The following is a 55,274-nucleotide window of genomic DNA, read 5'->3' on the forward strand; positions in this document are numbered from 1 at the left end:
AATGCCTGTTGAAAGCTCATCTCAGGATTCCTTGCACTGTTGCTGAATACGGAAAGCGGAGCCGCCGCTACCAGACTTGGTAGACGTCGGACAGGTTGACCACATTGCCCTTGCTGTCGATGACCGTGGTCGAACCCGACGAAGGCCGTACGGAAGTAATCTGGGAAACCGTGAGCGGAGGCGCCACGCCCACTTGCGTGCCTTCACCGACCTGGACCTCGAACCGGTATTCGCCGTCCGGCAGGGTCTTGCCGTCGGCGTCGCGGCCATCCCAGGTAAAGGCATGCACGCCGGCCTCCACATCGTCCAGCTTGCGCCGCGCGACTTCGATTCCATCGGCGTTCTTGATCACCAGTTGCGCGTTCTCGACGGGGATGCTGAGCACGTAGCCGCCTTCGGCCTTGCCCTCTGCCAGCATGAGCCCGTCGCCGGACAGCATGACCTTGCGGCCGATGAGTGAAGCGGCCTGGGTCGCCTGCAGGCTGCCCATGCTGTAGCCCAGCCATTGCATGGTGGTATTGAGCTGGCTGATGCCCGTCACTGTGCTGATCTGCGCCAGCTGCGAGGTGAGCTCGGCATTGTCGAGCGGATTGAGCGGATCCTGGTTGCGCATCTGCGCAGTCAGCATGGTCAGGAAGCGGTTCGACAGCTCCTCGGCCGAAGCTGCGCTCGAAGCAATGGAGGCGGCGCCCGCCGCCGTGTTGCTGTTGACGTTGGATACGGCCATCGCGATTTCCTCAGCTGCCCAGGGTCAGGGTTTTTTGCATCAAGGTCTTGGCGGTATTCATGACCTCGACGTTGGTCTGGTAGGCCCGCGATGCCGCAATCATGTCGACCATTTCGTCGACGACCTCGACGTTGGGCATACTGATATAGCCGTCGGCATCGGCCATGGGATGCGCGGGGTCGTAGATGCGCTTGGGCGGCGCGGGGTCTGCCAGGACCTCGCGCACGCGCACGCCCTTGCCTCCATCGGCACCGCCGGGAACGAGGTAGGACTCGAACACGACCTTCCGGGCGCGGTAGACCTCGCCGTCTGGCCCGCTGACGCTTTCGGCATTCGCCAGGTTGCTCGCGACTGCATTCAGGCGCTGGCTGTTGGCGGTGAGCGCCGAGCCGGCGATCTCGAAGGCTTTGTTCATGGACATGGCAAGAACCTCGTACTCAGTTGTTCTGGATAGCGCGCTGGAGCGTCTGGATCTGACCGTTCAGCATGCGCAGCGCCGCGTCGTAGCGCAACGCGTTGTCGGCGAACTGGGTTCGCTCCAGATCCGGATCGACGGTATTGCCATCGATGGACGCCTGGGTGGGAGTGCGGTACCGGAGCGCGACGGGCAGGCCGGCCGAGGCTTCGCCCGCCAGGTGACGGCGGTCGGTCGTGGCCAGGCGTAGCGGCGCCAGCGCCGCGTCCGGGTCCGGCGCGCCGGTGGCTGCCCGCAGCGCGCTGCCGAAGTCGAAGTCGCGCGACTTGTAGTTGGGCGTTTCGGCATTGGCGAGGTTCGACGCAAGCACCTCTTGACGCTGCGCGCGCAAGGTCAGCGCTTGCGCATTGAACATCAGTTCGTCGCCTATGCGGCTGATCACGTGACTTCCCTCCTGTACTCGCGTGGGGCATTGGCCTTTTCGCAGGCCTTGCCATTATTCGTATTCCCAGCCGCCGACAAAGAGCGAGTAAGGCCGCTTTTTCACACTTGTTTTCGCCTTCTGCACCATGCGGGACCGGTAGAGTGACGCACCATGTCCAGACTTCCCAGACGACGCTCATGAAACGGCCCGGCCACCTGACAGCCGCGGCGTCCGCGCTGATCTTGGCCGCGGCCATGCCGGGCACGGCCCCGTTGCGGGCGGCGCCCGCAGCGCCCCCATCCAGCGCCTCGCATGCGTCCCCGCCGGCCATGAACGACCTGCTGGAACGCGGCCGCCAGTTGCTCCAGGCGCGCGCGGCCGCCACCGCCTCGGCCCTGGGCGGCCGCATCGAAATCCACCTGGCGGAGCAGGCGTTCGAGCGCCTCGCGCAGGCGCCCTGTGCTCCCCAAGTGTTCGTGCCGCCCGGCGGGCGGCCCGTAGGCAAGACATCGATCGGGCTGCGCTGCGCCAACCAGCCGTGGCAGATCCGCATCCCGGCCGAAGTGGCCCTGCTGGTCGCGGTACCCGTCCCCAGCCGGCCGCTGCCGGCCGGCACGGTGCTCCGGGAAGGCGATTGGTCGCTGTCCGAGGTCAACATGGCCGCCTGGCCGCGCGGCGTGACCACCGACCCCCGCCAGCTCGACGGCGCCTCCACCACCCGTCCGCTCAGGGCGGGCGAGCCGATTCCGCCCCACGCCCTGCAATCGCGCTGGCAAGTGGGGCCGGGCGATCCCGTCCAGGTGGTCCTGAGTGGATCCGGTTTCCTGATCAAGGCAACCGGCAAGATGTTGCAGCAGGCCCGCCCGGGCCAGCCCGCGCGCGTGCAACTGGAGTCCGGACGCACGGTCGCCGGCGTCCTGCGGGAGGACCGGGAGGTCGAAGTCAGCCTTTGACCCGCTGGCCGGCGCCGGAGCCGCGGCCTGCCGCGTTTACATCCTGTATCGCTTCCTCGCGCCGCCGTCGGTGTGCGGTGCTAAAGTTCGCCGCCCGCGCGCCGATAATCGACTCATCCGCCCAAGCTCAGGCGCATGCCGGGTCGCAACGGCAACAGTTGGAATGTCATCGTGAAAATCACCCCCAAGGGCCCCGATTCGCTCAAGGTTACGCGCGCCGCCGGCGGCCCGGAACCCCGTCCTGCGGCGACGATGCCGCCTCCCGCAACGGGCACGGAACCGGGTGGAGTCCAGCTCTCCTCGCTGGCAGCCAGCCAGCTGGCAGCAGGCGAAGCCCCCTTCAATGCCGAAAGCGTCGAACGCATCAAGCAGGCCATACGCAACGGCGAGTTCACCGTGAATGCCGAGGTGATAGCCGATCGCCTGCTTGAAATCGAGCTTGGGTTGGCGCGCCAGCGATGACCCTGGCAGCGTTCTCCACGGCCGTCGATCATTGCGCCGCAGCCGGGCGTGCCCTGGCCGAAGCAGTGGCCGGCGGCGACCTTCATGGCATTGAAGAAGCCACGCAGCGCCTCAGCCTGTCCGTGCTCGACATACAACGCGCCCTGCCCGGCGCCTTGCCCGCGCTGCAGGCCGCCCCCGAGGAAATACGCCTGTCATGGCAAGCCCGCCTGGCCGACGCCTTGCAACCCCTCAAGATCGGCGCGGAGCTCTCCACGATTCAGACCGCCTCGGTCGCGGCGCGGCTGGCGGCGCTGGCGCGCATTAGTGGGGCCGATCTTTCTTACTCGTCCAGCGGCCGTTTTTCGCGCTGATCCGGCACCGCGCGGCAGCCTCCGCGACACGCCGCGCGCCAGCCGCTGATCTTCGTTATCGCCCCCACTCCTTCAAGCGGGTGCGCAAGCGGGATACGGCCTGCGAATGCAGCTGACAGATGCGGGACTCGGTCACGCCCAGTACCGCGGCGATTTCCTTGAAGTTCATTTCCTGCTCGTAATACATGCCCATGACCAGTTTCTCGCGTTCGGGCAGGCGCTCGATACCGTGGACGACCGCTTCCCGGAACCGCTGGTCGGACAGCCGCAAATGGGGATCGGCGCTGTTGTCGACCGGGACGTGGCGATCCAGATAGTTGTCGGACTCGTCGCCCCCGTCCAGGTCCTCGTAATAGAACAGTTGCACACCGCGGGCTTCGGTAAGCATGTGCTGGTACTCGCTCAAGGCGACGCCCAGCTCGGCCGCCATCTCGGCATCGGTGGGTATGCGCCCCAACTGGTGCTCGCAGCGTTGCATCGCACCTTCGATCTTGCGCTGGACCTGCCTGACGCTGCGCGGCAGCCAATCGCTGCGCCTGAGCTCATCGAGCATCGCGCCGCGTATACGCTGGGTCGCGTAGGTTTCGAACTGGGCCCCCAGGCCCTCCTCGAAACGGCCCAGGGCATCCAGCAGCCCGAGCATGCCGGCTTGGATAAGGTCTTCGATCTGCACGCTTGCCGGCAGGCGTGCCACCATGTGATGCGCCATGCGCCGCACCATAGGCACGTACTGCTCGACGTTCATCTCGCGCGCCAGCGTTCCTTCACGCGTGTACATATGCATCTCGGCAGGAAATTTCGTCGGACGGAATCGGTAGCACCATGCGTCAGGCCTGTGCCGGCTGGGAAGGAACCGCCTGCGCGCCCGGCGCGGGGGGAGCCGAACAGGCCCACTCCAGCTCCTCGGCATCCAGCGCAAACACCGGCGCATGACGCGCGCGCAGCGCCCGGTGGACCAGCAAGCGCGCATTGGCGGCATGGATGTCCTCGGGCACCCGCTGTCCGTTGGTCATGTAATGCAACGGCAGGCGATGGCGAATGGCTGCGTCCAGGACACCGCCCAGCCGCACCGCCTCATCCAGCTTGGATACGATCATGCCCGCCAGCCCTCCTGCCGAATAAGCGCGGACGATATCGTCCGCCTGTTCGGCATGAGTCCCCCCCGGCACCACCAGAAGACGCTGGACGCCTTCGGCGGCGATGGCCTGAAGGTGCTGTCCCATCTGGGTGTCGCGCTGGCTCATCCCGGCGGTATCGATGAGGACCAGGCGCCGGTCGGCCATGCTGGCGAGCAGCACCTCCAGATCGCTGACCCCACGCGCGGCATAGACCTCCACGCCGAGGATGCGGCCGAAGGTGTGCAGCTGGTCGACGGCGCCGATGCGGTTCTGGTCGGTAGAGATCAGGCCCAGCGCGCCGGCGCCGTATTTGACGACGCAATGGGCGGCTATCTTGGCGGTGGTGGTGGTCTTGCCCACCCCCGTCGGCCCGACCACGGCGTAGCGGCCGCCTTGCTCGATGACGCCAGCCTCGGCCCCGACGCAGGCCAGATTGCCGGCCAGCACTTCGGCGAGCCATCGATCGACCTGCGTGTCGGGCTGAGAGGCGGGCAGTCTGGCAGCCACCGTACGCGCCAGCTCCGGCGTAAAACCGGAATCCACCATACGCCGCCAGAGTTCCCGCCGCCGCGGATCGCGCTGGGTACTATCACGCCACGCCATCGCGTCCATTTGGTGGGCGAGCCAATCCCGCATGGAGCGCATCTCGCTGACGATGGGCTCCGAAACCCGGTGGGCCAGTGCGTCGCGGTCGCGCTCATCGATCCGCGCCGCGGGCGGCGCGGGCGGCCCCCCCGGTGCGCCGCCGGGCGCGGCTCGCCCGGCCGGTGCGCGGCGCCGCTTCTCGGCTTCCGGCCGCACCAGTCCCAGGCGCAGCACCGGTTTGCCGCTCACCCCCTCGGCGGCGGCAACGGCCATGGCATGCGCGGGGTCGGCAAAATCACGTTCCCCCCGCACCAGGTGCCGGATATCGTCCTGTTCAAGACGCGGCCATTGCGCGCGCGGCAGGTCCGTACGCCCGGGTGGCTGGGGTAGCGGCGAAAGGGGGGGCGCCTCGGCCCGGGACGCCTCGTCGCCGTGCTGGGCCAGCACGCGGGCCGCGGGAGACAGGCGCACGGACTCGTCTTCCATGTCATCCCATAGCGCGGGGCTGGAGACCGAGGCGGCCGGCGTTTCCGGGCCCGCAGCCGGCGGATCGGCCTGCCCGTCATCGCCGGTGTTGGGCATGTCCTGCGCGCGGATACCGACCACTTCCACACCGGCCGTCGTGCGGCGCGTCGAGACGATCATGGCGTCGGCCCCCAGCGCCTCGCGCATCATGCGCAGACAATCACGCGTAGAAGCAGCGACGAATTTGCGAAACTTCATAGGACTGGCACCTGCAGACTAGGGACGGGGAACATGCTCAGCGCCCTCCGAGCGTCAACGTGACGCGGATCAGGCGGGACTCGGGAATTTCGGAATGGGCCAACACCTTGAGGCGGGGCACCGAACGGCGGAAGAACCGTGCCAGCGCCAGTCTCAGGCGGTCCGGCACCAGCAAGGCCGCGGGCTTGCCGAGTGCATCCATCTTCTCGACCGCACCTGCGGCTTCGCTCATCAGCCGCTCCGCCAGGCCCGGCTCGATGGCGCCGATCTCGCCCGCCTTGGTGCTGATGGTCTGGAGAATGCGTTCGAGCTCCGGATCGAGCGCCAGCACGTCCACCTCGCCACCGGCCCCGAAGATGCCCTGGGTAATCGCCCGGCCGAGAGCGATCCGCACCGCCTCGACCAGTTCGAGCGGATCCTGGACCTGAACGGCATGCTCGGACAAGGTCTCGACGATGGTTCCGAAGTCCCGGATATGCACGCCCTCGTCCAGCAGCGACTGCAGCACGCGCTGCAGCGTCGCCATGGAGATGAGCTTGGGCACGAGATCGTCGAGCAGCTTGGGAGTGCCGCGCGAGAAGTGGTCGCACAGGGCCTGCAACTCCGCACGGCCCAGCAATTCGGCGGCGTGACTGTGCAACAGGTGGGAGAGATGCGTGGCTATCACCGTGCCGATGTCGACGACGGTATAGCCGGCAGCCTGGGCCGCCTCCCGGGCCGAAGCTTCTATCCACATCGCGGGCAGACCGAACGCCGGATCTCGCGTCGGCGTGCCCGGAATCTCGCGGGTGACGCGGCCGGGGTTGATGGCGAGAAAACCGCCCGTCTGCACCTCGCCTTCGCCTATCGCCACGCCCTTCAGCGTGATGCGGTAGCCGCCGGGACGCAATTCGAGGTTGTCGCGGATATGGACGGCGGCAGGCAGAAAACCTACATCCTGCGCGAACTTCTTGCGCAGGGCCTTGATCCGCTTGAGCAGGTCGCCGTCGCCGGTCTTGTCCACCAACGGGATCAGCCGATAGCCGACCTCCAGGCCCACGGTATCGACCTGGGTCACATCTTCCCAGGTGGCCTCCTGCGATTCGGCAGGTTCGGCGGCGGCCGGCGGCGCAGCGGCCTTCTGGGCCTCCAGCTTGCGGCGCCGCGCCAAATGCCAGGACAGTCCGGCCATCGCAAGCGCCAGTGTAAGAAAAGCCAGGTTGGGCATCCCGGGCACCAAGCCCAGCATGCCGATGATGGCGGCCGACAATGCGATGGCCTGCGGCGTACCCAGCAATTGCTTGCCGACCTCGGTACCGACATCCTCGCCTTCGCCCACACGGGAGACGATCAGGCCGGCAGCGATGGAGACCAGCAAAGCCGGCACCTGGGCCACCAGGCCGTCGCCGATCGACAACAGCACGTAGACGCGGCCCGCCTCGGAGAAACTGAGGTCGTGCTGCCCCACCCCGATCAGCAAGCCCCCGACGATATTGACAAAAAGAATGAGGATGCCGGCAATCGCGTCGCCGCGGACGAACTTCGAGGCGCCGTCCATGGCGCCATAGAAATCGGCTTCCTGGGCCACGTCGGCACGGCGCTTGCGCGCGGTGGCCTCGTCGATCAAGCCCGCGTTCAAGTCGGCGTCGATGGCCATCTGCTTGCCGGGCATCGCGTCGAGGGTGAAGCGCGCGGAGACTTCGGCAATCCGCCCGGCCCCCTTGGTAACCACCACGAAGTTGATGATGACCAGGACCAGGAATACGACCACCCCGACGGCAAAATTGCCCCCCACCAGGAACTGCCCGAACGCCTCGATGACCTTCCCGGCCGCATCCGGCCCGGAATGGCCGTGCAGCAGCACCACGCGGGACGAGGCGACGTTCAGCGACAGGCGCAGCAGCGTGGTGACCAGGATCACGCTGGGAAACACCGCGAAATCGAGCGGCCGCTTCGTATAGATGGCCACCATCAGCACCAGCAGCGAGATCGCGATGTTGAACGTGAAAAGCAGGTCCAGCACCAGCGGCGGCAAGGGCAACAGCATCATGCCCAGCACCAGCAGGATGAAGGCCGGCATGCCCAGCTCGCGCAATTGCGCCGGGGTGAACTCCAGGCCTCCCAGCTTCAGGCTGCGGCCCGTCATGCCCGCCCTCCGCGGCCCAGCGGTGCCTCGTCCAGCGGATCCCAGCCGGCGGGCACCTCGATGGGCTTGAGTTCCGGGGGCGGACCCGCCACGTGGTCGCGAACCTGGTAGACGTAGGCCAGCACCTGGGCCACCGCACGATACAGCGCGACCGGAACCTCCTGGTCAACCTCGGCGTGCCGGTACAAGGCGCGTGCCAACTTGGGGCTCTCCAGTACGGTCACGCCGTGTTGCCCGGCCAGCTCGCGGATCCTGGCCGCCACCATATCCGCCCCTTTGGCCACGACGCGCGGCGCGCTCATTCGCGCATCGTCGTACTTGAGCGCCACCGCATAATGGCTCGGGTTGGTGACGACGACATCGGCCGTGGGCACGGCCTGCATCATGCGCGAACGGGCACGGTCCCGCTGCAGTTGCCGGATGCGGCCCTTGACGTGCGGGTCGCCTTCGGTTTCCTTGTTTTCCTGCTTGGCTTCCTCGAAGGTCATGCGCAGGTTCTTGTGGTGATTCCACCATTGCAGCGGCACATCGGCCGCCGCAATGACGAACAGCGCACCGGCCAGTACCAGCGCATAGTCGGACAGGATGCCGCCCAGCGCCGCCAAGGCCTGCGACGGCGCCGGCAGCACCAACGACAGCCAACCCTCGATGCCGTGCCACACCAGCAAGCCCGCTACGCCGCCCAGCACCAGCACCTTGAGCAGGGCCTTGCCGAGCTCGGCCAGCCCGGCGAGCGAAAACATCCGGCCGAAGCCCTTCAGCGGAGACAGCCGGGTGAAATCGGGGCCGAGCGCCTTGCCCGACAGGACCAGCCCGCCCAAACCGACCGAACCCAGGATGCCCGCGACCATGCCGGCCGCCAGCACGGGAGAAACGGCAAGCAAGGCGTCGCCCAGCGCTTCATTCAAGGACTTCAGAAGCATGGCGTCGTCGCGGGTGGTGGCGGCCGTGCCGGCCGCAGAGGCAAAGGCGGTGGCCATCCAGCCCATGGCGCGCTCGGAGATGCCCGCACCCGCCACGATCAAGGCTGCCACGCAGGCGAAGGTGGCCACGGCACCCGAGAGATCGCGCGAACGCGCAACGCGCCCTTCCTCGCGCGCCTGCTCCAGCCGCCGCTGGGAAGGCGCCAAGGTTTTTTCCTGACCGCTTTCCTGGTTATCTGCCACTGTATTCCGGGGTGTCGACGATCGCCGGGGCGATCGAACCCCGCGCGGCCATGCGTGGCTGCCGGCCATGTGCGGCCAGCCACGTAGGCTGCTGCATTATTTGCGAAAGCGCGGTCGCCCAAAGCGCCGAACAGAGCCCGGAAAGGCGAGCTCCTCAGGCCGTCTTCCTGCACCGGCCTCGCCGCCGGTGCAGGACGTCCGAAGGCAGCCCAGAATACGGCCGGATCAGAACACGCCTTCGAGCAGCTGCTTCATTTCCAGCACCAGCACCAGAGTGCCGTCCCCCGAGAGCGTCGCGCCCGCGACACCCTTGGGGTGTATGCCTTCCAACGGCTTGATCATGACTTCGTCCTGGCCGATGAAGCCATCGACACCCAGTACCAGTTGGCGCTCCCCATGGGCCAGCACCACGGCCAGGGACGGCGGCTCCTGCCGTTCGCGGCCCAGCAGCGCCGCCAGATCGATCACCGGCAGGATTTCGCCGCGTATGGTGAGCGCCTGGTGGGTGCCCACGGTATGTAATTCCTCCTGGCGCAGCGGAATGATTTCCCGCACCACGGATAGCGGGATGGCGTACGGCTGGTCGACCAGCTTGAGCATCAGCACCGGCAAAATGGCCAGCGTCAGCGGCAGCGAGATCACGATGTGCGATCCCATGCCGGGCGAGGACTGGATGTCGATCTGCCCTTTGAGCTTCTCGATGTTCGTCTTGACCACGTCCATGCCCACGCCGCGACCGGACAGATCGCTGACTTCGGCGCGCGTCGAAAAGCCGGGGAGGAAGATCAATTGCAGGCAATGGGGAGCGTCCAGCACAGCCGCGTCTTCCGCGCTGATGACGCCCTTCTCGATGGCCTTGCGGCGTATGACCTCGGGATCCATCCCGCGGCCATCGTCGGAGACTTCGATCACGATGGAGTCCCCGGTCTGACGGGCCGACAGGTGGATGGTCCCGCGCGCCGGCTTGCCCACCGACCGCCGTTCGACCATGGTTTCGACGCCATGGTCCACGGCATTGCGGATCAGGTGGACCAGCGGATCGTTCAACTCGTCCAGGATGGTCTTGTCGACCTCGGTTTCGCCACCGGTAATGATGAGCTCGACGTCCTTGTCGAGCTGGCGGGCCAGGTCGCGCGCCAGACGGGAATACTTCTGGAACACCCGTCCCACCGGTTGCATACGGGCCATCATGACGGCCGATTGCAAATCCGAAACCAGTGTGTCGAGCTGGCTGAACACGGCGTCGAGCGTTTCGGCGCCGGTATCGTCGCGGCGGCCGCCCAGCAGCGCATCGCGCAGGCAGGCCAGGCGGTTCTTCGTCAGACCGATCTCGCCCGACAGGTTCAGGATCTGGTCGAAGCGTGCCGTGTCGACGCGTATCGTGGCGTCCTTGGCCATCGCGGCCGCGGGCGCGGGACCCGAAGGCGCCAGCATCTCGGGACGATAAGGCCGTGAAGACGGCGGCGCAGCGGCAGCTTCGACCAACGCCCCCGCTTCCGGCATGCCGAGGGGGTCGCCGAATGCCGCGCGGTAGTAGGCCAGCCAGTCGGGACCGTCGCTCGCGGAGCCTGTCGACGCCGATACTGGCGCTGCAGCTGTGCTAGCCGTGGACGCGGCCGAAGTGGGGTTTCCCGCGCCGCCGGCGTCGGGCTGGGGCGCAGTCCCGGCCAACAGGCTGGTGTCGAAGGACTGGCCCTGGGCCGCCGCTTCCAGCGCCCTCAGCAATCCGGCCGGTGCAGGCTCCGGCATGGCGCCACGCTCCATTTCCGAGAACATGCGCCGCACCTCGCCCGTGGCCGCCAGGATCACGTCCATGATCTCGGGCGTGATGCGCAAGGCGCCGCTACGCAACAAGTCCAGCAGGTTCTCGCCGCGATGGCACAGTTCCACCAGCGGCGTGGCCTCGAGAAAACCGGCCCCGCCTTTGACCGTGTGGAAACCGCGGAACACCTGGTTGAGCAGCCCGGCGTCGTCAGGCCGCTGCTCGAGCTCCACCAGACCGATATCGACGTCGTCGAGCAAATCCGACGCTTCGGTCAGGAAATCGGCGAGCAGGTCCTGCATGTCGGAGAAAGCAGACACTCGTGTTCTCGCTCAGAAACCCAGGCTTTCGAGCAGATCGTCGACCTGCGCCTGGTTGGTCACCACGTCATCCCGGCTCGATGCGTCGATCACAGGGCCATTCATCCATTCGCTATAGGCCGCGTTGCGCTTGTCGGGCGGCGTGCTCTCTATCAGCAGCTTGACCAGCTCGTCCTCGAAATCCTGGGCGAGTTTCACGACCTTCTGGATCACCTGGCCGGTCAGGTCATGGAAGTCCTGGGCCATCATGATGTCGGTCAGCAGCGCCTGCGTGGCGCGCGCATCGTCCTGGGCCCGCTGCAGAAAAGCGCTGGTATCGGCGGCAACCTGCTTGAAGTCCTCCACGCCCAGCTTACACGCGTACAACTGTTGCCACTGCCCGCTCAGCCTCGCGCTCTCGCGCTCGACCGCGTCCTGGATCTCCTGGCCCTTCTCCACGTTGGACAGGGCCCGTTCCGCGGCCTGTCCGGTCAACCGGGCGATGTAGTCCAGGCGCTGGCGGGTATCCGGGAGGGAATGGACAGCCTGCTCGACCTTCTGGTGGTAACCCAGCTCGCGCAAGGCATCGTGCAACTGACGGGTCAACATGCCGACCCGCTGGTAGAACTCGGCCGATTCCTCGGCGCCGTGGCCACTACCCTGGCCGGCATCGGCCTCCCCTGCGCCCACCGCGGCCGGCTCGGCGTCCAGACGGGCGAGCGTCTCGGACGAGATCTGGTCGAACAGCGCTTCGAGGTCTTCAGTGTCGCCAGTGTGGGCCATTACGCGCTCCCGCTCAGTTTCTGAACGATCTTGGTCAGTTTCTCTTCCAGGGTGGCCTTGGTGAAGGGCTTCACGATGTAGCCGTTGGCGCCGATCTGCGCCGCCAGGACGATGTCTTCCTTCTTGGCCTCGGCCGTCACGAGCAAAACAGGCAGTTTCTTGAGCTGCTCGTCGGCACGGATCTCGCGCAGCAGTTCGAAGCCGTTCATGTTCGGCATGTTGATGTCGCTGACCACGAAATTGAACAAGCCGCTGCGCAGCTTGCCCAGCGCGATCTGGCCGTCCTCGGCCTCATCGGCGTTGTTGTAGCCGAGCTCTTTCAATAGGTTTCGAACGATGCGCCGCATCGTCGAGAAATCGTCGACGATGAGGAACTTCAAATCGTCAGGCTTCATTTGCTCCCTTTCTGGCCTTGATATGTGTAAGTTGGGCGGCGATCATGCGAGCCAGTTCCGAGGGGTGGAATTTCGCAACGTAGGCATCGACGCCCACCTGTTGACCGAGCTTCTTGTTCGCGACCGACGACAGCGACGAATGCATCACGACCGGGATCTTGGCGAATCTCGGGTCGGCCTTGATATGGCGCGTCAGCACATAGCCGTCCATCTCGGGCATCTCGGCGTCGACCAGAATGAGGCCCAGCGTCATTTCGAGCGGCAACTTCTCGGCTTCGGCCCGGGCCGCGATGCCCTTGAGCTTCTCCCAGGCGTCCACGCCATTGGTCGCGTGCTGGTGCGGCAGGCCCATGCGATCCAGCACTTCCGCGATCTTCTTGCGCGCCAGCGAAGAATCGTCGGCGAAGAACACATTCGCCTTGACGTCGGCGTCGACCTGCTGGATCTCGGGCGGGATCTTGTCCTCGCCGATCACGGAGGCCAGGATCTGCTCGACGTCCAGGATGGACACCAGCTTGCCGTCTGCCAGCTCGGTCAGCGCAGTCATGAACGACGTGTTGTTCGAGGGCATGGATTGCGGCGACTTGACCTTGTCCCAGTCGACGCGGACGATCCGATCGACGTCCGCGACCAGGAACGCCTGGGTATGGCTGGAGAACTCGGTGATCAGCAGCTTGGTGCGAGGCGCGTCCACCTTCATGTTTATCGTGGTGGCGAGGTCTATCACCGGCAGGATGGCGCCGCGCAGCGAAATGATCCCTTCCACGCCCCGCGGCACGTTGGGCGTGCGGGTAATTGGGATGGTCTCGCACACTTCGCGCACCTTGAACACATTGATGCCGAAGACTTCGCTGCCGCCCAGCGAAAACAGCAGCAGCTCCATCTTGTTGGAGCCGGCCAGGCGCGCCTTCTCGTCGACCATTTCCATCAACCGATTGTCACCGGCACCCATAGCATCCTCCATACCGGCCGGGCGTTCCCGGACCGGCGTTCACTGAGATTCGAGAGCGGACACCCGCAACGACGCGCCGCCGTCCAAGGTATCCGGAATGGCGGGTACATCGACATAAACCCCGCCTTTCTTGAGAAATTCTTCGCTGCGCTTGTTCAACACGACGATGCTGATGCGGCGGTTCTCGGCGGCACGCGGATCGTCGCGATTGAAGGGCACGGAATCGGACAAGCCGATCACACGCAAGGCTTTGTCCGGCTGCATGCCCGCATTGAGCATTTCGCGACGGGCGGCGTTGGCGCGATCGGCCGACAGCTCCCAATTGCTGTAGCCGCTGTCGCCGCCCGCGTAGGGCGCGGCGTCGGTATGGCCCGAGATCGAGATCTTGTTCTCGACACCGTTGAGCACGCGCGCCAGTTCGTCCAGGATGGTTCGGCTGTAATCCTTCAGCACCGTCTTGCCGGTGTCGAACATGGGACGATTCTTTTCGTCCACGATCTGGATGCGCAACCCTTCGTCGGTGAAGTCGAGCAGGATCTGGTCCTTGAATTGCTTCAAGGTGGGTTGGGTGAAGATCAGATGTTCGAGCTCGGCCTTCAGCGCTTCGAGCTTGCGGCGGTCCCGGGCATCCTGCTCCTGGTCGCTGGCGCGGCGCTGCGGCACGGTGCGAAGGCTGGCATGCTGCCCCCCGGTCAGGACGCTGACGGGATCGCCCGCCACGCTGCCCGCGGAGACAACCACCCGCAGCGGTGTGCGGAAGTATTCCGAGATGCCTTCCAGGTCGGCCTGGGCCGAGGTCGTCAGCAGCCACATCAATAGGAAGAAAGCCATCATCGCGGTGACGAAATCGGCGTAGGCGATTTTCCACATGCCTGCGCCATGGCCCTTGTGGGGCCGTTTGCGAGACCGCCTGATAATGATCGGTGCGACGCCGTCCTTGCCTGCCATGACCGGAATCCCTTATCTCGCCATCAAGCCGCGGACTTGCCCCGCACGGTGTCTTCCAGCTCGCCGAAGGTGGGACGCTCTGTGGAAAACAGGACCTTGCGGCCAAACTCCACGGCCAGCGCAGGCGCGTAGCCGTTAAGGCTCGCCAGCAGCGCGACCTTGACGCATTCGAGCTGCTTGCTGCTTTCGCTGACCTTCTGTTCCAGCACCGACGCCAGGGGGCCCACCACGCCGTAGGCCAGCAGGATGCCCACAAAGGTTCCGACCAGCGCGGCACCGATCTTGCCGCCCAGCACCGCTGGCGGGTCGCCTACCGACCCCATGACGTTGACCACGCCCATGACGGCCGCGACGATGCCGAAAGCCGGCAGCCCGTCGGCCATGCGCTGGATGGCTTGGGCCGGAACGCTGGCCTCCTGGTGGTGCGTGTCGATTTCCTGGTCCATCAAGGCCTCGAGTTCCAGCGGGTTCAGGTTGCCGCTGACGATGAGCCGCAGGTAGTCGGTAACGAATTCAACCAGGTGTTCGTCGGCCAGCAATCCGGGATATTTCTGGAACAGCGGGCTGTTGTGCGGTTCTTCGACGTCGGCCTCGATCGACATGAGGCCTTCGCGCCGCACGCGGTTCAGGATCTCGTAGAGCAGCGCGAGCAGGTCGAGGTAGCGCTGCTTGGTGAAGCGCGAGCCGCGCAGCGTCGTGGGCAGCGCCTTGAGCGTGGCGCGAACCACCTTGCCGGAATTGCCGCAGACAAAGGCGCCGATGGCGGCCCCCGCGATGATGATCAGCTCGAACGGCTGGAACAGCGCGCCCAGCGAACCCCCGTGCATGGCATAGCCGCCAAGCACCGATACTCCTACGATGATGTAGCCAATGATGACGAGCATGCGCTCGCTCCTAGAAGAAACCTACCCTACGCGCCTGGCACGCCCTGGCGCGGGGCACCGGCAGACCGGCAAGGCCGGGTCCGCGGCACCTCCCGCGAAGTCATGAACCGGTTTTCGGCAGCGAAAGGGAAAGCTTGAGCGGCGCGGCCAAGCTTTTCTTCGTGCCGTACCGGATCATGCGCACCCGCCGGCTTCGCCCATGCGATAGGCTGCACTGGCGCGGCGGGTCTTGCCCGCGCGCGAAGGCATGTTGCACAAGCCGCATACATACTGATGCGCCAGCTCGAAACTATGCGTGACGAACTCGCCGCCGCAGCAGGTGCAGGCCGTCATGCCCAGCATGCCGGCGTCGAAGAACCGCGTGAGGCGCCAGGCGCGCGTAATGGACAGGACCTCGGGCATCCCCAGTTGCCGAATCTGCTCCAGGTACAGCCGGTACGCGCGAATCAGGGCCTCCACCGGAGTCGTGTCCGCCAACCCCAGCTGGTGCCGATGTATGTTCATGAACAGCGACGCGTGAACGTTCGGCTGCCAGGTCATGAACCAGTCGGTCGAGAACGGCAGCATGCCCTTGGGCGGCGATTTGCCCCGGATCTCGCGGTATAGGCGCAGCAGCCGCTCGCGCGACAAGCGTACATCGGCCTCGAGCACCTGCAGCCGCGCATCGAGCCGGATCAGCTCGGAGGCGATCTCTATTTGCCGCGCCTCGGAGAGCACGCTTTTGGCACGAGCCACGGAACCTCCTGACACAGCGGCGACCTCCGTTCGATCAGGACGCCGCCATCGCGGCGGTGCGTCCAGCCATCAGAATGGCGGCATGGACGCGCGGGGCCGCATCATCGCGCTTGGGCGAGGACAGCAGGTTCCACACCAGCGAGTCGTCGAAGCGGAAACGTGCCAGCAACATGCTCGATCCGGCGATCTTCAGCATCTGCGCCGTGGTCAGGGACGACAGGATATCGGCGACTTCGCTCGATATGCCGAGCCGGTAGAGGGCCTCGCCGCGATCCACACGCAGCATCTGCTGCGCCAGCATCAGGTACGTGAGATTGGCGTCGCGGATTTCCTCGCTCAGCCGGGACATGGGGGAAGAGGCGGCCTTCTGAGCCGACACGCCGACATCGACCACGTCGCAAACTTGACTCATCGCAATTCCTTTTCAGGCAGGGGCCTCAAGGGCCCGGGAAGACACGGACATCCCCGTTGGCGCGTGCGCCGGGGTTTCAAGCAATGTGTAAATTATTAGACACTTGTTACTAAATGTGCATCGGAAGGCGACTGGATTTCACGTCTACTTGGGTAAACTTCTGATGTAAGAATTTTTCTTACAAAACTGTATCCGTTGTTTCATTTAAACACGCTGATGCGAAACACCATTCCACCCTTGCAACAAGAAAGCGCCGCCGCCGAGCCCGACCGGCAGGTGCTGGCGGCGGCGCTGGAGTCTCTGCCGGCCGCGGCCTGGGTCGTGGATCGCGACGGCTGTTATCGCTACGTATCCGAGGCGTACGCCCGGCTGATGGGAACGTCGCCCGCGCTGTGCCTGGGCAAGCACATGGAAGAGGTCATGCCGGCCTCGCTCGCGCGCATTTATGCCCTGCGCCACCGGCAGCTGATCGACTCGGGCGCCCGCAAGCGCTTCGAGCAAATCTGGACGGTGGACGGCGAACCGCGCTGGTTCGAGGTCCACATGAGCTGCCTGTGCGACGGCGATGGGCAGGCCGTGGCGGTTTCCGGTTTTGCGCAGGACGTGACCCAGCACATGGAACAGCAGGAAGCCGCTCGCCGTGTCCAGAACGAACTGGAAAAGCGGGTCGCCCGGCGCACCCACCAGCTGAGCATCATCAACGAGGAACTCGAGGCGTTCTCGTACTCGGTCTCGCACGACCTGCGCGCGCCGCTGCGGCAGATCGCGGGCTTTGCCGAACTGCTGGAGGGCAGGCTGGGCGACCAGATCGACGAAGCCGCCGCCCAATACCTGCATCACATCGTGGACAATACGCGCCGCATGGATGGATTGATCGGCGACTTGCTGCAGCTGGCGCGCATCAACCAGGGCGGCTTGCTCAAGACGCAGGTGGATTTGACCGCCATTGCCCGGGATGTCCTTGCCGGCTTGCGCAACAGCCAGCCCGAGCGGCCGGTCGAGCTCGAACTGCCCGGCCCCTCGTATGCCGACTGCGACCCGGGGCTGATGCGGATCGCACTCGACAACCTGCTGGGCAACGCCTGGAAATTCACCGGCTGCCGGGCCGAGCCGCGCATCCAGTTCGGCTGCTTCGCGCGTGGGGCCTGTACCGTCTACTTCGTGCGCGACAACGGAGCGGGCTTCGACCTGCAGAATGCCGAGCGGCTGTTCGGCGCCTTCCAGCGCTTTCACCGGGCCAGCGACTTTCCGGGCACCGGCGTAGGCCTTGCCACGGTACGCCGCATCATCAACCGCCATGGCGGGCAGATCTGGGCAGAGAGCGCGCCGGGGCAAGGCGCGACCTTCTACTTCACACTGGAAACACCCAACTGAGGCCTGCGGCATGCCGCGCCCTCCCCGCCCCCATCCGGCCGGATTCAGGCCAACCAGTCGGAACGGATCGCCGAAACTTTAGCGGTATTTTTTTCGGATCCGCCCTGCTCGTCTCCTAAAGTTTCAAACCCCTTCCCCGTTAATGGCCTCAACGCGGCCGCGCTGGCAATGCAACGCGATCCGGCGATGCAAGCATCCCGGATACGCACCCGGCGCAGCGGCCCTGGCGCACTGCGGAAGGACCTCCGGCCGCACATGCATAGTCGGGCCCACACGGCCTGGAACGAAGATATGACTCACCCTCACGGAGATAAGTCATGGCACAAGTCATCAACACCAACATTGCTTCGCTCAATGCGCAGCGCAACCTGACCAGCTCGCAGAACGCGGTCAACACCTCCCTGCAGCGCCTCTCGACCGGCCTGCGCATCAACAGCGCCAAGGACGACGCCGCCGGCCTGGCGATCTCCGAGCGCATGACTACGCAGATCACCGGCCTGAACCAGGCCGTGCGCAACGCCAACGACGGCATCTCGCTGGCCCAGACGGCCGAAGGCGCGCTGTCCCAGATCGGCAGCAACCTGCAGCGCATCCGCGAACTGGCCGTGCAGTCCCGCAACGCCACCAACTCGGACAGCGACCGCATCGCCCTGCAGAAGGAAGTCTCGCAGCTGACCGCCGAAATCGACCGCGTCTCGCGCGATACGTCGTTCAACGGCATTAACCTGCTGGACGGCTCGTTCACCAGCAAGTCGTTCCAGGTTGGCGCCAACGCCGGCCAGCGCATCAGCATCGATAGCATCATCAACGCCAACAGCGCCTCGCTGGGCACCAGCTACTCGGTCACGTCGACTGCCATAACCGCCGCCGAAACCCCGGCCGCCGTCGGCGCCGCTGCGGGCGACCCGCCCGCCGCCGCTGAGTTTGCCGCCATCTCCGCCGGCACGATTACGGTCACCGTCGGTGACGACGCCACCGCCATCAGCCTGGGCGATATTGCCGCCGTCTCGGTAACCCCGGCCTCCAACGACGCCGCGGACCTCGAGGCCGCCGACAACACCGCCATCCGCCAGCGCCTGGAAGCCGTCGCGGCCGAGATCACCCGGGCCACCGGCGGCCGCGTCAACGCCTCCGTCAACGACGACGGCAGCGCGCTGGAACTGTCCTCGCTGGAGAAGTTCACCTTCGCCGGCGGCACGGCGGCCACCAGCGGCGTCGAAGACGATGTGGGCGTGGCACAGGTGGGCTTCAAGGACCTCGACATCGAGACCGCGGCCAACGCCGACAAGGTCATCCTGGCCATGGACGCCGCGCTGAAGGCGGTGAACGAATCGCGCGCCGACCTGGGCGCGATCCAGAACCGCTTCAGCTCCGTCGTCTCGAGCCTGCAAACGACCTCGGAGAACCTCTCCGCTTCGCGCAGCCGGATCATGGACGCCGACTTCGCAGCCGAGACCGCGGCGCTCACCCGCGCGCAGATCCTGCAACAGGCCGGCACGGCCATGCTGGCCCAGGCCAACTCGCTGCCGAACAACGTCCTGACGCTGCTCCGCGGCTGATCGCCGTCGCGGCTGCCACGGCGGGCTCCGGCCCGCCGGCAAGGCCCACGTTCCACGTGGGCCTTTTGTTGTCTGCGCCGGCCCTCAAGTTCTGCCCCGTTTCCCCGATAACGGAGGCATAGCCATTCCTTTCTGCCGGCGCCTGCCGCCCAGACCCCGGAGTTTTCATGAGCATTGCCCCCCTCGGCGCCACCGCCGACAACCGCCCCGGCATCGCCACCATGACGCCCGCCATCGCGCAGGTGTCGCCGCGCGGAACCGCCAACCAGCTCGATCCATCTCTTCCCATTACGTCGCAAGTACCGGAGCTCGAGCAATTGCAGGCCGCCGTCGATAACTTCAACCAGTTCATCCCGCTCGCGGCCCGCAACCTCACCTTCAGCATCGATGAAGATAGCGGAACCGTCGTGGTCAAGGTCATCGACGGCGACACCCAGGACGTCATCCGCCAGATCCCGTCCGAGGAAGCCCTGGCGCTGAGCCGGTCGCTGGACCAGCTCAAGGGCCTGCTGCTGGACGGCAAGGCCTGAACCGGCCGCTCAACTGAAAGGAGTCCATCTTGGCAAGCATAGGATCCGCCCTGGGTGTCGGCTCGGGGCTCGACTTGACGACGCTGCTGTCCAACCTGATGGCCGCCGAATCGATTCCGCTGACGAAGCTGCAATCGCAGGAAGCCGGCGCCCAATCGAAGATTTCCGCCTACGGACAGCTGCGCAGCGAGATCGCGACGCTGCGTGATGCGGTCAAGAATCTCGCGCCGGCGAAATTCAACGGCGCGGGAGCCTCCTCCTCGGCTACCGATATCGCCACCGCCACGGCCACCAATGCGGCCGCGAAGGGCACCTACTCGCTGGAGGTCCTTTCGCTGGCGAAGGCCGAGAAAGCCGTCAGCGCGGCGCTGGACGACAAGTCCGCACTCGTGCAGCCGGGCCAGCTCACGTTCACGTTCGGCAGCGTACAGGGCGGCGTGTTCGTGCCCGGTGCCGGAGAAACGAAAACCGTCACGATCGCCGATGGCAGCAACACCCTCGAAGGTGTACGCGACGCCATCAACGAGGCGGAAATCGGCGTATCGGCCTCTCTGATCAATGACGGCAGCGGCACCCGCCTCGTGCTTACCGCCCTGGGCACCGGCGCCCAGCAAGCATTCAAGATCACGACCACCGGCAGCGCGGGAGCCGGGGAACCGCTGTCGTTCCTCGACTACGACCCATCCACGGCCCCGGGCTACGACGCCGGCACGCCGGCCGCGCCAATGAGCCGGCTGCAGGCCGCGGCCGATGCCCAGTTCAAGCTCGACGGGCTCGCCATTTCAAGTGCGGGCAACCGTGTCGAAACTGCCGTCGACGGCGTCACGCTGAACCTCGTCAAGACGGGGACCAGCACCATCACCATCCGCAACGATACGTCGTCGGGACGCGCTGCCCTGCAGGCCGTCGTCGACGCCTACAATAAACTGCTGACGACCGCGAATACCCTCGCCGTCAATACGCCGGGCGCGACCCGGGGCGAAGCCGGCTCCACCGGCCCCCTGGCCGGGGACAGCCTGGTACGCGACGTCCTGTCCCGCGTCCGCAACGAGATCTTCGGCCCGGTGAACGGTGCCACGGGCCCATACACCTCCCTGGCATCGATAGGCGTGAGCTTCCAGGCCGACGGTACCCTGAAGCTCGATACCGCCCGCTTCGACAAGGCGATGGCGTCCGATGCCGACGCCATCGCCGGCCTCTTCGATCCAGAGCTGTACGGCGAAGGGCGCAACATCGCCGAGCGCTTCGCCGCCCAGCTCGATGCCGTCATCGACGCCGATGGACTGATCGACGCCCGGGTGGATGGACTGAACGCCAGCACGAAGATCCTGCAAAACCAGCAGGAACAGCTGCAGAACCGGCTCACGCAGATCGAAGCCCGTTATCGCGCCCAGTTCACCGCGCTCGATTCGGTACTCACGCAAATGAACAACACTTCCAGCTTCCTGAGCCAGCAGCTGGAAGCGCTCAAGAATCTGGGCGCATAGCGGACAGGAGAACGACGTGTCAGGATTTGCAAGCTTCGGGGCCAGGGCATATGCCAGCGTCGGGGTGGAAACCGGGGTCTCGACCTCCAGTCCCCACGCGCTCATTCTCATGCTGTACGACGGTGCGCTGGCCTCGCTGCGGCGCGCGAAAACCTGCCTGCAGGCCGATGACGCAGCCGGCAAGACGCAGGCGATTTCGCGTGCTGCGCGCATCATCGACGAAGGCCTGCGCGCCAGCCTGGACCACCGCGCCGGCGGCGACCTCGCCGGCCAGCTCGATGCCTTGTACGGCTATATGTGCCGGCGCACGTTGCAGGCCGGGATCGATAACGACGGCGCGGTACTGGACGAGATCGTCGAGCTCCTGGACGGACTGCGCGACGCCTGGGCCTCCATCGAACCCAAGGCGCAAGCCGCGTGACCGGGAAAGCCACCATGCCGGCCACGACACCGCAGCATCCTCCGGCCCCGCTGCCCGCCTCCTCCTTGAAAGGCGGCTACGCCGAACTCGCACGGCTCAGTGCTGCCATGCTGGACGCCGCCCGACGGGGCGACTGGGAAGAAGTCGCCTCGTACGAAGGCGAGTGCGCGCGCCGGACAGAAGAACTGCGGCGGCTGCCGTCCCTCTCCAGCGAGGGAATGGACAGCCACGAACGCGAAAACTGTATTGCGCTCATCCAGCAGATTCTGGCCGACGACGCCGCCATCCGCGACCTCGCCCATCCGCGGATGAAAGAGCTGGAGCAAATCCTGCGGCCGCGCCGGCATCGCCTCCCCGGCTATGCGTCCTTCCGTTGACCTAGTAGCGCCCATGTCGCCATTCCCGCCCACCGCTGCGCGCGCCCTGGCATCCCGGGTTGCCGGCCTTCGGGCACAATACGGGCCCTTAATCGGCGGTTACTGGAGATCGCGTTGGTAGATAGTCGCCCGACTCAGCCCGTTACCGGGGTGGTACCGGTACAGGGCTGGGAACGCTACCGCGAAGACGCGCGCGAAGCCATCCTGGCCCGTTTGCTCAACATGCCGTCAGCGCGCGGGCCGGGACCGCAAGCGGGCGCCCAGGCCGGCTCCGGATTACCGCACGGGCTGGTGCGGGCCACGGTGATCCAGGCGCACAGCGCCAGCGAGGCACTGGTCGATATCGGCGGCAAGCCTTACCTGGTCAATACCCGCCAGGCGCTCACCGCGGGCGCAAGCGTCATTCTGCGCCTATTGGACGACCGGACATTTCTTCAAAGCCAGGGCGCAGGCCGGCCAGACACGCTCTCCCGTCCCGCCGACCGCCAAGCGCACACTGGCGCCGGCGGCCCGGGCGAACTTGCCGCCGCGGCCGGTGACAAGGCCGGCCGCACGGATAGCGCCAGGTCGGCGCGCGGCGTCGTTCCCGTGCCCATGCCCGCGCTGGCCGAGCTCAATACCGAGACAGGAGACGCCAAGATCCGCCTGAGCGGATCGGCGCGTTTGCTCTTCGCGCTGATCAGCGAGACCGGAAGCGTGCAGCGCAGCGTTCCGCTCGCATCGCTCGACATCCCTGCCGATGCCGATCCCGCGCTGGCCGCCCGGCGCATGCAGCAGGCGGTGGAACAATCGGGCTTGTTCTACGAGTCGCACCTGCAGGAATGGCGCGACGGCCGGCGCTCGCTGGAAGCACTGCGCGCCGAGCCGCAAGCGGCGCTGTCACCGGGCCCGCAACCCAAGCCCGCGGGAGGACCGGTCGTTTCGGTACCCGACCCGCAGCCCCCTGCCACGCCCGAACAGGCAGCCACGAAGGGACTGCAAGCGGCACTGGGTGCGATTCCCTCCGATGTGCGCCCCATCGTGCAGGACCAGATCGCGCTGCTTGCAAGCGGGCGCATGCTACTGGAGGGCGCATGGGGCGGTGCGCCGTTCACGCTCGAAGTCGAACCCGATGCCGCCGGTCGGCACGACGACGATCTGCCGCTGGCCTGGCAAGTGCGAATCCGGGTCGAGACGCCGCATTTGGGCAAGCTCGAAGTCGACCTCGCCCTGTCGGGTACCGATGCCCGGGTTGCCGTACGGCCCGATGCCAAGGCCCTGCGTGGCCAGCGATTGCGCGAAGTGCAAGCGCAGTTGGCGGCCGGAGGTCCGGCGCTGCGCGAGGCCCTCGACAGCCGGGGCCTGCACATGTCCGATCTGCGGGTTGCCTCCGCCGCGCGTCCGCCTGCTCGACCATGAATAGCCAGGACGCCCGCTCCGATACCCCCCGGGGGGACGACTCCCAGCGCAGCCTGGCGGTCGCCTTGCGCTACGAGAAAGAACGCAAGACACCTATCGTGGTGGCAAAGGGCAGCGGCTTGATCGCCGAAGAAATCCTGCGCCGGGCCAAGGAAGCCGGCGTTTTCGTCCATAGCTCGCGGGAACTGATCGACCTGCTGATGAAGGTCGACCTGGACGCCCGTATTCCACCCTCGCTGTACGTAGCAGTGGCGGAAGTGCTGGCGTGGGTCTACAAGCAGGATGAAGCAGCGGCCCGCCGGATCCACCCGGAACCTTGAGGCGGGCGGGCCCCGGTAGCCGGCCGCGTGGTCACACCTGCATGTTCATGACCTCGCTGTAGGCCGCAATGACACGGTTGCGCGCCTGCGCCAGCATCTGGAACGACAGGCTGGCCTTGTTCATCGCGATCATGGTGGTCTCGAGGCCGACCTCCGGATCGCCTTGCTGGTAGGCCTTCTGCAACGCCGATGACTCGCTTTGCGCGCGCTGCACGCTTTGGATAGCGTCAACCAGCACGTTCGAGAACGAGCCCGGGGGGGAAGGCTGCGCGCCCATCAATGCATCCGGACGCGCGAGCATCTGCGCGGCGCGTGCCATGCCGGCGGACGGGTGCTGGCCCTCGGTCAAAGCGTGCACGTTCGGGATCGGGTCCATCTGCAATTCCAAGGGAGACGATGCGGTCATGATAGAAGCGGACGCGCATTTCCAGGAACCGAAGTACAGGGGCAAAACCCGCTTATTCCTTCCTTGGGCGCAATAGCCGGCACCGAATAATACGAGCCATGGAAAATGGGGCGCTCCCTCCGGGCGCCCGCTTCTTTTGTATTCGGAACCCCGCTTCAGCACATGGCCGACGATACGCAGAACCCGCCCGCCCCTCCGGTGCAACGCGGCAACCAGCTTTTGCAGGCGTTCGGCCGGCTGCCCACGCGCCATCGGCTGGCGCTGCTGGTCGGCGTCCCCATGCTGGTGGCCATCGTCGCCGCAACGCTGCTCTGGAGCCGCGCCCCCGAATACCGCGTATTGTTCAGCGGCCTGTCGGACCAGGACGGCGGCACCATCATTGCCGCTCTTCAGCAGCAGAAAATTCCCTACCGCGTCGCCGACGGCGGCACGGCCATCCTGGTGCCGCCCGACCAGGTGCACGAAGTGCGGCTGCGCCTGGCCTCGCAAGGCCTGCCGCGGGCCGGCGGAGTCGGCTTCGAGCTGATGGACAACAGCCGCCTGGGGCTCACCCAGTTCCAGGAACAGGTCAACTACCAGCGCGCGCTGGAAGGCGAACTGGCCCGTTCCATCCAGAGCCTGGGCACGGTCAAGAGCGCGCGGGTACACCTTGCCATTCCCAAGCCCAGCATCTTCATGCGGGAAAAGAACCGGCCCACGGCCTCGGTACTGGTGCAGATGCTTCCCGGCCGCGTCCTGGAACGGGGACAGGTAGCGGGCATCGTGCACCTGGTTTCCTCTTCGGTACCGGAACTGGCCCCGGGTGCGGTCAGCGTGGTCGACCAGACCGGCGCGCTGCTGTCGGCCGACGAGAACGACCCCAACGGCCTGGATGCCTCGCAGCTCGAATACCTGCGGACGCTCGAACGCCAATACACCCGCCGCATCTCCGAGCTCATCTCGCCCATCGTGGGGGCGCAGAACCTTCGCGCCCAGGTGGCGATCGACCTCGATTTCAGCCGGCAGGAGCAAACCGACGAAATCTACCGGCCCAACGGCGGCTCGCCCGATCAGGCGGCGATCCGCAGCCGGCAAAGCTCGGAATCGCGCGAACCGGCCCAGGGCCTCGACGGCGGCGTGCCGGGCGCGCTCAGCAATACGCCACCCGGCGTGGCGGTCGCACCGACCACCGGCGGCGCGCCGACCAACCCGCCGGCGCCCGGCACGCCTGCGCAGCCGCCGGCCCAGAACCTCAAGCGGGCCGACACCACCAATTACGAACTCGACAAGACCGTGCGCTACGTGCGCGAACCGGTGGGCCGCATCAAGCGCCTCTCGGCGGCGGTGGTCGTCAACTACCGCGCCAGCACGGGCAAGGGCGAGACGCCGAACATTCCCGTCCCCGACGAGGAACTGGCACAGATCAAGGCGCTGGTGAGCGAAGCGGTAGGATTCGATCCGCAGCGGCGCGACTCCATCTCGGTCATCAGCATACCGTTCAACGAAGTAGCCAGCGAGGCGTCGGCCGAACAGGCGTTCTGGCAACAGCCAGAATTCATCGACCTGGCGCGCGACATCGGCGTCGCGCTGGTGGTGGCCCTGGCGGTGCTGTACCTGATCATCGGCGTCATACGTCCGGCAATCAAGCAATTGACCGCGCCGCAGCCGGCCGATCCGGCTACTCCGCCCGCCGAAGCGCAAGCGGCCGCCGCCGTCGCCGATACCGACCCCGTGGACCAGCCCGAAGATCCGCTCGAGAAAATCCGCATGTTCGCCCGCGAGAACCCCCAGATCGTGGCGACCGTCATCCGTCAGTGGGTCAACGATGCGCCCTAGGACGACCTTTTCCCGGACGCCCGGCATGTCCGCCTCAGTCGGGGCGAGCCGCCTCCCGCGCGCAGACCAGCCCTCATGATGAACGTTGCAAACACCGATCAAGAACACGGCATCACGGACGGCGCCATCCTCCTGCTTTCTCTAGGCGAGGAAGAGGCCGCCGAGGTGCTGAAGTACCTCTCTCCCCGCGAAGTGCAGAAGCTGGGTACCGCCATGGCCGGCATGCAAGGCATCGCCCGCGAGGCCATGGACCAGGTCATACGGCGCTTCGAAACGGACATCAGTGCCCACACGGGACTGGGCGCCGATGCTGACGCCTATCTGCGCAGCGTACTCACCCGAGCCCTCGGCGCGGACAAGGCCGGCTTCCTGCTCGACCGCATCCTGCACACCGGCGACACCTCGGGTATCGAGAGCCTGAAGTGGATGGACCCGACGAGCGTGGCCGAACTGATCCGGCACGAACATCCGCAGATCATCGCGTCCATCCTGGTCCACCTCGAAGCGGACCAATCGGCGGGCGTACTCAATCAGCTGCCGGAACGGGTACGCGCCGACGTGCTGCTGCGCATCGCCACGCTGGACGGCATCCAGCCCGCAGCGCTGCGTGAGTTGAACGACGTCCTGCTCAAGATGCTGTCTGGCAACGAGCAGATCAAGCGCCGCAAGCTGGGCGGCATCAAGACCGCGGCCGACATCCTGAACTACGTCGGCTCCTCGTCCGAGCACCAGATCCTGGCCCTGGTCAAACAAGTGGACACGGAACTGGCCCAGCGCATCATCGATGAAATGTTCACGTTCGAGAACCTCATCGATGCCGACGACCGCGGCATGCAGCTGCTGCTGCGGGAAGTGACTCCCGAATCGCTCATCCTCGCGCTCAAGGGCGCGAGTGCCGAGCTGCGCGCCAAAGTGTTCCGCTGCATGCCTTCGCGCGCTGCCCAGCAATTGCGCGAAGACCTCGATGCGCGCGGTCCGGTCAAGATCTCGGACGTCGAGGCGCAACAAAAGGAAATCCTCAAGATCGCCCGCCGGCTGACCGAGTCGGGAGACCTGGCGATCAACGGCATGGGCGAGGAACAGTATGTCTGACGCGCCCTTCGCTTCCAGGCGCATCCTGCCTGCCGACGAAGGGCGGCATTTGCCTGTGTGGCGGCCGGCCGCCTTCACCGACGGGTCGCTGCAAGACGAAGCCCGGCGGCGGCCGCAGACGGAGGAAGAAAAGCGGGCCATCCACCTGGCACGGCTCGCGGCGCAAGAGGAGGCGCAGCGCCGGCAACGCGAAGAGGCGGCGGCCCGCGCCGCGGCCGAGGCCGGCGCAGCACGGACCGCCCCCGAGCCGCCGCCTGCGGTGGATCCCGCCGAAGTGGAACGGATCAAGACTGCCGCGTTCGACGAAGGCTACGCGGCCGGCTACGATCACGGCAGCGCCGCCGCCCGGCGCGAGGCGGAGCGGCTGCGGGCCGCGGCGGACACGGCCGCGAGCGTCTTCACCGATTTCGAGAACGAGCTGGCCCCCAAGCTGCTGGAGCTGGCTATCGCCATCTCGCGGCAAGTCGTCCGGCGCGAACTCGCGCTGGACAGCAACGTCGTCCTGGCAGTGGTGCGCGATGCCTTCAACCAGCTGAGCGGCGGCGAGACAGGCAGGCAGCTGCTGCTTCATCCGTCCGACGTGCAGCTCGTCCGCGCCCATCTGGGCGAGGAATTGGAGCTCGGGCAGTGGAAGATCGTCGAAGACCCGGGCATCGAACCGGGGGGCTGCCGTATCGCCACGCACCAGTCCAACATCGACGCGACGGTGGCCACGCGGTGGACACGCACGCTGGCCACGCTGGGTCAGGACCTGCCATGGAGCGATGGCCATGCCTGACCCCGCCCTTCGCCTCGCCCGCTACGTCGAGGGCTGTACCGCCCGGGTCTGCACGGCCATGCCCATCGCGGCGGCGGGCCGCCTGACGCGGGTCGCCGGGCTGGTCATGGAAGCCGTCGGCCTGAAGCTCCCGGTGGGAAGCACTTGCCAGATCGTGCAAGGGCAGGACCGCACGGCCGAAGCCGAGGTGGTGGGCTTCAACGGCGAGCGGCTCTTCCTGATGCCGTCCAGCGAAGTCCATGGCTTGACCGCCGGCTCGCTCGTGATGCCGCTGCAGGCCGCCCGGCCTGCGCCTGTCTATCCGGCGGATCCTGGCGAAAGCACGCCGGCGCCGGAAGAGGTCACCAAACATCTGCCGGTCGGCGACGCGCTGCTTGGCCGGGTAGTCGATGGCGCCGGACGGCCGCTCGATCGCCTGGGTCCTATCGCAACGGCCCAGCGCGCCCCCCTGGCGGCCCGCCCGGTCAACCCCATCGAGCGCCAGCCCATCGAACGGCCGCTCGACGTAGGCGTGCGCGCCATCAACGCCATGCTGACCGTGGGACGCGGACAGCGCATGGGGCTGTTCGCCGGTTCTGGCGTCGGCAAGAGCGTGCTGCTGGGCATGATGGCCCGCTATACCGAGGCCGACGTCACGGTGGTCGGGCTGATCGGCGAACGGGGCCGGGAAGTCAAGGAGTTCATCGACCAGATCCTGGGGCCCGAGGGGCTGGCGCGTTCCGTGGTCGTGGCGGCCCCGGCCGACGCCGCACCGTTGATGCGCCTGCAAGGCGCCGCGTACGCGACGGTCCTGGCCGAGCACTTCCGCGACCAGGGCAAGGACGTGCTGCTGATCATGGACTCGCTCACCCGCTATGCCATGGCGCAGCGCGAAATTGCGCTCGCGATCGGAGAACCCCCGGCCACCAAGGGCTATCCGCCGTCGGTTTTCGCCAAGCTGCCGGCACTGGTCGAACGCGCCGGCAACGGCACGCATGGAACGGGGTCGATTACCGCGTTCTATACCGTCCTGACCGAAGGCGACGACCAGCAGGACCCCATCGCCGACGCCGCCCGCGCCATACTGGACGGCCACATCGTCCTGAACCGCGCCCTGGCCGACACCGGCCACTATCCCGCCATCGACATCGAGCAGTCCATCTCGCGCGCCATGCACAACATCGTCGATGCCGGCCAGCAGCAGCACGCCCGCGTGATCAAGAAACTGTTCTCCCGCTACCAGCGTTCGCGCGACCTGATCCAGGTCGGCGCCTACGTCCCCGGATCCGACCCGGAGCTCGATCAGGCCATCGCCGCGCACGACAGCATCAGCAATTTCCTGCAGCAGGATATGCAGGCGCGCGCGCCGTACGCCGAAAGCCTGTCCATCATGACCGCCATCGCCGAACACTTCGGCGGCGCGGCCCGAACGTGAGACCGCCATGACGTCCCCTTCCACGCTTGCTACGCTGATCGAATTGGCCGAAGCCCGCAAGAACAAGGCAGCCCAGGAACTCGCCCAGGCGGCCGCCGCGCACGCACGCGCACGCGAGCGGCTGGTCCTGATCGAAAACTATCGCGCCGACTATGAAGCCCGCATGCGCGGCCAGACCGGCATAGGCATCGACGGCACGCTGGTCGGCAACTACGCGCGCTTCATCCAGCAGTTGACCGATGCCGTCGAGCAGCAGACGCGGGAAGTCGAACGCTGTGCCCTGCACCTGGATGCCACGCGCGCGGTGTTCTTCAGCGAAGAACGAAAGCTGAAGTCGCTCGAGGTCCTGGCGCGGCGGGAAGCGCAGCGGCTGGAAAGCTCGGAAGCCAAGCGGGCACAGAAACAGATCGACGAATTCGCCAACCGCCGCCACTTCGGCGTCCCCACCGGATACGCACTATGAACGCCCTTCCCGTCGCCGGCCTTGCCTTGCCGGGAGCGCGGCCGGCCGCGGCACAGCCGGCCGCGCCGGCGGAAAACGCCGAGACCTCGTTCGACGAACAACTGGCCTCGGCCGGCCAGGCGCTGGATGCGCCGCAGGCCGCTCATGAAGGCCAGGGCCAAGCCGTGTCCGGCAATACGCAAACGGACAGCGGCCCCGGGAACGAAGACGACGGCCGGCCCGAGGCTGCGCGGGAGTTTCCGTGGTTGTCGCAATGGGCCGCCTACGCGCCCGTTCCCGCCGCCCCGGTAAAGGCCGTGGTGGCCGAAGCAGCGGGGACGCCGGATACCGCCCTGGCCCCCGCGGGCACCGGGACGATGCCTGCAACCGTCATGCCGGATGACCTTGCAGTCCCGACCGGCGAAGCGACAGCCGGAACGACGATCCCGCCGGCGCAACCCGGCTTGGCGAAGACCGTCGGGACCCTGCCTGGCCTGAGTGCCGCCACCGGGGTGCGCGCCCAAGCCAGTGCCGCACCCACGCGTCCCGTGGCGGCGGATGCGGCTCCCGCCCGCGCTGCCGAAATGCGCCGGGACGGCCCGCCGGCCCCGGCGGCACGCAGCGCGGAAGCGCCCGTGGCGGAACTGGGTGCAGGCGGCCCGCTGCCGGCAACCCCGCAGGCCGATGTCCTGCAGGTTTCGTCCACGGTTCCCGCCACGGGCGTGTCGGCCCCCCACCAGACGCTGCCGGCGGCTGCGCGTCACGATATGCCGACCGTCCCCGGCGCGCCGGTTCCGCTGCATGGCGGGGCGTTGCAAGAACGTATCGACACCGCGCTGCGCTGGATGGCAGGCGGCGGCCTGCACAGCGCCCAGATACGCATCGATCCGGAGGCCCTGGGCCCGATCACCGTCCATTTGCGCCTGGAAGGCGACGTGGCAACGGTGGTATTCGGCAGCAACCACGAGCAAACCCGCCAGGCGCTGGAGAACTCGCTCGCCGGCCTCAAGGAAGCGCTCTCGGCGGGCGGCCTGAACCTCGGCCAGGCATCGGTGGGGAGCGAGCAACAAAGCGGTTTCCTGGCAGCACGTCGGTTCGAGGAACCCGAGGCAGCAGGGAAAGCGCCGTCGGCCACGGCAACGGCCGAAGCGGCTGCCATCGCAACCGTGCCGCAACGCTCCCGGACCGGCGGCAGCGGCGCGGATGGCCGCATGGTGGACCTGTATGCGTAGTCCCGATCCGCGCCGTCCGGACGTGGCCGGCCGCGCTGGCCGTGGCCCGGCGGTTAACCGCGCGATTTCCCCTGCTGTTCCACCGATCGATACCGTCCCTTTTCTAGATAATTCCGCCTAGAGGCGGCCCTTCCCCGCTCACCGAACCCGGAGATGTCGTTCATGGCCGAGGCCATCGTTCCTGTCAAACGCACCCGAACCTGGCTCTTCGTGCTGGGTGGACTCCTGCTGTTGATCGCCGTCGCCGGCATGGCCGCCGTGCTGCTGATCCACAACAAGCAACTCGCCAATTTCGAGGCCTACTCCTACGCCGGCGCCCAGCCCGCCGCCGAGGCGCCGGCCTCCGGCGCCGGACCGGCCGGCGCACCCAGCTCGAATGCCGGCAAGCATGTGTTCACCGCCCTCGACATGTTCACGGCCAACCTGGCCGAACGCGACCAGGACCGCTTCGCCCAGGTGGGCGTCGTCGTGGAACTGGCAGACGCCAAGGCCGGCAGTGCCTTCAACGCAGTGGTCCCACCCGTACGCAGCGAGATCCTGCTGCTGCTTTCGTCCAAGACGGCCGACGACCTCCTCAGCCTCAAAGGCAAGCAACTGCTGGCCGAGCAGATCGTCGAGATCGTCCGCAAGTACATCGCGCCCGAATTCCGCCAAAGCGTATTCGGCGCGCATTTCTCCAGTTTCGTGATCCAGTAGGCCGCATCGCGCCGTGACGCCGATGACGCATTCCGCCGACACCGCCCGGAGCTCGCACGATGGCCGGTGAATTCCTTTCGCAAGACGAAGTCGACGCCCTGCTGCGAGGGGTGACGGGCGAGCACGACGACCTGCCGCAGAACGAGCAGCCGGTCGGCGGCATCCGCCCCTACAACCTTGCCAAGCAGGAACGCATCGTCCGCGGCAGGATGCCGACGCTCGAGATCATCCACGACCGCTTCGGCCGCCTGTTGCGCGTGGGCCTGTTCAACTTCCTGCGGCGCAATCCCGAGATTTCCGTCGGCCCCGTCAAGCTCCTCAAGTACAGCGAATTCCTGCGCAACATCGTCGTCCCGACCAACCTCAACATCGTGTCGCTCAAGCCCTTGCGCGGCAATGCGCTGTTCATCTTCGAACCGCGGCTGGTGTTCTCGGTCATCGACAACCTGTTCGGCGGCGACGGCCGCTTCCACACCCGCGTAGAAGGGCGCGACTTCACGCCTACCGAGCAACGCATCATTCAGCGCATGCTGGCCGTGGTGCTGGAGGAATATGCCAAGGCCTGGGCAGCGGTCCATCCTATGCATTTCGAGTACCAGCGCGCCGAAATGCACACGCAATTCGCCAACATCGCCACCCCGTCCGAGATCGTCGTGTGTTCGACGTTCTCGATCGAGTTCGGATCCTCGGGCGGGGACCTGCACATCTGCTTTCCCTATGCCTCGGTCGAACCCATCCGCGATGCGCTGTACAGCCCGGTCCAGGGCGACCAGATGGAACCCGACAAGCGCTGGCTGCGCATGCTGTCCAAGCAGATCCAGCTCGCCGATGTCGAAATGGTGGTCAACCTGGCCCAGACCCAACTGGTCGTGCGCGACCTGCTGAACATGCAGAAAGGGGATGTCATTCCGATCGACATCGCACCCACGTTGCCTGCCTATGTGGACGGCGTCCCCATATTCGACTGCAAGATCGGCATCAGCAACGGGCAGTACGCGATCCGTATCGGCAAGGTGCTGGCCACCCTGCAATCGGAGAACAATCTAGGAGATGAACATGGAAGCGGATCCTGAAAACGTGCCCGAGCCGTCCGGCGCGACCGCCGACGACGACTGGGCAGCGGCGCTGGCCGAGCAGTCACAGGCAAGCGCCGAGCCGGCCGCGCGGCCGGCCGACGAGTTGTTCGAGCAGTTCACCGGGGGCGCCGATGCGCCGTCCACGGTGAACGACATCGAAATCATCATGGACATCCCGGTTACCTTGACGGTGGAACTGGGACGCACGCGCATACCGATCAAGCAGATCCTGCAGCTGGCGCAAGGCTCGGTCGTGGAACTGGACGGCCTCGCCGGCGAACCGATGGACGTCATGGTCAACGGCTGCCTGATCGCCCAGGGCGAAGTGGTCGTCGTCAACGACAAGTTCGGCATCCGGCTCACCGATATCGTCACGCCGTCCGAGCGGCTTCGCCGCCTCAATCGCTAGACGATGTCCCCATCCGCCTCTCTCTTGCAAACGGTGTTCGCGCTCGGCGCCGTGCTGGCGCTGATCCTGGCCTGCGGCTGGGTGCTGCGGCGCGTCCAGCGGCCACAGGCGCCGGGCCTCCAACCCCTGCGGCTGCGCGGCCAGCTCATGGTGGGACCGCGCGAACGGGTCGTGCTGGTCGAAATCGCCGATCAATGGATCGTGGCGGGCGTCTCGGCCGGCCACGTCCGTCCCCTGGCCGTCCTGCCCCGGCCCGACGAGCCTCCCGCGCCCGAAGCCGCCCCGGCGCCGGGGCCCGACTTCCACGCCCTCCTCGCCCGCTTCCGCAAGCAATGATCCGCTGTCTGCCCCGTTTTCATGGCCGTCCCGGCGGGATAGCCGCTGCCCGCCGCACGCCGGCCACATCTCGCGCGTGCGCCGCCCCCCGGACGGGGGCGCCGGCACGTACGGCCAGTCTGCTTGTAGGCGTCATGCTGCTGGGGTTCATCGCCGGCGCGCACGGCCAGGAAGCCGGCATTCCCGCGCTGACCAGCGCCCCTTCCCCCGGCGGCGGCACAACGTGGTCGCTGTCGCTGCAGACCTTGCTGGTGCTTTCGGCATTGAGTTTCCTGCCGGCCGTGTTGCTGCTGATGACCGGCTTCACGCGCATCATCATCGTGCTGTCGCTGTTGCGCAGCGCGCTGGGGCTGCAGGGCTCGCCACCCAACATGGTCCTGATCGGCCTCGCGCTGTTCATGACGCTGTTCATCATGGCACCCACTTTCGACCGCGTCTACACCGATGCCTACCAGCCGTTCGACCGCAAGGAGATCGATTTTCCCCAGGCGCTGGACCGGGCCCAGGCACCGCTGAAGGACTTCATGCTCAAGCAGACCCGCGAGTCCGACCTGGCGCTGTTCATGCGCCTGGCCGACATCGAGCCGGTCGCCGAAGCCGCGCAGCTGCCCTTGCGCGTAGTGGTCCCGGCCTTTGTCACGAGCGAACTGAAGACGGCCTTCCAGATCGGCTTCATGGTCTTCCTGCCATTTCTGGTGATCGACCTGGTCGTCTCCAGCGTACTGATGTCCATGGGCATAATGATGCTGTCGCCCGTCCTGATCTCGCTTCCCTTCAAGCTGATGCTGTTCGTGCTGGCCGACGGCTGGAATCTCCTGATAGGCAGCCTGGTTGCCAGTTTCGCCCGATGAACCCGCCCTCCTCCGAACCCTTGCCGCCGACGCGCCATGAATGACACCGCAGGCATATTGACCCTGGCCCAGGAGGCCATCCAGATCGCCATCTACCTGGCGGCCCCGCTGCTGCTTGCCGCGCTCGTCGTCGGCCTGGTCATCAGCGTGCTGCAGGCCGCCACGCAGATCAACGAGATGACACTGTCCTTCGTACCCAAGCTGGTGGCCATTTTTGCCGCGGCCTTGGTCGCCGGCCCATGGATGCTGGCCATGATGACCGACTACATCCGCCGCCTGTTCGAAAACATTCCTTTCATGCTGGGCTGAGCCCAGGCATCCGGGAGGCTTGGTGATCAGCTTTACCGATGCCGACGTCCATGCCGCGATGGCGGCGCTGCTGTGGCCCTTCGTCCGTACGCTGGCCTTGGTCCAGACCGCACCGGTATTCGGCCACCGCGCCGTGCCGCAACGCGTGAAGATCGGTCTGGCCTTGCTGATCTCGCTACTGGTTGCGCCGCCGGGCCCGGCCTCACCGGTGGATGCCTTCTCCGGCACGGGCCTGCTCCTGCTGCTGCAACAAATCCTGGTAGGCATGGCCATGGGCTTCGGCCTGCGCGCGATATTCGCCGCTTTCGAACTGGCTGGCGACCTGGTCGGCCTGCAGATGGGTCTGGGCTTCGCATCTTTTCTCGACCCCCAGCGCGGCGCTCCCTCCCCGCTGCTCGCCACCTTCTTCATGCTCTGCGCGATGCTGGCCTTTCTCGCGACGGATGGCCACCTGACGCTGCTGCTGACGCTCGGCGAAAGCTTCCGCCTCATTCCGGTGTCGCCCCACCCGCTCGACCATCTCGATTGGATGCGGCTGGCGGGCCTAGGCGCCATCGTATTTTCCGGCGGCCTGCAGATCGCGCTGCCGGTCTTGGCGGCCGTGCTGTCGATCAACATCGCCTTGGGCTTCGTCTCCCGCAGCGCCCCCCAGCTCAACATCTTCAACCTCGGCTTTGCCGTGACGCTGCTGGCGGGCCTGCTGCTGCTATGGCTGACCTTCGGCATACTGGCAGGCCCGATGGAACGCCTAGTGGGCCTGGCCGTGCCTTACTTCGAAACCTCCGTCGTGCGCTAAGCCTCGGGGCCACCCCGCCAGCTTCCGCCCGCGGGGCCCTGGCGGACGCGGCTCAGGTCCGCGCCGATGCGGGGACCGGGAAACACCAGGCTGATGCGCGTCCCTTCGAACTCCGGCCGGCTGCGCAAATCCCAATGGGCGCCATGGGCCTCGGCGATCTCCTTGACGATGGCCAGCCCCAGGCCGGAACCGCCCGCCAGCGAATTCTTTGCCCGGTAAAACGCATCGAACACCCGCGCCCGGTCTTCCGCTGCGATGCCGGGACCGTCGTCTTCCACCACCAGGCTGGGCGGTGAATCGATGACACGCAGGACGATGCGGCCCGACCCGCCGCGGTAGCGGATGGCATTGTCGATCAGGTTGCCCAGCAATTGATCGAGCAGCACGGCATCGCCGTCGACCCATACAGGCTCGTCGGGCGCGACCAGCACGATCTCGATGTGGACCTGGCGCGCCGCGGGAATCCAGCGCGCGCCGGATTCCCGGGTCAGTTCGGTCAGGTCGATGCGGGTGAAGGTATCGCGCGGCCGCACGTTGGCGTCGATGCGCGCCAGCACCAGCAACTGCTCGCCCGCCCGTATCATGCGGTCAGCGGCTGCTTTGATGCGTTCGGCACGCTGGCGCACGTCGTCCGGCAATGGCCGCGACAGCATCAGCTCGGATTCCAGCTTCAGCCCGCTCAGCGGCGTGCGCAGCTGGTGGGCGGCATGGCCGATGAAGCGGCGCTGCGCCGCCACCGCGCCGTCGAGCCGGCCCAGCAGCGAATTGGTCTTGGCAATCAGCGGCGTCAATTCGCTGGGTACGTCGTCACCGCCTATGGGCTGCAAGTCGTCGATGCTGCGGCTTTCGATCTCGTCGGAAAGCTTGCTCACCGACTCCAGCCCCGATCGAACCGCGGTCACGATGACAAAGCCGAGCAGTGCGATCAACAGGAGCTGGCCGGCCACCAGCACCGACAGGATCTCCTCGATGAAGCGGCTGCGCGTATTGAGCGTCTCGGCCATGGCCACTTCGACGAGGTAATCGTCGATGCTGATGTCCAGCGCCGCGGCACGCACCGGTAGTCCTTCGACCACGGTGTCGTAGATGGCAGGCACGGCCTTGTTGATACGATCCAGCAGGGTGGACGGCTCGGTGCGCTCCACCGTCACGCTTTCCGCGTTGTCCGCCGCCGGTGGCGCACTCAACGCCGCCGTGCCGGCGATGACCTCGCCATCCATGCTGACGCGGAAGTAAGTACGCTCCTCGGGATCGGACGTCAGGAAACGGGTGCTGTTCCAACCCGGATCGAGCTGCGGCCCTTCCGGCGTCATGACCACTTGCCGTGCCAGCGCGCGGGTCGTGTCGATCAGCGCCCGATCGTGCGACTGGGTATTGAGCTTGCGCGTCAGGACGAAGGTGGCAACGCTGTCCATGGTTGCCAGCAGCAGCACGGCCGGCAGCAGGCGGACCAGCAGATGCCAGGCCAGCGAGCGCCGGTGCAGTCCCCGCCCGGCCGCGGGCCGTCCAGCCTCATTGCGCGGGGGCATCGGACTCCAGCAGGTATCCGAAACCGCGCACGGTCTGGATATTCACGCCGGCCTTCTCCAATCGCTTGCGCAGCCGGTAGATGTAGACCTCGACCGCATTCTCGCTGAAATCGGCATCCCAGGCGGAAAGCGAATTGACGATCTGGCGCTTGGTCACGACGCGCCCTGCGCGCACCATGAGCATCTCCATCACGGACAGCTCGCGCACCGACAGCGCCACGCGCTCGCCGTTGACGCGCAGCTCCCGGCCCACGGTGTCGAAACTCAGGGGCCCGACCTCCATGATGGGGCTGACCTGCCCCGCGCGGCGGCGAATCTGCGCCCGGACGCGCGCTGCCAGCTCGGGCAGCTCGAACGGCTTGGTGACGTAATCGTCGGCGCCGGCATCCAGGCCCGCGACGCGGTCCTCGAGCGCGTCGCGCGCGGTCAGGATCAACACCGGGACGGGATTTTCGTTTGCGCGCAGACGCCGCAATACCGTCAGGCCGTCCTCGCCCGGCAGGTTCAAATCCAGCAGCACCAGGTCGTAGGTCTGGCCCGACAACGCGGCCGAGGCTCGCTCGCCGCTGGAAACGAGATCGACGGCATAGCCCTGGTCGCCCAGGAATTCCGCCAGGGCGCCCCCCAGGGTGGCGTCGTCTTCGATGACCAATACACGCATGTGGCAGAGCGCCGGCAGGCGGCGCAACGAAACGGAAAGCCGCTAGGGTAAACCCAGGCGCTGCCGAAAGCTAGTGCGCCGCCCCGGCCCGGCTAGCGCGCCTACTGCGCCGGTTGCGGAGCCGGCTCGGGAGTGCTGACGAAGCCGATGCGCTTGAGGCCGGCTCGAGAGGCATCCGCCATCACCTGTGCCAGCACTTCATACCGCGTGTTCTTGTCGGCACGAAGGTGCAGCTCGGGCTGGGGCTCCGTCTTGGATACGCTGGCAAACCGGTCGGGCAGTTCTTCCAGGGCGATGGCGGCGTCGTTCCAGAACACCTTCCCATCGGCATCGATGGCGAGGTCGATCTTGACCGGATCGGCGTCGACCGGGGACGAGGTGGCCTGCGGCACGTCGATACGCACCGCATGCGACAGCAGCGGCGCCGTGATGATGAAAATGACCAGCAGCACCAGCATCACGTCGATGAGCGGCACCATGTTGATCTCGGACTGCGGCGCGCCCGAACCGGCGCCGCCGTTGAAACTGCCAAACGCCATGGGAAGACTCCTTTAGCTTTGTTCCGCCGCCTTGGTCTTGAGGGCGCGGACGTTGCTGTCGGTGACGATCTGCTGGCCGGTGGTCAGGAACGCGAACAGGTCGTGGGCAAACGCGTCCAGGCGCGCCAGCAGGACGCGATTGCTGCGCGTAAAGAAGTTATAGGCCAGCACGGCAGGAATCGCGACGGCCAGGCCGAGCCCGGTCATGATCAGCGCCTCGCCCACCGGACCGGCGATGCGGTCTATGGTCGCGCCGCCGCCCTGGCCGATCGCCACGAGCGCATGGTAGACGCCCCAGACCGTGCCGAACAAGCCGACGAAAGGCGCCGTCGAACCCACCGAGGCGAGAACCGTCAAGCCGTTCTCCAGCTTGGCCGTTTCCTCGTCGATGACCTTGCGCATGGTCCGGGTCACGAAATCGGACTGCGAGCCGGCCTCTTCCAGCTTGGCCGCGCCGAACTTGGCGTGATGCTGGCGCGCATATAGCGCATGGCTGGTCAGGTGCGAAAACGGATCGTTGGCGCCATGGGTGGTGATCTCGCGGTCCACCGCTTCGAGCGACGTCGCGTTCCAGAAATGCTGCAGGAACTTCTCGCCCTGCCGGCGCGACCGCATGTTGGCGATGGCCTTGACGACGATCAGGTACCAGGTCGCCAGCGACATCAGTACCAGGATGATGAACAGCGCCTTGCCCAGACCATCGGTCTGAGAGATGAAGTGCGCAAAGCCCAGGCTGGGGGTCTCGGTCATGTCAGTTCCTGAGGGTGAAATCGAACGGCACGATGGCGATCGCCGCGATCGCCACGCCATTCTCGGTATAGGGTTTGAAACGTCCGCGCTTGGCCGCCTCCAGCGCCGCTTCGTCCAGGCGCGCAAAGCCGGAGGATTTCTCCACCGAGGCCTTGTCCACCCGGCCGCTGGTGTTGATCACCAGCCTCACCAGCACCTTGCCCTCCTCGCCCAGGCGCTTGGAGGTGCGCGGGTACTCGGGCATGGGCGGGGCGCCCAGGTACTCGATACGGCCAACCAGCTTGGGCTCGTTGGACACCGGCGCCTGCGGCGATGCGGTCCGCTCGGAGGCATCGGGCTTGCCGCTCGGCGCCTGGTTGGAGGCAGCAGCCGGGGCGGCCTCGGGCTCCGGTGCCGGGGCGGGCGCCGGCTGCGATACGGCGGTCTCCGAAGGCGGAGCCGGCTCGGGGGGCGGCGGCAGCGGCGCGGGAGGAGGCGGCTTGGCCACCGGCTTGGGAACCGGTTTAGGCTTGGGCTTGGGAACCGGCTTGGGTTTGGGTTCCGGCTTGGGCTCAGGCTTCGGTTCGGGCTTGGGTGCCGGCGGAGTAGGCGCAGGCGGAGCCGCGGCCACTTCGACCTGCGGCGCGATTTCCACGAACCGGACTTCGACCGCTTCCACCGGCCGGACCGGCTCCGGCTTGGGCTGGCCCAGGAAAATGGCGCCGACTACCGCGGCATGCAGGAGGACCACCGCGGCGCCGGCGCCGACGCGCAGCCACGGCGGGGCCGGCGTATTCCAATGCAAGGTGGCACTCATCAGGATGAATCGGGTTGCGGACCAATAGAGAGCGCTACGATATCACAAATGCGACTTATTCGCAGTTAGGAGACATCGACCTCGACGACTATCACCCTGAGCCCGCGCTCGGCCGCGCCCGAATGTTGAGGAATAGAATGTTGGGGAATAGTTATCGCCATGAACCAGCCCCGTCGGGCATAGGCCAGCCGTGGCACCACCGGTCGCATCAAGACGAAAAGGGAAGCGTCAAAACAAAGAGGACTGCCGCAACAAAAAAGCAGCGCAACCCGGAAAGCAAAAAGGGCGGCCCTGATGGACCGCCCTTTTCAACTGGTGCCGGATATAGGAGTCGAACCTACGACCTTCGCATTACGAATGCGCTGCTCTACCAACTGAGCTAATCCGGCCAAAACCTGTGCGTGGCTTGCCCCGCCGGCAAAAAGGCACGGGATCAAAGCTAGCCCGCTATTCTAGCAAAACTTCCGGCTAGGATTCAAATCAGCATGGCATAAAAGCAATCGCCCTCGCTTATTCCGCATCGGGCTGCTTGTCGGGATGGGCTGCCTCGAATGCCGGCAAGGCCGCACAATGATCGGCAACCTGCACCACGGTGGGCATCGCGCTCAGGTCGACCTTGAGACGACGGGCGTTATAGACCTGCGGAACCAGGCACAGGTCGGCCAGCGTGGGCTGGTCGCCATGGCAGCACCGGCCGGTGTGCGGAGAATCGGCCAGCATGCGCTCGAAAGCCGCGAGGCCATTCCCGACCCAGTGCCTGTACCAGTCGTCCCTCCCCTGCTGGTCGATGCCCAGCTTCTTCAAATACTTCAGGACGCGCAGATTGTTCAAGGGATGGATGTCGCAGGCGATGGACAACGCCAGCGCCCGCACGCGGGCGCGTTCGGCCGGCGTGGCAGGCAGCAGCGCCGGTTCGGGATGCGTCTCGTCCAGGTATTCGATGATCGCGAGCGACTGCGTGAGCGCGTGGCCATCGTCCTCCAGTACCGGGACGACGGCGTCGGGGCTCATGCGGCGGAACCCGGGCTGCATCTGCTGGCCCCCGTCTTTGAGCAGATGGACCGGCTGGTAGTCGTACGGCAGGCCCTTCAGCGCCAGCGCGATCCGTACGCGATACGCGGCCGAACTTCGGAAATAGCTGTACAGACGCATCGTTGCTCCGGCATGGCTACAGGGTGACGTTCCGGGACAGCCCCTTGGGCAAGGGGAAGGCAATGCCCTCTTCCGCGCCGGCCAGCGTGCGGACCGAGGCCGCGCCCAGTTCCTTGAGGCGCGCGATGACCTGCTGCACCAGCACGTCGGGTGCGGAAGCGCCGGCAGTGACTCCCACCCGGCTGCGGCCCTGCAGCCACGCCGGGTCGATGTCGGCCGCGCCGTCGATCAAGTAGGCGGGCACGCCCTTGCGCTCGGCTACCTCGCGCAGCCGGTTGGAATTGGAGCTGTTGACGCTGCCGACAACCAGCACCAGGTCGCACTCGGGCGCCATGACCTTGACCGCGTCCTGGCGGTTCTGGGTGGCATAGCAGATATCGCTTTTCTTGGGTTCGGAGATCTTCGGAAAACGGGCCTTGAGCGCCGCCGCGACCTGCGCCGCGTCGTCGACCGACAGCGTGGTCTGGGTCACGTAGGCAAGCTTGTCGGGATCGGCGACCTGCAAGGCGGCGACGTCTTCGACGGTCTCCACCAGATACATTCCCCCCTCGGCCTGGCCCAGCGTACCTTCCACCTCGGGATGCCCCTTGTGGCCGATCATGACGATCTCGTTGCCCGCCGCGCGCATCTTGGCCACCTCGACGTGCACCTTGGTGACCAGGGGGCAAGTGGCGTCGAATACCTGCAGTCCGCGCTGCTCGGCTTCACGCCGCACGGACTTGGAAACGCCGTGCGCCGAGAACACCACGGTGGCGCCGGCCGGCGCCTCGTCCAGTTCCTGGATGAAGATCGCGCCCTTCGCGCGCAGGTCCTCCACCACATAGCGATTGTGGACGATCTCATGGCGCACGTAGATGGGCGCCCCGTAGATCTGCAACGCCCGCTCGACGATTTCGATGGCACGGTCCACTCCTGCGCAGAACCCGCGCGGCTGGGCCAGGACCACCTCCATGGGCGATGGCGCCATCACAGCACTCCCAATATGGAAACGTCCACCTTCAGGGCCGAGCCGGCCAGCGGGTGGTTGAAGTCGAACAAGGCGTAGTCATCGCCCTGTTCCTTGAAAACACCGGAATAGCGGCCGCCGTTGGGCGCGGCGAACTCGACCAGGTCGCCGGGCTCGAAGGTCTCGTCGCCCGCATGTTCGCGCAGCATGGCCAGGGTGACGCGCTGGATCAGCTCGGGATTGCGCTCGCCGTACGCCTGCGCGGGCGCCAGGGTGAAGCTGAAGCGCTCGCCCTCGCCATGGCCGATCAGCGCCGCTTCCATGCCGGGAGCCCATTGTCCCGATCCCATTTGCAGCGTGGCGGGCCGGCCGGTGAAGGTATCGACGAACACGTTCCCCGCTCCTTCGCCCGAGGCCAGCGAAATGCGGTAATGCAGCGTTACGTAGGAGTCCTCACGGACAACCGGGGTCGAGGAAGAAGCTGGAGAAGCCAAGATGTGTCACCGTGTGGATGCTGTGCGCCAAACAACCGATTTTACCCGCCTCGCCGCCATGCCGACCCCCACGCCTTCCCTGCTCGCCGCCCTGTCGCCCGAAGAACGTCCCCGCGAACGCCTGCTGCGCCACGGGCCCGGCGTACTGACCGACGCCGAATTGCTGGCGGTCCTGCTGCGCACCGGCACGCGCGGCTGCAACGCCGTGGAATTGGGAAGGCGGCTGCTTGCCGATTTCGGCGGCTTGCGCGGCCTGCTGGCCGCCTCGCGCGACGAGCTGCGGCAAGTGCCTGGCCTGGGTGCGGCCAAGGCCAGCCAGCTGCAGGCGATCCTGGAACTGGCGCGGCGCGAGCTGGCCGAAACCATGGCCCGCGGCGACGCACTGTCCAATCCCGACGATGTCCGCCGATACTGCGCCACCACGCTGGCGCACCGGCAGATCGAATGCTGCATGGCCCTCTATCTCGACACCCGCAACCGGCTCATCACGAGCGAGATACTGGCCCAGGGCACGCTGGGCCAGGCCACCGTCTATCCGCGCGAGATCGTCCGCGCCGCGCTGCGCCATCATGCCGCCTCGGTCATCCTGGCCCACAACCATCCCTCCGGCAACCCCGAACCGAGCCAGGCGGACGAGTACCTGACGCGGCACGTACGGGGCGCGCTCGCCTTGGTGGACGTGCGCCTGCTCGACCATCTCATCGTTGCCGGGCGGCAGATCACCTCCCTGGCCGAGCGCGGCATGGTGTAGGCTGTCGGGCTTGCCGCCTGCGCGCCGGCCAAGCGCCCCTTTGTTCTGTTTCCGTTGGCCGGACTCCATTGACCTGCCTACCCGCCAGATCGGGGCGCGAGTGGTAGCGCAGCAACACCTGGCGGCCCGCTTGCCGGTCTGCCGGCCCTGCGGCGGAAGCGCGTCGGCGCCGTCCTGCCCCACCCGCTGCCTGCTTGAAAAAACGGCGGGTTTCGTGCTATTCTTGCAAGCTTTACGGCGCCACGCACGCTTTTAACGCCTTCTGGCCTGACCGGGACGCTTTGAAACCAGTGCGGGCCGGGGCCTGCGTCTCATGCTGGCCGCGCCGGAAACTCGGGGCACTATCCGGCACAGCCGACCCCGGATCCGTATCCCGAATTCACGAAATAGAAGAGGTGTCGCCATGGCACGAGTATGTCAAGTAACCGGTAAAGGTCCGATCGTGGGCAACAACGTTTCCCACGCCAACAACAAGACCAAGCGTCGCTTCCTGCCGAACCTGCAATATCGCAAGTTCTGGGTCGAAAGCGAAAACCGCTGGGTTCGCCTGCGCGTCAGCACGAGCGCCCTGCGCACCATCGACAAGAACGGCATCGAAGCCGTGCTGGCCGACATGCGCGCCCGCGGCGAAGCCGTTTAATCACCTGGACCACAGGAGCACACCATGGCCAAGGGTATCCGCGAAAAGATCAAGCTCGAGTCCACCGCCGGCACCGGGCATTTCTACACCACGACCAAGAACAAGCGCACCACCCCGGAAAAGATGCTGATCAAGAAATTCGATCCGGTCGCGCGCAAGCACGTGGACTACAAGGAAACCAAGCTGAAGTAAGCAGCAGCCCGCTTGGTAGCCATTTGACAGTCGTTTGGTAGTCATTAGGCAGTCATTTGGTAGCCGGTATCCGCCGGCACGACAAAAAACCTCGCCCAGGCGAGGTTTTTTGTCGTCCTCGCCAAGCGTGCAGAGCGAGCCGCCCCGCGCGCCTGGCGACGCGTCTCAGGCGGCGATCACCCGATTGCGCAGCCTACCTATCCCGTCGATCTCGCATTCGATCACGTCGCCCGGCTGCAGGTAGCCCGCGGCCGGGACGATACCGTTACCCCCCGACCATTTGCCGCCCAGTTCTTTGTCGGTGGACCAGGCAGTGCCGCTAGGCGTGCCGGTAATGATGACCATCCCGGGCCGCAGCGTGAGATTGATCGAAAACACGTGCACCAACTCGGCGACGCTCCAGATCATCTGGCCGGTATGGCTGTTCTGCCTCAACTCGCCATTGACCCATGAGCGGATGCCCAGGTCCTGAGGATCCGGGATGTCCTCCGTATCGGCAATAAACGGTCCGATGGGCGCGCTGGTATCGAACACCTTGCCCCGGCCCAATTCGTACCAGCTGCTGCCATCCGGCCGGAAACGCACCTGCCGGTCGCGCGCAGTTACGTCATTGACGATGGTATAGCCGAACACATGGTCCAGCGCCCGCTCACGCGGGATGTGCCGGCCCGGCTTGCCGATGACCACCGCCAGCTCGACTTCACCGTCCAGTTTACGGGTCAGTGCGGAGTCGTGGACGATGTCGTCACTCGGACCGACTACGCAGTCGGCCGTCTTGACGAAGAACTCCGGCTCCTTGCCGCTGGTATCCGAACTCGCCTTCTCGGCGTTATGGCTGAGGTAGTTGCTGCCGGCGCACAGGATGGTGGAAGGCAGCATGGGTGCGCACAGCTCCGCATCCTTAAGGGCCAGGCGCCCTATCCCCCGTGCCGCGGAAAGCGCCACCGCGCACTGGGCCAGTTCACGCGACTGCGGAGCATGGCGGATGACCTCCGTCATATTGGCGAACCAGCCTGCTTGCGGCCCCAGCTCTCCCGAGGCGTGCTCGACCGCCTGCGGGTCGACCAGTTCGCTGCCGTCCACGATGCCTACGCGAAGAACGCCATCACGGCGATAAGTTGCATACTTCATGGGACTCCCTTGCTATTCCAGTTTGCCGATACTGTTGATGACCCCGGTCTGGTGCCCTTCGTCCGTACGCCAGAACGCTTCGAATTCCGGCGCATCCTGGTACTGGACCGGCGTTCCCATGCCCGTCATGGCTTTGGCGAAGGCAGGGTCGGCCACGGCGTCCCGGACGGCGGCGCGCAAGCGTGACATCACCGGCGCCGGCACGCCGGCGGGCGCGAACAAGCCTGCCCACAGGTAGTACTCCGCGTCATACCCCAGCTCTTTCATGGTCGGCACCTCGGGCAGGCTGGGCAGGCGCTCGGCGCCTTGCACGGCCAGCGCCCGGAACTTTCCGCTCTTGATGTGACCCGAAATGTTGCCGTAGGTCTGTGTCGTGGCCTGGACGTGCCCGCCCAGCAGCGCGGTCACCTGCTCGCCACCACCCCCGTAGGGCACATGCAGCAGCTTGATGCCGGCGGCATGGGCAAAGCGCTCCATGGCGACGTGCGTGGTCCCGTACACCCCCGACGAACTGTAGCTGATCGTGCCCGGTTTGGCCTTTGCCGCCTGCACCAGCTCCTGAACCGATTTCCAGGGCGCGTCGTCGCGCACCGCCAGCACCGTCGGGTCAGCCGACATCCGGGCAATGGCCACGAACTGGGAAGTCGAGTAGGCAGGCGTCTTGCCTGTCAGTTTGTCGGCGGCGGGAATGGCCGAAATACTGGGCAGCGCCATCATCAAGGTGTAGCCGTCCGGGGCCGCCTTGGCGACGTGGGCCATGCCCACCCCGCCGCCCGCGCCCGGCCGGTTCTCGATGATGACGGACTGGCCCAGGCGCTTGGCGATCAACGGCGCCAGCGGCCGCGCGGTCGTATCGGACACCCCGCCAGGCGAAAACGGCACCACCAGCGTAATGGGGCGTGAGGGAAACTCATCGGCGGCGATGGCCGCGAGCGGGCACAACAATGCGGCGGCAAGCGCCGCGCGTCCTCGGTTCATGGTGTGTCTCCTGGCTTGGTATTGTTCTGGCGCGTGCCGCAAGCGGCCGCGCGATGGTGCACACTACCACGGACACGCCGGTTTTTGTTGCCGAACGAGGCCTCGGGCGCCGGTGATCCGGCATTTCCTGCCGCGGCCGCCGGCAAGCCTGGCCTGCCGCCCGCGGCCTACCCGGCCTGTTCAATGATCAAGCGGGCGCGCCGCACCACGGGGGCATCCACCATTTGTCCATCGAGCCTGAAAGCGCCGCGCTGGCCGGTTGACGCCTGGACCACCCGGCGCGCCCAGTCCAGTTCTTCGGCCGAGGGCTGGAAACTTTCATTGATGATGGGCACTTGCGACGGATGTACGCACAGCATCCCGCCCATGCCCGCCGCCCGCGCACGGGCCGCCTCCGCCCGCAGGCCCGCAGCGTCGTCCAGACGGGGATGGACGCCGTCGAGCGGCCCCGGCAGCCCGGCCGAGCGGGCGTGCAGCAAAAGCTGGTGACGCACGTGGTCGAGGACCGCGCGGCCCGCATCGGCCGCGGCGTCCAGCCCCAGATCAAGAGCGAAATCCAGAGTACCGAACACCAGCTGCGCGGCGCCGGGAGCCTGCGCCAGCTCCGGCAGCGCAAGCACCGCGCGGGCGCTTTCGACCAGCGGCCAGACCGGTTTGCCCGCCGTTGCCGCCAGGCGGACGATGTCCGCCGAATCCGCCTTGGGCAGCATGACGGCAGCAACGCCCGGCAAGCTCGCGCACAATGCAAGATCGTCGTTGAAGTACGGCGTGTCGACCGCGTTCACCCGCACCACTACCCGGGCCCCGACGTGGGTATCGAGAAAACCGGCCAGTGCGTGTCGCGCCGCACTCTTGGCCGAAGCCTCCACCGCATCTTCCAGGTCCGCGATGACGGCATCGGCACCGCTTCCCAGCGCCTTGGGCAGGCGCTCGGGCCGGTCCGCAGGTACGAACAGCGCGGAGCGCACGCTTTTCATGGGCCGACCGCCCGCTGCGCGCGCAAGGCCTGCACGTCATCCTCGCCATATCCGAGCTCGGCCAGGATCGCCGCCGTATGCTGGCCCAGTGCCGGGATCGCGTCCATGCGCGCCGTATAGGCATTGCTGGCACCCGGCGGCAGCAGCGCCGGCAGTGCGCCCGCCGGGCTGCCGACCTCGGTCCATCGCTGGCGCGCCGCGAGCTGGGGGTGTGCCCATACGCCGGCCATGTCGTTGACGCGTGCATTGGCGATCTGCGCCTGCTCTAGCGCGTCGATGAGCTGGTCGGTCGTCATGCGCGAGAACGCCTCTACGATGATGTCGCGCAGCGCCGCGCGATTGGCCGTGCGGCGCGAATTGGCGTCGAAACGCGGATCGGCGGCAAGCTCCGGGCGGTCCAGCACGCGCTCGCAAAACACGCGCCACTCGCGCTCGTTCTGCAGCCCCAGCATCACCGTACCGCCATCGCCCGCCGGAAAGGGCCCGTAAGGATAGATGGTGGCATGCGCCGCCCCTGAACGGCCCGGGGGCGGTGCGCCCTCGAAGGCGTAATACATCGGGTAGCCCATCCACTCCACCATGCTTTCCAGCATGGACACGTCGATGCGGCTGCCTTGGCCGGTGGTCCCGCGCAACAGCAGCGCGGCAAGGATATGGGAATAGGCGTACATACCGGCCGCGATGTCCGCCACCGACGCGCCGGCCTTGGAAGGTTCCCCGGGCGTACCCGTTACCGATAGAAAGCCCGCTTCACTCTGGATCAACAGGTCGTAGGCCTTCTTGTCCCGATAGGGCCCGCTATCGCCATATCCGGAAATGTCGCACACGATCAGGCGGGGATGCCGTTCGTGCAAGGCCTCGAAGGAAAGCCCCAGGCGCGCCGCGGCGCCGGGCGCCAGGTTTTGCACCAGCACATCGGCCTTGGGCAGGAGCCGCTCCAGCACGCCCCGCGCCGCTTCCTGCTTCAAGTCCAGGGCCAGGCTTTCCTTGGAACGGTTGGTCCAGACGAAATGGGAGGAAAGCCCTCGGACACGCTCGTCGTAGCCGCGCGCGAAATCGCCGGTTTCCGGGCGCTCGATCTTGATGACCCGGGCACCGAGATCGGCCAGCTGACGGGTGCAGAACGGGGCCGCGATCGCGTGCTCCAGGCTGAGAACGGTCACCCCGTCCAACGGACGGGGAGCGGCGGCCGAAGGAAGCTGCGCCATGTCAGAAAGAACGCGGCAGCCCCAGCAGGTGCTCGGCCACGTAGGAAAGAATCAGGTTGGTCGAGATGGGCGCCACCTGGTAGAGGCGCGTCTCGCGGAACTTGCGCTCGACATCGTACTCGCAGGCGAAACCGAAGCCGCCGTGCGTCTGCAGGCAGACGTTGGCAGCCTCCCAGGAAGCCTTGGCGGCCAGGTACTTGGCCATGTTCGCGCTGGCCCCGGCGTGCTTGCCCGCATCGTATTCGCGGCATGCCCGCCACCGCATCAGATCGGCGGCCTCGACTTCGATGTGCGCCTCGGCAATCGGGAACTGCACACCCTGGTTCTGGCCTATCGGCCGCCCGAATACTTCCCGCTCGCTCGCGTAGTGGCGGGCGCGCTCGACGAACCAGCGGCCATCGCCTATGCATTCGGCCGCGATAAGCGTGCGCTCGGCGTTGAGGCCATCGAGGATATAGCGAAAGCCCTTGCCCTCCTCGCCTATCAAGCTGTCGGCCGGCACCTCCAGATTGTCAAAAAAAAGCTCGTTGGTCTCGTGATTGACCATATTGGGAATAGGCCGCACTTCCATGCCGTGCCCGATGGCCTCGCGCAGGTCCACCAGGAAAATGGACATGCCTTCGGTCTTCTTGGCCACCTCGGCGAGCGGCGTCGTACGGGCCAGCAGGATCATCAGATCCGAATGCTGCACGCGCGAAATCCAGACTTTCTGGCCATTGATGACATAGCGGTCGCCACGGCGCACCGCGGTCGTCTTGATCCGCGTCGTGTCGGTGCCGGTAGTCGGTTCGGTCACCCCCATGGATTGCAGGCGCAATTCCCCGCTCGCCAGGCGCGGCAGGAAATATTCCTTTTGCGCCGCCGAACCGTGCCGCACGAGCGTGAACAAGTTGTACATCTGCCCGTGCACCGTGCCGGAATTGCCGCCGCAGCGGTTGACCTCCTCCAGGATGACCGAGGCCTCGGACAGGCCCAGGCCCGAGCCACCGTACTCGGTCGGGATCATCGCGCTCAGCCATCCGGCTTCGGTCAACGCCCGTACGAAGTCCTCCGGAAACCCGTGCGCCTCATCGATCTTGCGCCAGTAGGCGGAATCGTAATGGGCGCACAGTGCGCGCACGCCCTCGCGAATGTCGTCGTAGTCGTCCATGAAAGATCCGATGAAAAAATCCTGCCGTTACCGCGCCGCGAAGCGCAGCTCGCCGTGTTGTATGGCCCCATTCTCGTTCCCGGCCCAGAGCTGCGCCTGGCCGTCGCCCACTATCCTGCCCGCGGCGGCAAAGGGCGTGGGCGCTATCAGCGGCCGCACCCCGCGGTACGAAAAATGCGTCGGCCGGGCATGGGGCTGAGCACGGGTAAAAGCGCCTACCAGCAGCGTCGCAATAAGCGGTCCGTGCACCACCAGCCCGGCATAACCTTCTTCGGCCGTGGCATACGGCCAGTCGTAGTGGATGCGATGTCCGTTGAACGTCACTGCGGAATAGCGGAACAAGAGGGTAGGCATGGGCACGATGGTTTCGGCCCAGTCCGCGGGCGGGAGCTCCGCCGGGTCCGAGGCGCGAGGCGGCGCCGGTTCACGGTAGACGATATCCTGCTCTTCCCGTATGGCCAGGCGGCCGCGCTGCTCGTAGTCGTGCCGCACCGTCACGAACAGCAAGTTGCCGGTACGCCCGCTCTTTTCTTCTACCGACAGGATGGTGGAGGTCCGTGTGGCCTCCTCGCCGACGGCCAACGGATGGAGGAACTCTACGCGGCCGCCTGCCCACATGCGGTTGCGCCGCTCTGCCGGCGGCAGGAATCCCCCGCGGGCGGGATGGCCGTCCGTGCCCAGGCCCGTAGCATCCACGGGCTCCTGGAAGTACGCCCAATGCCACAGTTCCGGCAGTCCGTCGCCGGGGGCCGGCGCTGGTTGTCCCAGCGTCGCGGCAATGCGCCGGGCCAGATTGTGGCTGATCAGGTCGTGGGACGATTCTGCACGCCCTACCCAGTCCACGGGAGAAGGAGCGGTCTGCTGGTTCATGCTTGACTCCATACGGCCTGCCCAGGCCCGCAGGCCGGGGAGCAATGCGCAAGCATGCCGTGATGGCAGCCTTCTGTAAATTTTGATTTTTCTTATCCGGCCTTCGTCAAACTGAAAGGCCATGCGGTAAGGTAGCGTTTTTTGCAGCCGCGCCGCCATGCATTTCGACCTGGCCGATCTCAAGCTATTCATCCACGTTGCCGAGGCCCCGAGCCTGACCCAGGGCGCGCGACGTGCACACCTGTCGCTGGCGGCTGCCAGCACACGCATCAAGGCGCTCGAGGCGCAGCTGGAAGCGCGCCTGCTCTACCGCAACAGCCGCGGCGTGGAGTTGACCCCCGCCGGCCGGCGGCTACTGGAGCATGCCCGGCAAGTCATGCGCAAAGTAGATGCCCTCAAGAGCGACTTCACCGACGGCGGCACGGGCGCCACCGGCCACATCCGGATCTTTGCCAATACGACGGCGGTCACGGAATTCATGCCGGAAATCCTGGCCCGCTTCCTGGCCGACCGGCCCGGCGTCACGGTCGATCTGCAGGAGCGGCTGACGCGGGACATCGTGCGCGGGGTACTGGATGGCTCGACCGACCTCGGCATCACGGCGGGCCCGATCTCGGCGACGGGGCTGGAGCGGCTGCATTTCAGCACCGACCGGCTGGTGCTGGCGGTACCCGCCGGCCACCCGTTGGCTGCACGCGGCCACGTCACGCTAGACGATACGCTGCGCTATCCCCACATCAGCCTGCACGAAGGCAGCACCATGCTGGCGTTCCTGCGCGAACAGGTCGAGCATCGCGGCGGCGAACTGACGCTGCGCATCCAGGTATCGGGCTTCGAGGCGATCTGCCGGATGGTGGAGGCAGGCGTGGGCATAGGGGTGATACCGGAGTCGGCGGCGATGCGGCACAGCCGGACGATGAAGCTGGGCATCGTCGCGCTGGACGAACCGTGGGCCGTGCGGGAGCGCGATCTGCTCGTCCGCGAACTCGACGCCCTGCCCAGCTGCGCCCGCGCCCTGATCGACGCGGTGCGGGCCTATGGGCAGCACCACGGCGACACGGTCACTGCCGCCACAACCCCATCCGGTCCGCGCGCAAAGGACTAAAATCGCCGGCTGCGTCCCCGGCCGTGCCCGGGCCATTTCCACTTTCCGATAGAGACCCGGGCCTCATGGGCAAGTCCGCGCCCCTAAGCCGCACCGAGCGGATCATTGCGCTGATCGTCGCCAGCGCGTTCTTCATGGAGCAACTGGACTCCACCATCATCGCCACCGCGCTGCCGGCCATGGCGGTGTCGCTCAATGCCGACCCGGTCCGCATGAACTTCGCGATGACGGCCTATTTGCTCAGCTTGGCCGCCTTCATCCCGATCAGCGGCAAAATCGCCGACCGCTTCGGTACGCGCAACACTTTCCGCGGGGCCATCGCGCTGTTCGTCATCAGTTCGGTGCTGTGCGGCCTGGCGCAGAACCTCCCATGGCTGATCGCGGCCCGGCTGCTGCAAGGCGCGAGCGGAGCGATGATGGTGCCGGTCGGACGGCTGATCCTGCTGCGCTCGGTCGAGAAATCCCAACTGGTCACAGCCATGTCGTGGGTCCTGTTCCCAGCCATGGTCGGCCCCGCCGTAGGGCCGCTGATCGGCGGTTTCATCACCACCTACCTGTCGTGGCACTGGGTGTTCTTCATCAACGTCCCCATCGGCCTGGCCGGCATGCTCCTGGCCACCCGCCATATTCCCGACATACGTTCCCATGCGGCGTCCGCCCCGTTCGACTACGCGGGCTTCGTTCTCTCGGCCACCTGCCTCGCCTGCATCGTGGTCGGCCTGGAAGGACTGGGGCATGGCGGCGTCTCTGCCACCTCGCTGTCGTTGCTGGCCGCGGCCGCCGCTTGCGCGTTGGCCTACCGCTATCATGCCCGCCGCCATCAGCATCCGGTCCTGGACTTCAGCCTGATGCGCATTCCCAGCTTCGGCATCGGCATGCGGGGAGGCTTCCTCTACCGCGCGGCCTATGGATCCTTCCCGTTCCTGATGCCGCTGATGCTGCAACTGGGCTTTGGCCTGTCGGCCGCGGAAAGCGGCGCCATTACCTTTGCCGGCGCCGTCGGCGGCCTGGTCATGAAGGCGATCTCGATACGCTTTCTACGTGCTTTCGGCTACCGCAACGTCATGATCTGGAATGGATTGTTGTCGGTAGGCTTTCTGGCCTTGTGCGGCGCCTTCCGTCCTGAGTGGCCACTCTACGCCATCTACCTGATGTTGCTGCTGGGCGGCCTGTCGCGCTCGCTGCAGTTCAACGTCTACGGCACCATCGTGTATGCCGACATCCCGCCGCCGCGCATGAGCGCCGCCACCAGTCTGGCCACCATCAACCAGCAATTGACCGCCGCCCTGGGCATCGGCCTCGCGGCCCTTGTGCTGGACACCTCGCGCTACGCGCTCGGCCACACGGATGTCACCTTGACCGATTTCAGCGTCGCCTTCGCCATGATGGCGTCGCTCGGCGCGCTGGCAGCCTTGTACGCCCGCCGGCTGCCGCTGGACGCCGGCAGCGAACTGAGCGGAAAGAAATAGTCCGGTGCTGAAACCGACCACGGCCCGCCGACGAAAAAGCGGGCGGCACCTGGGCCGCCCGCGATGGCTCTCCGGTATCGCCGGTCGCAGCGGTCAGGTTGCGTAGCTGCGCAGCCGCGCAGAGAATTCCTCGAGGCGATCGATGCCGCTTTGCTGGGCCCGGTTGCACCAATCCTGCAGGTCACGCAGCAATTGCTCGCTGGACGCGCTGGAGCGGTCCCAGATGGCGGCAAGCTCACGCCGCATCTCAACCAGGACCGCCAACGAACGATGCTGTGCCAGCACGGTGTCCAGTTCGGAGCGATGCGACGGCGGCAGGGATTCGTCATCGGCCCGATGCAGCAGGGCACGGGCACGCCGCAGCAGCCTCTGGCGCTGGGATTCCTTGGCGGCGTTGAGCCGGACGATCTCGTCCCGGCATGCATGCTTGAGCAAGTCCGCGTAGCGGGCCATGATCTCGTAGCGATGCGTGATCACGGCCTGGAGCGTCTCGAGGTCGACCACCGGCTTGCCATGGGCCAGCCTGACGCGCGGTGCCACCTTCTTGACCTTGGCCAGCCGCAGCAACTCCAGGGCGCGGATATAGCCCCAGCCGATGTCGAACTCGTACCACTTGGAAGAAAAGCGCGCCGACGAAGCGTAGGCATGGTGATTGTTGTGCAGTTCCTCGCCGCCGATCACGATGCCCCATGGGAAGACGTTACGGCTGGCATCGGGACTGGCGTAATTGCGATAGCCCCAGAAATGGCCGATGCCATTGACGACCCCGGCCGCCCAGAAGGGAATCCAGATCATCTGCACCGCCCAGACCGTCAGGCCGATCGCACCGAACAGGGCGATATCGATGAGCATCATCAGTCCGACGCCTTGCCAGCCGAATCGGGAATAGACGTTGCGCTCGACCCAGTCGTTGGGCGTGCCGTGGCCGAACTTGTCCAGCGTTTCCTGCTTTTTGGCTTCGTCGCGGTACAGTTCGGCGCCTTGGAAGAACACCTTGCCGATGCCATAGACCATGGGGGAATGGGGATCGCCCTCGCGTTCGCAACGGGCGTGGTGCTTCCGGTGAATCGCGACCCATTCCTTGGTCACCATGCCGGTGGTCAGCCACAGCCAGAACCGGAAGAAGTGGGCAATGGCCGGGTGCAGGTCGAGCCCGCGGTGGGCTTGGCTGCGGTGCAGATATATCGTGACGGCCAGGATAGTGATATGGGTTGCTATCAGGGTAAAGGCCACGATCTGCCACCACGAGGCATCCAGCAGACCGTTGGACAAGAAATCAAGCAAAAAATCCATGACACCTCACAGGCTTGCCGGCACGCCGGCTACGAGGCACGCGCGCCCCGGGAAAAACAGAAAAAGGCATCGGCGTCGAGCCGACATAACCCTTGGAGACGTATCGCCCTCGGAGGTTCCTGGAAGCAGGTTCCGATCCCGGGCGACGAAATGGCCGGAATACCGGCCATCGACCGAGACGATAACGCGAATTTCGGGGCGAGACGACGCTTTTTCAATGGAGGGAAAACCCTAGGACACCTAGGGTTATCGCCCACCGTCCCCGGGTTCGTTCTGGTCCAGCCCCGACAGCGGAGCCATCGGGCCGGGCGGCGCGGCGACATCCTCGTCCTCTCCCTCCGCTGCCAGCTCGGCGGCGTCGGGTTCCTGCAACTCGACCGCGGCGGCCGCTGCCTCATCGGCCACCGGACCGAGGCGGCGCTGGAAAACCGCCGCGAAAAAGCCGTCGGTCGCGTGCAGGTCGGGCCGCAACTTCAGATAAGGCCCCGGCAGCTCGAGCGCCCCGGCGCGCTCGGCCAGGATGTCAGGCGCGGAAAGAAGCTCGAAGTCCGGGTGGGCGGCCAGAAAAGCCTCGACCTGGCTTTCGTTTTCCACCCGCAGGATGCTGCAGGTGGCATATACCAGCCTGCCGCCCGGCGCCACGCAGCGCGCGGCAGCCGCCAGGATGCTGCGCTGCAGGGCGCACAGGTCGGAAACGCTCTCCGGACTCTGGCGCCATTTGAGATCGGGATTGCGCCGCAAGGTCCCCGTGCCGCTACAAGGGGCGTCCACCAGCACCCGGTGCGCCTTGCGCGCAAGGCGCTTGACCCGGGCATCGTTCTCATTGGCGATGACTACCGGCACGACGTTGGATAGTCCGCTGCGCGCCAGGCGCGGCTTGAAGCGCGCCAGCCGGGCATGGGAGACGTCGAACGCATACAGGCGCCCGGTCGAGCGCATCAGCGCACCCAGCAGCAGCGTCTTGCCGCCGGCGCCGGCGCAGAAATCGATCACCATTTCTCCCCGGCGGGGAGCCACGAGCAAAGCCAACAGCTGGCTCCCCTCGTCCTGCACTTCGATGCTGCCATCTTCGAAGCGCGCCCAGCGCGTCAGCGCCGGCCGCCCTTGCAGCCGGATGCCGAAGGGCGAATACGGTGTGGGTTCCGCCATGGATGAGGCAACGCCGGCCCGCAATTCGGCCAGGATGGCCTCGCGCTCGGCCTTCAGGGGATTGATGCGGATATCGAGCGGGGCGGCCTGGTTCAGTCCCGCCAGCAGGCTGTCGCTATCCGGCTCGATGGCCAGGGCCTCGGACAGCCAATCGG

At 66.3% G+C, this 55,274-nt stretch carries 61 protein-coding genes, 1 tRNA gene and 1 pseudogene (2 of these 63 cut by a window edge); 29 read left to right on the forward strand and 34 right to left on the reverse strand.

Features of this window, described 5'->3' with window-relative positions:
* The 4 genes in view from flgE to flgB are tightly spaced (at most 47 nt apart) and all read right to left on the reverse strand, a layout consistent with a single transcriptional unit that may run on beyond the window.
* Window positions 1–20: the 5' end (the start) of a flagellar hook protein FlgE gene (gene flgE / locus QHC78_RS00265; protein ID WP_319741865.1), read on the reverse strand. It extends 1,240 nt beyond the left edge of the window; 20 of the gene's 1,260 nt are visible here — the first part of the coding sequence; its start codon is at window positions 18–20; the stop codon falls past the left edge of the window.
* A gap of 47 nt (window positions 21–67) precedes the next feature.
* Window positions 68–727: a flagellar hook assembly protein FlgD gene (locus QHC78_RS00270; protein WP_319741866.1), complete on the reverse strand. Its 660-nt coding sequence runs from the start codon at window positions 725–727 to the stop codon at window positions 68–70.
* 10 nt (window positions 728–737) lie between these two features.
* Window positions 738–1,148 (reverse strand): flagellar basal body rod protein FlgC, encoded by a 411-nt coding sequence (gene flgC / locus QHC78_RS00275; protein WP_319741867.1) that lies wholly within the window; start codon window positions 1,146–1,148, stop codon window positions 738–740.
* A 16-nt stretch (window positions 1,149–1,164) separates the two neighbouring features.
* The gene (flgB, locus tag QHC78_RS00280; protein WP_319741868.1) at window positions 1,165–1,584 is read right to left on the reverse strand and encodes a flagellar basal body rod protein FlgB; all 420 of its coding nucleotides are present in this window, start codon (window positions 1,582–1,584) and stop codon (window positions 1,165–1,167) included.
* A gap of 179 nt (window positions 1,585–1,763) precedes the next feature.
* On the opposite strand from flgB, the gene flgA reads away from it, so the two are divergent.
* The 3 genes from flgA to QHC78_RS00295 all read left to right on the forward strand — a co-directional run bounded on the left by flgA (window position 1,764) and on the right by QHC78_RS00295 (window position 3,334).
* On the forward strand, window positions 1,764–2,519 hold the full coding sequence (gene flgA / locus QHC78_RS00285) for a flagellar basal body P-ring formation chaperone FlgA (RefSeq protein WP_319741869.1): 756 nt from the start codon (window positions 1,764–1,766) through the stop codon (window positions 2,517–2,519).
* A gap of 171 nt (window positions 2,520–2,690) precedes the next feature.
* Complete coding sequence (gene flgM / locus QHC78_RS00290) at window positions 2,691–2,981, forward strand: flagellar biosynthesis anti-sigma factor FlgM (protein WP_319741870.1); 291 nt, start codon at window positions 2,691–2,693, stop codon at window positions 2,979–2,981.
* Window positions 2,978–3,334: a hypothetical protein gene (locus QHC78_RS00295; RefSeq protein ID WP_319741871.1), complete on the forward strand. Its 357-nt coding sequence runs from the start codon at window positions 2,978–2,980 to the stop codon at window positions 3,332–3,334. The genes flgM and QHC78_RS00295 overlap by 4 nt, the downstream gene beginning before the upstream one ends.
* 55 nt (window positions 3,335–3,389) lie before the next feature.
* On the opposite strand, the gene QHC78_RS00300 is transcribed toward QHC78_RS00295, so the two are convergent.
* The 12 genes from QHC78_RS00300 to flhD form a co-directional block, all read right to left on the reverse strand.
* Window positions 3,390–4,112 carry an RNA polymerase sigma factor FliA gene (locus QHC78_RS00300; protein WP_319741873.1) on the reverse strand — a complete coding sequence of 241 codons (723 nt, stop codon included), beginning with the start codon at window positions 4,110–4,112 and terminating at the stop codon, window positions 3,390–3,392.
* A 49-nt stretch (window positions 4,113–4,161) separates the two neighbouring features.
* Window positions 4,162–5,760, reverse strand: a complete 1,599-nt coding sequence (gene flhF / locus QHC78_RS00305) for a flagellar biosynthesis GTPase FlhF (protein WP_319741874.1) — start codon at window positions 5,758–5,760, stop codon at window positions 4,162–4,164.
* Window positions 5,761–5,797: 37 nt separating this feature from the next.
* Window positions 5,798–7,885, reverse strand: a complete 2,088-nt coding sequence (flhA, locus tag QHC78_RS00310) for a flagellar biosynthesis protein FlhA (protein WP_413816389.1) — start codon at window positions 7,883–7,885, stop codon at window positions 5,798–5,800.
* Window positions 7,882–9,015, reverse strand: a complete 1,134-nt coding sequence (gene flhB / locus QHC78_RS00315) for a flagellar biosynthesis protein FlhB (RefSeq protein WP_319741875.1) — start codon at window positions 9,013–9,015, stop codon at window positions 7,882–7,884. The genes flhA and flhB overlap by 4 nt, the downstream gene beginning before the upstream one ends.
* A gap of 261 nt (window positions 9,016–9,276) precedes the next feature.
* Entirely contained in the window at window positions 9,277–11,133 is a 1,857-nt protein-coding gene (locus QHC78_RS00320; protein ID WP_319741876.1) for a chemotaxis protein CheA, read from the reverse strand.
* A gap of 12 nt (window positions 11,134–11,145) precedes the next feature.
* The gene (locus QHC78_RS00325) at window positions 11,146–11,895 is read right to left on the reverse strand and encodes a protein phosphatase CheZ (RefSeq protein WP_319741877.1); all 750 of its coding nucleotides are present in this window, start codon (window positions 11,893–11,895) and stop codon (window positions 11,146–11,148) included.
* Window positions 11,895–12,290: a chemotaxis response regulator CheY gene (gene cheY / locus QHC78_RS00330; protein ID WP_319741878.1), complete on the reverse strand. Its 396-nt coding sequence runs from the start codon at window positions 12,288–12,290 to the stop codon at window positions 11,895–11,897. Before cheY ends, QHC78_RS00325 begins: the two co-directional genes overlap by 1 nt.
* A complete protein-coding gene (locus QHC78_RS00335) occupies window positions 12,280–13,242 on the reverse strand; it encodes a chemotaxis protein (protein ID WP_319741879.1) in 963 nt (320 codons plus the stop codon). The genes cheY and QHC78_RS00335 overlap by 11 nt, the downstream gene beginning before the upstream one ends.
* A 39-nt stretch (window positions 13,243–13,281) precedes the next feature.
* Window positions 13,282–14,190 carry a flagellar motor protein MotB gene (motB, locus tag QHC78_RS00340; RefSeq protein WP_319741880.1) on the reverse strand — a complete coding sequence of 303 codons (909 nt, stop codon included), beginning with the start codon at window positions 14,188–14,190 and terminating at the stop codon, window positions 13,282–13,284.
* A 23-nt stretch (window positions 14,191–14,213) separates the two neighbouring features.
* A complete protein-coding gene (gene motA, locus QHC78_RS00345; protein ID WP_319741881.1) occupies window positions 14,214–15,074 on the reverse strand; it encodes a flagellar motor stator protein MotA in 861 nt (286 codons plus the stop codon).
* 174 nt (window positions 15,075–15,248) lie between these two features.
* Window positions 15,249–15,809, reverse strand: a complete 561-nt coding sequence (gene flhC, locus QHC78_RS00350; protein ID WP_319741882.1) for a flagellar transcriptional regulator FlhC — start codon at window positions 15,807–15,809, stop codon at window positions 15,249–15,251.
* A gap of 34 nt (window positions 15,810–15,843) precedes the next feature.
* Window positions 15,844–16,158 (reverse strand): flagellar transcriptional regulator FlhD, encoded by a 315-nt coding sequence (gene flhD, locus QHC78_RS00355; RefSeq protein ID WP_319742714.1) that lies wholly within the window; start codon window positions 16,156–16,158, stop codon window positions 15,844–15,846.
* Between the two features lie 300 nt (window positions 16,159–16,458).
* On the opposite strand from flhD, the gene QHC78_RS00360 reads away from it, so the two are divergent.
* The 8 genes from QHC78_RS00360 to QHC78_RS00395 all read left to right on the forward strand — a co-directional run bounded on the left by QHC78_RS00360 (window position 16,459) and on the right by QHC78_RS00395 (window position 23,687).
* Window positions 16,459–17,595, forward strand: coding sequence for a sensor histidine kinase (locus tag QHC78_RS00360; RefSeq protein ID WP_319741883.1), 1,137 nt, complete (start codon window positions 16,459–16,461; stop codon window positions 17,593–17,595).
* Between the two features lie 317 nt (window positions 17,596–17,912).
* Window positions 17,913–19,154, forward strand: coding sequence for a flagellin (locus QHC78_RS00365; RefSeq protein ID WP_319741884.1), 1,242 nt, complete (start codon window positions 17,913–17,915; stop codon window positions 19,152–19,154).
* Between the two features lie 167 nt (window positions 19,155–19,321).
* Window positions 19,322–19,684, forward strand: a complete 363-nt coding sequence (locus tag QHC78_RS00370) for a flagellar protein FlaG (protein ID WP_319741885.1) — start codon at window positions 19,322–19,324, stop codon at window positions 19,682–19,684.
* Between the two features lie 29 nt (window positions 19,685–19,713).
* Window positions 19,714–21,171 (forward strand): flagellar filament capping protein FliD, encoded by a 1,458-nt coding sequence (gene fliD, locus QHC78_RS00375; RefSeq protein WP_319741886.1) that lies wholly within the window; start codon window positions 19,714–19,716, stop codon window positions 21,169–21,171.
* A gap of 16 nt (window positions 21,172–21,187) precedes the next feature.
* Window positions 21,188–21,592 (forward strand): flagellar export chaperone FliS, encoded by a 405-nt coding sequence (gene fliS, locus QHC78_RS00380; protein WP_319741888.1) that lies wholly within the window; start codon window positions 21,188–21,190, stop codon window positions 21,590–21,592.
* Between the two features lie 14 nt (window positions 21,593–21,606).
* On the forward strand, window positions 21,607–21,969 hold the full coding sequence (locus QHC78_RS00385; protein WP_319741889.1) for a flagellar protein FliT: 363 nt from the start codon (window positions 21,607–21,609) through the stop codon (window positions 21,967–21,969).
* Between the two features lie 114 nt (window positions 21,970–22,083).
* On the forward strand, window positions 22,084–23,367 hold the full coding sequence (fliK, locus tag QHC78_RS00390) for a flagellar hook-length control protein FliK (RefSeq protein WP_319741891.1): 1,284 nt from the start codon (window positions 22,084–22,086) through the stop codon (window positions 23,365–23,367).
* Window positions 23,364–23,687, forward strand: coding sequence for an EscU/YscU/HrcU family type III secretion system export apparatus switch protein (locus QHC78_RS00395; protein ID WP_319741892.1), 324 nt, complete (start codon window positions 23,364–23,366; stop codon window positions 23,685–23,687). The genes fliK and QHC78_RS00395 overlap by 4 nt, the downstream gene beginning before the upstream one ends.
* 31 nt (window positions 23,688–23,718) lie before the next feature.
* On the opposite strand, the gene fliE is transcribed toward QHC78_RS00395, so the two are convergent.
* On the reverse strand, window positions 23,719–24,063 hold the full coding sequence (gene fliE, locus QHC78_RS00400; RefSeq protein ID WP_319741893.1) for a flagellar hook-basal body complex protein FliE: 345 nt from the start codon (window positions 24,061–24,063) through the stop codon (window positions 23,719–23,721).
* Window positions 24,064–24,255: 192 nt separating this feature from the next.
* Here fliE and fliF point away from each other — a divergent pair, with 192 nt between their 5' ends.
* From fliF to fliR, 13 genes are all read left to right on the forward strand, one after another.
* Window positions 24,256–25,908, forward strand: coding sequence for a flagellar basal-body MS-ring/collar protein FliF (gene fliF, locus QHC78_RS00405; protein WP_319741894.1), 1,653 nt, complete (start codon window positions 24,256–24,258; stop codon window positions 25,906–25,908).
* A gap of 75 nt (window positions 25,909–25,983) precedes the next feature.
* The gene (gene fliG / locus QHC78_RS00410) at window positions 25,984–27,000 is read left to right on the forward strand and encodes a flagellar motor switch protein FliG (protein ID WP_319741895.1); all 1,017 of its coding nucleotides are present in this window, start codon (window positions 25,984–25,986) and stop codon (window positions 26,998–27,000) included.
* A complete protein-coding gene (locus tag QHC78_RS00415; protein WP_319741896.1) occupies window positions 26,993–27,778 on the forward strand; it encodes a FliH/SctL family protein in 786 nt (261 codons plus the stop codon). The genes fliG and QHC78_RS00415 overlap by 8 nt, the downstream gene beginning before the upstream one ends.
* Window positions 27,771–29,192 (forward strand): flagellar protein export ATPase FliI, encoded by a 1,422-nt coding sequence (gene fliI, locus QHC78_RS00420; RefSeq protein ID WP_413816390.1) that lies wholly within the window; start codon window positions 27,771–27,773, stop codon window positions 29,190–29,192. The genes QHC78_RS00415 and fliI overlap by 8 nt, the downstream gene beginning before the upstream one ends.
* Window positions 29,193–29,199: 7 nt before the next feature.
* Window positions 29,200–29,655 carry a flagellar export protein FliJ gene (gene fliJ / locus QHC78_RS00425; protein ID WP_319741897.1) on the forward strand — a complete coding sequence of 152 codons (456 nt, stop codon included), beginning with the start codon at window positions 29,200–29,202 and terminating at the stop codon, window positions 29,653–29,655.
* On the forward strand, window positions 29,652–30,866 hold the full coding sequence (locus tag QHC78_RS00430) for a flagellar hook-length control protein FliK (RefSeq protein ID WP_319741898.1): 1,215 nt from the start codon (window positions 29,652–29,654) through the stop codon (window positions 30,864–30,866). The genes fliJ and QHC78_RS00430 overlap by 4 nt, the downstream gene beginning before the upstream one ends.
* Before the next feature lie 162 nt (window positions 30,867–31,028).
* The gene (locus QHC78_RS00435) at window positions 31,029–31,562 is read left to right on the forward strand and encodes a flagellar basal body-associated FliL family protein (RefSeq protein ID WP_319741899.1); all 534 of its coding nucleotides are present in this window, start codon (window positions 31,029–31,031) and stop codon (window positions 31,560–31,562) included.
* Between the two features lie 59 nt (window positions 31,563–31,621).
* Complete coding sequence (fliM, locus tag QHC78_RS00440) at window positions 31,622–32,635, forward strand: flagellar motor switch protein FliM (protein WP_319741900.1); 1,014 nt, start codon at window positions 31,622–31,624, stop codon at window positions 32,633–32,635.
* Window positions 32,619–33,047, forward strand: coding sequence for a flagellar motor switch protein FliN (fliN, locus tag QHC78_RS00445; protein WP_319741901.1), 429 nt, complete (start codon window positions 32,619–32,621; stop codon window positions 33,045–33,047). Before fliM ends, fliN begins: the two co-directional genes overlap by 17 nt.
* A gap of 3 nt (window positions 33,048–33,050) precedes the next feature.
* Window positions 33,051–33,383, forward strand: a complete 333-nt coding sequence (fliO, locus tag QHC78_RS00450; RefSeq protein WP_319741902.1) for a flagellar biosynthetic protein FliO — start codon at window positions 33,051–33,053, stop codon at window positions 33,381–33,383.
* 134 nt (window positions 33,384–33,517) lie between these two features.
* Entirely contained in the window at window positions 33,518–34,234 is a 717-nt protein-coding gene (gene fliP / locus QHC78_RS00455; protein ID WP_319741903.1) for a flagellar type III secretion system pore protein FliP, read from the forward strand.
* A gap of 36 nt (window positions 34,235–34,270) precedes the next feature.
* Window positions 34,271–34,543 (forward strand): flagellar biosynthesis protein FliQ, encoded by a 273-nt coding sequence (gene fliQ / locus QHC78_RS00460; protein WP_319741904.1) that lies wholly within the window; start codon window positions 34,271–34,273, stop codon window positions 34,541–34,543.
* A 22-nt stretch (window positions 34,544–34,565) separates the two neighbouring features.
* Complete coding sequence (gene fliR, locus QHC78_RS00465) at window positions 34,566–35,339, forward strand: flagellar biosynthetic protein FliR (RefSeq protein WP_319741905.1); 774 nt, start codon at window positions 34,566–34,568, stop codon at window positions 35,337–35,339.
* Here the strand turns inward: fliR and QHC78_RS21110 are convergent.
* The 9 genes and pseudogenes from QHC78_RS21110 to QHC78_RS00515 all read right to left on the reverse strand — a co-directional run bounded on the left by QHC78_RS21110 (window position 35,336) and on the right by QHC78_RS00515 (window position 42,206).
* Window positions 35,336–36,868, reverse strand: coding sequence for a sensor histidine kinase (locus tag QHC78_RS21110; protein ID WP_413816391.1), 1,533 nt, complete (start codon window positions 36,866–36,868; stop codon window positions 35,336–35,338). The genes fliR and QHC78_RS21110 overlap by 4 nt on opposite strands.
* Window positions 36,852–37,529: a response regulator transcription factor gene (locus QHC78_RS00480; protein ID WP_319741906.1), complete on the reverse strand. Its 678-nt coding sequence runs from the start codon at window positions 37,527–37,529 to the stop codon at window positions 36,852–36,854. Before QHC78_RS00480 ends, QHC78_RS21110 begins: the two co-directional genes overlap by 17 nt.
* A gap of 101 nt (window positions 37,530–37,630) precedes the next feature.
* Entirely contained in the window at window positions 37,631–38,068 is a 438-nt protein-coding gene (locus QHC78_RS00485) for an ExbD/TolR family protein (RefSeq protein ID WP_319741908.1), read from the reverse strand.
* Between the two features lie 12 nt (window positions 38,069–38,080).
* Window positions 38,081–38,809: pseudogene (locus QHC78_RS00490) on the reverse strand (MotA/TolQ/ExbB proton channel family protein); the annotation flags it as partial.
* Window positions 38,810–38,819: 10 nt separating this feature from the next.
* Entirely contained in the window at window positions 38,820–39,614 is a 795-nt protein-coding gene (locus QHC78_RS00495; RefSeq protein WP_319741909.1) for an energy transducer TonB, read from the reverse strand.
* A 313-nt stretch (window positions 39,615–39,927) separates the two neighbouring features.
* Window positions 39,928–40,003 (reverse strand) — tRNA-Thr (locus tag QHC78_RS00500).
* Window positions 40,004–40,124: 121 nt separating this feature from the next.
* On the reverse strand, window positions 40,125–40,766 hold the full coding sequence (gene maiA / locus QHC78_RS00505; protein WP_319741910.1) for a maleylacetoacetate isomerase: 642 nt from the start codon (window positions 40,764–40,766) through the stop codon (window positions 40,125–40,127).
* A gap of 16 nt (window positions 40,767–40,782) precedes the next feature.
* On the reverse strand, window positions 40,783–41,733 hold the full coding sequence (gene ispH, locus QHC78_RS00510; protein ID WP_319741911.1) for a 4-hydroxy-3-methylbut-2-enyl diphosphate reductase: 951 nt from the start codon (window positions 41,731–41,733) through the stop codon (window positions 40,783–40,785).
* Window positions 41,733–42,206, reverse strand: coding sequence for an FKBP-type peptidyl-prolyl cis-trans isomerase (locus QHC78_RS00515; RefSeq protein ID WP_319741912.1), 474 nt, complete (start codon window positions 42,204–42,206; stop codon window positions 41,733–41,735). The genes ispH and QHC78_RS00515 overlap by 1 nt, the downstream gene beginning before the upstream one ends.
* A 58-nt stretch (window positions 42,207–42,264) precedes the next feature.
* Between QHC78_RS00515 and radC the strand changes: the two genes are divergently transcribed.
* From radC to rpmG, 3 genes are all read left to right on the forward strand, one after another.
* The gene (gene radC, locus QHC78_RS00520) at window positions 42,265–42,957 is read left to right on the forward strand and encodes a RadC family protein (protein WP_319741913.1); all 693 of its coding nucleotides are present in this window, start codon (window positions 42,265–42,267) and stop codon (window positions 42,955–42,957) included.
* Between the two features lie 403 nt (window positions 42,958–43,360).
* The gene (gene rpmB, locus QHC78_RS00525; protein WP_319741914.1) at window positions 43,361–43,597 is read left to right on the forward strand and encodes a 50S ribosomal protein L28; all 237 of its coding nucleotides are present in this window, start codon (window positions 43,361–43,363) and stop codon (window positions 43,595–43,597) included.
* Window positions 43,598–43,621: 24 nt separating this feature from the next.
* Window positions 43,622–43,789, forward strand: a complete 168-nt coding sequence (gene rpmG / locus QHC78_RS00530; protein ID WP_132581660.1) for a 50S ribosomal protein L33 — start codon at window positions 43,622–43,624, stop codon at window positions 43,787–43,789.
* A 165-nt stretch (window positions 43,790–43,954) separates the two neighbouring features.
* Here the strand turns inward: rpmG and QHC78_RS00535 are convergent, their stop codons facing one another.
* From QHC78_RS00535 to QHC78_RS00560, 6 genes are all read right to left on the reverse strand, one after another.
* Window positions 43,955–44,920: a fumarylacetoacetate hydrolase family protein gene (locus tag QHC78_RS00535; protein WP_319741915.1), complete on the reverse strand. Its 966-nt coding sequence runs from the start codon at window positions 44,918–44,920 to the stop codon at window positions 43,955–43,957.
* A 12-nt stretch (window positions 44,921–44,932) separates the two neighbouring features.
* The gene (locus QHC78_RS00540) at window positions 44,933–45,898 is read right to left on the reverse strand and encodes a tripartite tricarboxylate transporter substrate binding protein (protein ID WP_319741916.1); all 966 of its coding nucleotides are present in this window, start codon (window positions 45,896–45,898) and stop codon (window positions 44,933–44,935) included.
* Between the two features lie 167 nt (window positions 45,899–46,065).
* Window positions 46,066–46,875, reverse strand: a complete 810-nt coding sequence (locus QHC78_RS00545; protein ID WP_319741917.1) for an HpcH/HpaI aldolase/citrate lyase family protein — start codon at window positions 46,873–46,875, stop codon at window positions 46,066–46,068.
* A complete protein-coding gene (locus QHC78_RS00550) occupies window positions 46,872–48,083 on the reverse strand; it encodes a CaiB/BaiF CoA transferase family protein (RefSeq protein WP_319741918.1) in 1,212 nt (403 codons plus the stop codon). The genes QHC78_RS00545 and QHC78_RS00550 overlap by 4 nt, the downstream gene beginning before the upstream one ends.
* 1 nt (window position 48,084) lies before the next feature.
* On the reverse strand, window positions 48,085–49,233 hold the full coding sequence (locus tag QHC78_RS00555) for an acyl-CoA dehydrogenase family protein (protein WP_319741919.1): 1,149 nt from the start codon (window positions 49,231–49,233) through the stop codon (window positions 48,085–48,087).
* Window positions 49,234–49,260: 27 nt separating this feature from the next.
* Complete coding sequence (locus tag QHC78_RS00560) at window positions 49,261–50,103, reverse strand: HTD2 family dehydratase (RefSeq protein ID WP_319741921.1); 843 nt, start codon at window positions 50,101–50,103, stop codon at window positions 49,261–49,263.
* 157 nt (window positions 50,104–50,260) lie between these two features.
* Here QHC78_RS00560 and QHC78_RS00565 point away from each other — a divergent pair, with 157 nt between their 5' ends.
* Entirely contained in the window at window positions 50,261–51,208 is a 948-nt protein-coding gene (locus tag QHC78_RS00565; protein ID WP_319741922.1) for a LysR family transcriptional regulator, read from the forward strand.
* A gap of 65 nt (window positions 51,209–51,273) precedes the next feature.
* A complete protein-coding gene (locus QHC78_RS00570) occupies window positions 51,274–52,677 on the forward strand; it encodes a DHA2 family efflux MFS transporter permease subunit (protein WP_319741923.1) in 1,404 nt (467 codons plus the stop codon).
* A 93-nt stretch (window positions 52,678–52,770) separates the two neighbouring features.
* Here the strand turns inward: QHC78_RS00570 and QHC78_RS00575 are convergent, their stop codons facing one another.
* Window positions 52,771–53,970, reverse strand: a complete 1,200-nt coding sequence (locus QHC78_RS00575) for a DesA family fatty acid desaturase (protein WP_319741924.1) — start codon at window positions 53,968–53,970, stop codon at window positions 52,771–52,773.
* A gap of 246 nt (window positions 53,971–54,216) precedes the next feature.
* A protein-coding gene (locus QHC78_RS00580; protein WP_319741925.1) for an RsmB/NOP family class I SAM-dependent RNA methyltransferase crosses the window boundary here: on the reverse strand, window positions 54,217–55,274 show its 3' portion. Its footprint extends 448 nt past the window's final position; 1,058 of the gene's 1,506 nt are visible here — the last part of the coding sequence; the start codon falls outside the window, past its right edge; it ends in the stop codon at window positions 54,217–54,219.

The organism is Pigmentiphaga sp., assembly GCF_033795525.1.
Lineage (GTDB): Bacteria > Pseudomonadota > Gammaproteobacteria > Burkholderiales > Burkholderiaceae_B > Pigmentiphaga.

Bases quoted from the DNA above. Each gene is read 5' to 3' on its own strand.
- radC (WP_319741913.1), top strand. From the start codon at position 42,265: ATGCCGACCCCCACGCCTTCCCTGCTCGCCGCCCTGTCGCCCGAAGAA.
- fliM (WP_319741900.1), top strand. From the start codon at position 31,622: ATGGCCGGTGAATTCCTTTCGCAAGACGAAGTCGACGCCCTGCTGCGA.
- motA (WP_319741881.1), bottom strand. From the start codon at position 15,074: ATGCTCGTCATCATTGGCTACATCATCGTAGGAGTATCGGTGCTTGGC.
- QHC78_RS00430 (WP_319741898.1), top strand. From the start codon at position 29,652: ATGAACGCCCTTCCCGTCGCCGGCCTTGCCTTGCCGGGAGCGCGGCCG.
- QHC78_RS00480 (WP_319741906.1), bottom strand. From the start codon at position 37,529: ATGCGTGTATTGGTCATCGAAGACGACGCCACCCTGGGGGGCGCCCTG.
- flgC (WP_319741867.1), bottom strand. From the start codon at position 1,148: ATGTCCATGAACAAAGCCTTCGAGATCGCCGGCTCGGCGCTCACCGCC.
- QHC78_RS00565 (WP_319741922.1), top strand. From the start codon at position 50,261: ATGCATTTCGACCTGGCCGATCTCAAGCTATTCATCCACGTTGCCGAG.
- fliJ (WP_319741897.1), top strand. From the start codon at position 29,200: ATGACGTCCCCTTCCACGCTTGCTACGCTGATCGAATTGGCCGAAGCC.
- QHC78_RS00550 (WP_319741918.1), bottom strand. From the start codon at position 48,083: ATGGCGCAGCTTCCTTCGGCCGCCGCTCCCCGTCCGTTGGACGGGGTG.
- rpmG (WP_132581660.1), top strand. From the start codon at position 43,622: ATGGCCAAGGGTATCCGCGAAAAGATCAAGCTCGAGTCCACCGCCGGC.
- QHC78_RS00365 (WP_319741884.1), top strand. From the start codon at position 17,913: ATGGCACAAGTCATCAACACCAACATTGCTTCGCTCAATGCGCAGCGC.
- flgA (WP_319741869.1), top strand. From the start codon at position 1,764: ATGAAACGGCCCGGCCACCTGACAGCCGCGGCGTCCGCGCTGATCTTG.
- motB (WP_319741880.1), bottom strand. From the start codon at position 14,190: ATGGCAGGCAAGGACGGCGTCGCACCGATCATTATCAGGCGGTCTCGC.
- QHC78_RS00395 (WP_319741892.1), top strand. From the start codon at position 23,364: ATGAATAGCCAGGACGCCCGCTCCGATACCCCCCGGGGGGACGACTCC.
- maiA (WP_319741910.1), bottom strand. From the start codon at position 40,766: ATGCGTCTGTACAGCTATTTCCGAAGTTCGGCCGCGTATCGCGTACGG.
- fliP (WP_319741903.1), top strand. From the start codon at position 33,518: ATGCTGCTGGGGTTCATCGCCGGCGCGCACGGCCAGGAAGCCGGCATT.
- fliF (WP_319741894.1), top strand. From the start codon at position 24,256: ATGGCCGACGATACGCAGAACCCGCCCGCCCCTCCGGTGCAACGCGGC.
- cheY (WP_319741878.1), bottom strand. From the start codon at position 12,290: ATGAAGCCTGACGATTTGAAGTTCCTCATCGTCGACGATTTCTCGACG.
- QHC78_RS00435 (WP_319741899.1), top strand. From the start codon at position 31,029: ATGGCCGAGGCCATCGTTCCTGTCAAACGCACCCGAACCTGGCTCTTC.
- QHC78_RS00570 (WP_319741923.1), top strand. From the start codon at position 51,274: ATGGGCAAGTCCGCGCCCCTAAGCCGCACCGAGCGGATCATTGCGCTG.
- QHC78_RS00495 (WP_319741909.1), bottom strand. From the start codon at position 39,614: ATGAGTGCCACCTTGCATTGGAATACGCCGGCCCCGCCGTGGCTGCGC.
- fliE (WP_319741893.1), bottom strand. From the start codon at position 24,063: ATGGACCCGATCCCGAACGTGCACGCTTTGACCGAGGGCCAGCACCCG.
- flhD (WP_319742714.1), bottom strand. From the start codon at position 16,158: ATGTCCCGGCTGAGCGAGGAAATCCGCGACGCCAATCTCACGTACCTG.
- QHC78_RS00485 (WP_319741908.1), bottom strand. From the start codon at position 38,068: ATGGCGTTTGGCAGTTTCAACGGCGGCGCCGGTTCGGGCGCGCCGCAG.
- fliO (WP_319741902.1), top strand. From the start codon at position 33,051: ATGTCCCCATCCGCCTCTCTCTTGCAAACGGTGTTCGCGCTCGGCGCC.
- QHC78_RS00270 (WP_319741866.1), bottom strand. From the start codon at position 727: ATGGCCGTATCCAACGTCAACAGCAACACGGCGGCGGGCGCCGCCTCC.
- QHC78_RS00555 (WP_319741919.1), bottom strand. From the start codon at position 49,233: ATGGACGACTACGACGACATTCGCGAGGGCGTGCGCGCACTGTGCGCC.
- QHC78_RS00575 (WP_319741924.1), bottom strand. From the start codon at position 53,970: ATGGATTTTTTGCTTGATTTCTTGTCCAACGGTCTGCTGGATGCCTCG.
- QHC78_RS00415 (WP_319741896.1), top strand. From the start codon at position 26,993: ATGTCTGACGCGCCCTTCGCTTCCAGGCGCATCCTGCCTGCCGACGAA.
- QHC78_RS00335 (WP_319741879.1), bottom strand. From the start codon at position 13,242: ATGGGTGCCGGTGACAATCGGTTGATGGAAATGGTCGACGAGAAGGCG.
- QHC78_RS00295 (WP_319741871.1), top strand. From the start codon at position 2,978: ATGACCCTGGCAGCGTTCTCCACGGCCGTCGATCATTGCGCCGCAGCC.
- flhA (WP_413816389.1), bottom strand. From the start codon at position 7,885: ATGACGGGCCGCAGCCTGAAGCTGGGAGGCCTGGAGTTCACCCCGGCG.
- QHC78_RS00560 (WP_319741921.1), bottom strand. From the start codon at position 50,103: ATGAACCAGCAGACCGCTCCTTCTCCCGTGGACTGGGTAGGGCGTGCA.
- fliG (WP_319741895.1), top strand. From the start codon at position 25,984: ATGATGAACGTTGCAAACACCGATCAAGAACACGGCATCACGGACGGC.
- rpmB (WP_319741914.1), top strand. From the start codon at position 43,361: ATGGCACGAGTATGTCAAGTAACCGGTAAAGGTCCGATCGTGGGCAAC.
- fliI (WP_413816390.1), top strand. From the start codon at position 27,771: ATGCCTGACCCCGCCCTTCGCCTCGCCCGCTACGTCGAGGGCTGTACC.
- QHC78_RS00545 (WP_319741917.1), bottom strand. From the start codon at position 46,875: ATGAAAAGCGTGCGCTCCGCGCTGTTCGTACCTGCGGACCGGCCCGAG.
- ispH (WP_319741911.1), bottom strand. From the start codon at position 41,733: ATGGCGCCATCGCCCATGGAGGTGGTCCTGGCCCAGCCGCGCGGGTTC.
- QHC78_RS00370 (WP_319741885.1), top strand. From the start codon at position 19,322: ATGAGCATTGCCCCCCTCGGCGCCACCGCCGACAACCGCCCCGGCATC.
- QHC78_RS00325 (WP_319741877.1), bottom strand. From the start codon at position 11,895: ATGGCCCACACTGGCGACACTGAAGACCTCGAAGCGCTGTTCGACCAG.
- QHC78_RS00540 (WP_319741916.1), bottom strand. From the start codon at position 45,898: ATGAACCGAGGACGCGCGGCGCTTGCCGCCGCATTGTTGTGCCCGCTC.
- QHC78_RS00385 (WP_319741889.1), top strand. From the start codon at position 21,607: ATGCCGGCCACGACACCGCAGCATCCTCCGGCCCCGCTGCCCGCCTCC.
- QHC78_RS00300 (WP_319741873.1), bottom strand. From the start codon at position 4,112: ATGTACACGCGTGAAGGAACGCTGGCGCGCGAGATGAACGTCGAGCAG.
- fliN (WP_319741901.1), top strand. From the start codon at position 32,619: ATGGAAGCGGATCCTGAAAACGTGCCCGAGCCGTCCGGCGCGACCGCC.
- fliQ (WP_319741904.1), top strand. From the start codon at position 34,271: ATGAATGACACCGCAGGCATATTGACCCTGGCCCAGGAGGCCATCCAG.
- QHC78_RS00535 (WP_319741915.1), bottom strand. From the start codon at position 44,920: ATGAAGTATGCAACTTATCGCCGTGATGGCGTTCTTCGCGTAGGCATC.
- flhF (WP_319741874.1), bottom strand. From the start codon at position 5,760: ATGAAGTTTCGCAAATTCGTCGCTGCTTCTACGCGTGATTGTCTGCGC.
- QHC78_RS21110 (WP_413816391.1), bottom strand. From the start codon at position 36,868: ATGCCCCCGCGCAATGAGGCTGGACGGCCCGCGGCCGGGCGGGGACTG.